At 72.5% G+C, this 56,515-nt stretch carries 47 protein-coding genes (1 of these 47 only partly in view); 21 read left to right on the forward strand and 26 right to left on the reverse strand.

Features of this window, described 5'->3' with window-relative positions; translation table 11 throughout:
- Both ACFY2B_RS08735 and ACFY2B_RS08740 read left to right on the forward strand, forming a co-directional pair.
- Positions 1–544: chaplin (locus tag ACFY2B_RS08735; protein ID WP_390762428.1), on the forward strand; the 544-nt coding region annotated here is incomplete at its 5' end.
- Between the two features lie 241 nt (positions 545–785).
- Entirely contained in the window at positions 786–1,994 is a 1,209-nt protein-coding gene (locus ACFY2B_RS08740; protein ID WP_390762429.1) for a glycoside hydrolase family 26 protein, read from the forward strand.
- Here ACFY2B_RS08740 and ACFY2B_RS08745 read toward each other — a convergent pair.
- The 8 genes from ACFY2B_RS08745 to ACFY2B_RS08780 are packed head-to-tail and all read right to left on the reverse strand — an operon-like array spanning position 1,962 to position 12,057.
- Positions 1,962–3,164, reverse strand: coding sequence for a GNAT family N-acetyltransferase (locus ACFY2B_RS08745; protein ID WP_390762430.1), 1,203 nt, complete (start codon positions 3,162–3,164; stop codon positions 1,962–1,964). The genes ACFY2B_RS08740 and ACFY2B_RS08745 overlap by 33 nt on opposite strands.
- Positions 3,161–3,823 (reverse strand): lipopolysaccharide biosynthesis protein, encoded by a 663-nt coding sequence (locus tag ACFY2B_RS08750; RefSeq protein WP_390762431.1) that lies wholly within the window; start codon positions 3,821–3,823, stop codon positions 3,161–3,163. The genes ACFY2B_RS08745 and ACFY2B_RS08750 overlap by 4 nt, the downstream gene beginning before the upstream one ends.
- A complete protein-coding gene (locus ACFY2B_RS08755; protein ID WP_390762432.1) occupies positions 3,820–4,992 on the reverse strand; it encodes a glycosyltransferase in 1,173 nt (390 codons plus the stop codon). Before ACFY2B_RS08755 ends, ACFY2B_RS08750 begins: the two co-directional genes overlap by 4 nt.
- Positions 4,989–5,771, reverse strand: a complete 783-nt coding sequence (locus tag ACFY2B_RS08760; RefSeq protein ID WP_390762433.1) for a polysaccharide deacetylase family protein — start codon at positions 5,769–5,771, stop codon at positions 4,989–4,991. The genes ACFY2B_RS08755 and ACFY2B_RS08760 overlap by 4 nt, the downstream gene beginning before the upstream one ends.
- Complete coding sequence (locus ACFY2B_RS08765; protein WP_390762434.1) at positions 5,755–7,773, reverse strand: lipid II flippase MurJ; 2,019 nt, start codon at positions 7,771–7,773, stop codon at positions 5,755–5,757. Before ACFY2B_RS08765 ends, ACFY2B_RS08760 begins: the two co-directional genes overlap by 17 nt.
- Positions 7,770–9,302, reverse strand: coding sequence for an O-antigen ligase family protein (locus ACFY2B_RS08770; protein WP_390762435.1), 1,533 nt, complete (start codon positions 9,300–9,302; stop codon positions 7,770–7,772). Before ACFY2B_RS08770 ends, ACFY2B_RS08765 begins: the two co-directional genes overlap by 4 nt.
- A 2-nt stretch (positions 9,303–9,304) precedes the next feature.
- Positions 9,305–10,738 carry a sugar transferase gene (locus ACFY2B_RS08775; protein WP_390762436.1) on the reverse strand — a complete coding sequence of 478 codons (1,434 nt, stop codon included), beginning with the start codon at positions 10,736–10,738 and terminating at the stop codon, positions 9,305–9,307.
- On the reverse strand, positions 10,735–12,057 hold the full coding sequence (locus tag ACFY2B_RS08780; RefSeq protein WP_390762437.1) for a glycosyltransferase: 1,323 nt from the start codon (positions 12,055–12,057) through the stop codon (positions 10,735–10,737). The genes ACFY2B_RS08775 and ACFY2B_RS08780 overlap by 4 nt, the downstream gene beginning before the upstream one ends.
- Before the next feature lie 376 nt (positions 12,058–12,433).
- On the opposite strand from ACFY2B_RS08780, the gene ACFY2B_RS08785 reads away from it, so the two are divergent.
- The 7 genes from ACFY2B_RS08785 to ACFY2B_RS08815 all read left to right on the forward strand — a co-directional run bounded on the left by ACFY2B_RS08785 (position 12,434) and on the right by ACFY2B_RS08815 (position 16,825).
- Positions 12,434–12,673, forward strand: coding sequence for a chaplin (locus tag ACFY2B_RS08785; RefSeq protein WP_390762438.1), 240 nt, complete (start codon positions 12,434–12,436; stop codon positions 12,671–12,673).
- A 434-nt stretch (positions 12,674–13,107) separates the two neighbouring features.
- Positions 13,108–13,542, forward strand: coding sequence for a hypothetical protein (locus tag ACFY2B_RS08790; RefSeq protein WP_390762439.1), 435 nt, complete (start codon positions 13,108–13,110; stop codon positions 13,540–13,542).
- 213 nt (positions 13,543–13,755) lie between these two features.
- Positions 13,756–14,046: a hypothetical protein gene (locus ACFY2B_RS08795; RefSeq protein ID WP_390762440.1), complete on the forward strand. Its 291-nt coding sequence runs from the start codon at positions 13,756–13,758 to the stop codon at positions 14,044–14,046.
- A 130-nt stretch (positions 14,047–14,176) separates the two neighbouring features.
- Positions 14,177–14,677: a DUF5949 family protein gene (locus ACFY2B_RS08800; protein WP_390762441.1), complete on the forward strand. Its 501-nt coding sequence runs from the start codon at positions 14,177–14,179 to the stop codon at positions 14,675–14,677.
- Positions 14,678–14,830: 153 nt separating this feature from the next.
- Positions 14,831–15,340: a hypothetical protein gene (locus ACFY2B_RS08805; RefSeq protein ID WP_390762442.1), complete on the forward strand. Its 510-nt coding sequence runs from the start codon at positions 14,831–14,833 to the stop codon at positions 15,338–15,340.
- Between the two features lie 143 nt (positions 15,341–15,483).
- Entirely contained in the window at positions 15,484–15,975 is a 492-nt protein-coding gene (locus tag ACFY2B_RS08810; protein ID WP_390762443.1) for a tyrosinase family oxidase copper chaperone, read from the forward strand.
- Positions 15,959–16,825, forward strand: coding sequence for a tyrosinase family protein (locus ACFY2B_RS08815; protein ID WP_390762444.1), 867 nt, complete (start codon positions 15,959–15,961; stop codon positions 16,823–16,825). Before ACFY2B_RS08810 ends, ACFY2B_RS08815 begins: the two co-directional genes overlap by 17 nt.
- Positions 16,826–16,889: 64 nt before the next feature.
- Here ACFY2B_RS08815 and ACFY2B_RS08820 read toward each other — a convergent pair whose 3' ends face one another.
- The 3 genes from ACFY2B_RS08820 to ACFY2B_RS08830 form a co-directional block, all read right to left on the reverse strand.
- Positions 16,890–17,171, reverse strand: a complete 282-nt coding sequence (locus tag ACFY2B_RS08820) for a chaplin (RefSeq protein ID WP_390762445.1) — start codon at positions 17,169–17,171, stop codon at positions 16,890–16,892.
- A 140-nt stretch (positions 17,172–17,311) separates the two neighbouring features.
- Complete coding sequence (locus ACFY2B_RS08825) at positions 17,312–18,271, reverse strand: D-2-hydroxyacid dehydrogenase family protein (protein WP_390762446.1); 960 nt, start codon at positions 18,269–18,271, stop codon at positions 17,312–17,314.
- Positions 18,272–18,776: 505 nt separating this feature from the next.
- Entirely contained in the window at positions 18,777–21,965 is a 3,189-nt protein-coding gene (locus ACFY2B_RS08830) for a BTAD domain-containing putative transcriptional regulator (protein WP_390762447.1), read from the reverse strand.
- A 348-nt stretch (positions 21,966–22,313) separates the two neighbouring features.
- Here ACFY2B_RS08830 and ACFY2B_RS08835 point away from each other — a divergent pair, with 348 nt between their 5' ends.
- Together ACFY2B_RS08835 and ACFY2B_RS08840 are read left to right on the forward strand one after the other, a co-directional pair.
- Positions 22,314–23,570, forward strand: coding sequence for a hypothetical protein (locus ACFY2B_RS08835; protein ID WP_390762448.1), 1,257 nt, complete (start codon positions 22,314–22,316; stop codon positions 23,568–23,570).
- Positions 23,567–24,097: a transcriptional regulator gene (locus tag ACFY2B_RS08840; RefSeq protein WP_390762449.1), complete on the forward strand. Its 531-nt coding sequence runs from the start codon at positions 23,567–23,569 to the stop codon at positions 24,095–24,097. The genes ACFY2B_RS08835 and ACFY2B_RS08840 overlap by 4 nt, the downstream gene beginning before the upstream one ends.
- Here the strand turns inward: ACFY2B_RS08840 and ACFY2B_RS08845 are convergent.
- The 3 genes from ACFY2B_RS08845 to ACFY2B_RS08855 all read right to left on the reverse strand — a co-directional run bounded on the left by ACFY2B_RS08845 (position 24,007) and on the right by ACFY2B_RS08855 (position 28,190).
- A complete protein-coding gene (locus ACFY2B_RS08845; protein ID WP_390762450.1) occupies positions 24,007–26,151 on the reverse strand; it encodes an ATP-binding protein in 2,145 nt (714 codons plus the stop codon). The two genes, ACFY2B_RS08840 and ACFY2B_RS08845, sit on opposite strands and share 91 nt — an antisense overlap.
- A 355-nt stretch (positions 26,152–26,506) precedes the next feature.
- On the reverse strand, positions 26,507–26,749 hold the full coding sequence (locus tag ACFY2B_RS08850; protein WP_390762451.1) for a hypothetical protein: 243 nt from the start codon (positions 26,747–26,749) through the stop codon (positions 26,507–26,509).
- A 400-nt stretch (positions 26,750–27,149) separates the two neighbouring features.
- Positions 27,150–28,190, reverse strand: a complete 1,041-nt coding sequence (locus ACFY2B_RS08855) for a hypothetical protein (protein WP_390762452.1) — start codon at positions 28,188–28,190, stop codon at positions 27,150–27,152.
- A 550-nt stretch (positions 28,191–28,740) separates the two neighbouring features.
- On the opposite strand from ACFY2B_RS08855, the gene ACFY2B_RS08860 reads away from it, so the two are divergent.
- A complete protein-coding gene (locus ACFY2B_RS08860; RefSeq protein WP_390762453.1) occupies positions 28,741–28,917 on the forward strand; it encodes a hypothetical protein in 177 nt (58 codons plus the stop codon).
- 9 nt (positions 28,918–28,926) lie between these two features.
- On the opposite strand, the gene ACFY2B_RS08865 is transcribed toward ACFY2B_RS08860, so the two are convergent.
- On the reverse strand, positions 28,927–31,089 hold the full coding sequence (locus ACFY2B_RS08865; RefSeq protein WP_390762454.1) for a ThuA domain-containing protein: 2,163 nt from the start codon (positions 31,087–31,089) through the stop codon (positions 28,927–28,929).
- A 4-nt stretch (positions 31,090–31,093) separates the two neighbouring features.
- Positions 31,094–33,931 carry a carbohydrate-binding protein gene (locus tag ACFY2B_RS08870; protein WP_390762455.1) on the reverse strand — a complete coding sequence of 946 codons (2,838 nt, stop codon included), beginning with the start codon at positions 33,929–33,931 and terminating at the stop codon, positions 31,094–31,096.
- A 500-nt stretch (positions 33,932–34,431) separates the two neighbouring features.
- Here ACFY2B_RS08870 and ACFY2B_RS08875 point away from each other — a divergent pair, with 500 nt between their 5' ends.
- Together ACFY2B_RS08875 and ACFY2B_RS08880 are read left to right on the forward strand one after the other, a co-directional pair.
- On the forward strand, positions 34,432–35,268 hold the full coding sequence (locus tag ACFY2B_RS08875; protein ID WP_390762456.1) for an alpha/beta fold hydrolase: 837 nt from the start codon (positions 34,432–34,434) through the stop codon (positions 35,266–35,268).
- 22 nt (positions 35,269–35,290) lie between these two features.
- Positions 35,291–35,824 (forward strand): WHG domain-containing protein, encoded by a 534-nt coding sequence (locus tag ACFY2B_RS08880; protein WP_390762651.1) that lies wholly within the window; start codon positions 35,291–35,293, stop codon positions 35,822–35,824.
- Between the two features lie 449 nt (positions 35,825–36,273).
- Here ACFY2B_RS08880 and ACFY2B_RS08885 read toward each other — a convergent pair whose 3' ends face one another.
- On the reverse strand, positions 36,274–36,801 hold the full coding sequence (locus ACFY2B_RS08885; protein ID WP_390762457.1) for a PAS domain-containing protein: 528 nt from the start codon (positions 36,799–36,801) through the stop codon (positions 36,274–36,276).
- Positions 36,802–37,042: 241 nt separating this feature from the next.
- Between ACFY2B_RS08885 and ACFY2B_RS08890 the strand changes: the two genes are divergently transcribed.
- The 4 genes from ACFY2B_RS08890 (at position 37,043) to ACFY2B_RS08905 (ending at position 42,068) form a co-directional block, all read left to right on the forward strand.
- Positions 37,043–38,029, forward strand: a complete 987-nt coding sequence (locus ACFY2B_RS08890) for a LysR family transcriptional regulator (RefSeq protein WP_376525724.1) — start codon at positions 37,043–37,045, stop codon at positions 38,027–38,029.
- Positions 38,030–38,241: 212 nt separating this feature from the next.
- Positions 38,242–39,975: an oxalyl-CoA decarboxylase gene (gene oxc, locus ACFY2B_RS08895; RefSeq protein ID WP_390762458.1), complete on the forward strand. Its 1,734-nt coding sequence runs from the start codon at positions 38,242–38,244 to the stop codon at positions 39,973–39,975.
- Between the two features lie 80 nt (positions 39,976–40,055).
- Entirely contained in the window at positions 40,056–41,312 is a 1,257-nt protein-coding gene (gene frc / locus ACFY2B_RS08900; protein WP_390762459.1) for a formyl-CoA transferase, read from the forward strand.
- Positions 41,313–41,444: 132 nt separating this feature from the next.
- Positions 41,445–42,068 (forward strand): carbonic anhydrase, encoded by a 624-nt coding sequence (locus ACFY2B_RS08905; RefSeq protein ID WP_390762460.1) that lies wholly within the window; start codon positions 41,445–41,447, stop codon positions 42,066–42,068.
- A gap of 100 nt (positions 42,069–42,168) precedes the next feature.
- Here ACFY2B_RS08905 and ACFY2B_RS08910 read toward each other — a convergent pair whose 3' ends face one another.
- The 5 genes from ACFY2B_RS08910 to ACFY2B_RS08930 form a co-directional block, all read right to left on the reverse strand.
- Positions 42,169–42,405 (reverse strand): formate dehydrogenase subunit delta, encoded by a 237-nt coding sequence (locus ACFY2B_RS08910; RefSeq protein WP_390762461.1) that lies wholly within the window; start codon positions 42,403–42,405, stop codon positions 42,169–42,171.
- A 1-nt stretch (position 42,406) separates the two neighbouring features.
- Complete coding sequence (gene fdhF / locus ACFY2B_RS08915) at positions 42,407–45,223, reverse strand: formate dehydrogenase subunit alpha (protein ID WP_390762462.1); 2,817 nt, start codon at positions 45,221–45,223, stop codon at positions 42,407–42,409.
- Complete coding sequence (locus tag ACFY2B_RS08920) at positions 45,220–46,809, reverse strand: formate dehydrogenase beta subunit (protein ID WP_390762463.1); 1,590 nt, start codon at positions 46,807–46,809, stop codon at positions 45,220–45,222. The genes fdhF and ACFY2B_RS08920 overlap by 4 nt, the downstream gene beginning before the upstream one ends.
- Positions 46,806–47,288: a formate dehydrogenase subunit gamma gene (locus ACFY2B_RS08925; protein WP_390762464.1), complete on the reverse strand. Its 483-nt coding sequence runs from the start codon at positions 47,286–47,288 to the stop codon at positions 46,806–46,808. The genes ACFY2B_RS08920 and ACFY2B_RS08925 overlap by 4 nt, the downstream gene beginning before the upstream one ends.
- 194 nt (positions 47,289–47,482) lie before the next feature.
- Positions 47,483–48,295 (reverse strand): acyl-CoA dehydrogenase family protein, encoded by an 813-nt coding sequence (locus ACFY2B_RS08930; protein ID WP_390762465.1) that lies wholly within the window; start codon positions 48,293–48,295, stop codon positions 47,483–47,485.
- A 317-nt stretch (positions 48,296–48,612) separates the two neighbouring features.
- Here ACFY2B_RS08930 and frc (ACFY2B_RS08935) point away from each other — a divergent pair, with 317 nt between their 5' ends.
- Together frc (ACFY2B_RS08935) and ACFY2B_RS08940 are read left to right on the forward strand one after the other, a co-directional pair.
- A complete protein-coding gene (gene frc, locus ACFY2B_RS08935; RefSeq protein WP_390762466.1) occupies positions 48,613–49,866 on the forward strand; it encodes a formyl-CoA transferase in 1,254 nt (417 codons plus the stop codon).
- Between the two features lie 233 nt (positions 49,867–50,099).
- Complete coding sequence (locus tag ACFY2B_RS08940) at positions 50,100–51,494, forward strand: OFA family MFS transporter (protein ID WP_390762467.1); 1,395 nt, start codon at positions 50,100–50,102, stop codon at positions 51,492–51,494.
- Between the two features lie 218 nt (positions 51,495–51,712).
- Here the strand turns inward: ACFY2B_RS08940 and ACFY2B_RS08945 are convergent, their stop codons facing one another.
- Positions 51,713–52,396: a GntR family transcriptional regulator gene (locus ACFY2B_RS08945; RefSeq protein WP_390762468.1), complete on the reverse strand. Its 684-nt coding sequence runs from the start codon at positions 52,394–52,396 to the stop codon at positions 51,713–51,715.
- Positions 52,397–52,632: 236 nt separating this feature from the next.
- Between ACFY2B_RS08945 and ACFY2B_RS08950 the strand changes: the two genes are divergently transcribed.
- Positions 52,633–52,785, forward strand: a complete 153-nt coding sequence (locus ACFY2B_RS08950; RefSeq protein ID WP_390762469.1) for a hypothetical protein — start codon at positions 52,633–52,635, stop codon at positions 52,783–52,785.
- 266 nt (positions 52,786–53,051) lie between these two features.
- Here the strand turns inward: ACFY2B_RS08950 and ACFY2B_RS08955 are convergent, their stop codons facing one another.
- The 3 genes in view from ACFY2B_RS08955 to ACFY2B_RS08965 are tightly spaced (at most 41 nt apart) and all read right to left on the reverse strand, a layout consistent with a single transcriptional unit that may run on beyond the window.
- The gene (locus ACFY2B_RS08955; RefSeq protein ID WP_390762470.1) at positions 53,052–54,248 is read right to left on the reverse strand and encodes a cytochrome P450; all 1,197 of its coding nucleotides are present in this window, start codon (positions 54,246–54,248) and stop codon (positions 53,052–53,054) included.
- Positions 54,202–55,905, reverse strand: a complete 1,704-nt coding sequence (locus ACFY2B_RS08960; protein WP_390762652.1) for a phytoene desaturase family protein — start codon at positions 55,903–55,905, stop codon at positions 54,202–54,204. Before ACFY2B_RS08960 ends, ACFY2B_RS08955 begins: the two co-directional genes overlap by 47 nt.
- A gap of 41 nt (positions 55,906–55,946) precedes the next feature.
- Positions 55,947–56,515 carry the final stretch of a phytoene desaturase family protein gene (locus ACFY2B_RS08965; protein ID WP_390762471.1) on the reverse strand. It continues 1,096 nt past the right edge of the window, so 569 of the gene's 1,665 nt are visible here — the last part of the coding sequence; the start codon falls outside the window, past its right edge — the gene reads right to left on this strand; the stop codon is at positions 55,947–55,949.

Genomic DNA, 56,515 nt, shown 5'->3' on the forward strand with positions numbered 1-56,515 from the left:
GTCCGACAAGTCTGGTTACGGTTCGGATTACGGGACCGACCATGACTCGGCTTACGGTTCGAGTGAGAAGCCTGGCTATGGCTCGTCCGAGAAGCCTGGTTACGGTTCGTCCGAGAAGCCCGGCTACGGTTCGTCCGAGAAGCCTGGTTACGGTTCGAGTGAGAAGCCCGGCTATGGCTCGTCCGAGAAGCCTGGTTACGGTTCGACCGACAAGCCGGGCTACGGCTCCGACTCCGGCTCGGGCAACAACATGCAGGTGCACCTTCCGGTGAACGCGTGCGGTGACGCGGCCGACGTGGGCGGTCTGCTCAACCCCGCCTACGGCCATGACTGCGGGCCCACTCCGCCGCCCACGAAGCCGCCGACGACGCCCCCCACCACACCGCCGGCGACTCCTCCCACCGACCCGCCCCCGGGTGGACCGCCGCCCACCCTGCCGCACACCGGCAGCGAGGCGATGCTGGGGGCCTCGGCCGTCAGTGCCGCGCTGCTCGTGGGCGGAACCATCCTGTACCGACGGGGCCGAGCCGCCTCCCGCCGGTAGTGCGCCGGGTGCCGGACCTCAGCGCCCGGCACCCGCGCCCTGCCCCCGCCACCCGTTCCGCCTCCCCGCGGGGCCGCGTCCGCCCCGGTTCAGCCGTGCGGGCGTCCCGCAGACCCGAAAGCCCTAACCGCACTGGCGGGACCCACCCGGATATGACTGAGTGTCAGTAAGCCGGTGGGACAGGTCCGACGCTGCCACCGGCCGCACAGGTCAGCCGAGTGCAGTGGAGGAGGGAGCGGGCATGGCTCCACAGCAGTGCAGGTCCCGGTCCGTGCGATGGGCGGTGGCCGCGGCGGCGGTCACCGCGTCGGTCGCGCTGGCGACCGGTTCCGGATTCGTGGCGGGAGACGCACGTGCGACGGATCCCTCCGTCTCCGCCCGGCCCGCTCCGGCCTTCGGCGCCTATCTCGACTACGGCCCGAACGGCGTCGCCCGCATCGCCGAGCTGAGCCGCTGGCTGGGCGGCGCCGACCTGACCGTCGCCCACACCTATCTGCCCGGTGACCGCTGGAGCAACATCGAGGGCGCCCCCGGCTTCCTGGACGCCTGGGCGCAGTGGCGGCGCGAACGGGACGAGAGGATGTTCGTCCTCAACGTGCCCATGCTGGAGCACAACGAGGACCACGTCTCCGACACCGAGGTACGGGGGCTGCTGCGGCAGGGCGCCGCCGGGGCCTTCGACGGCCATTTCCGTGCCCTCGCCGAACGACTGGTGGCGCTGCGGGTGCCGGACACGGTCATCGTGCTCGGCTGGGAGATGAACGGCGCCACCTACACCCATCGCTGCGGGCCCGACCCACAGGCGTGGAAGGCGTACTGGAACCGGATCGTCAGCGCCATGCGCGCGGTGCCGGGGCAGAAGTTCCGGTTCGACTTCACGCCGAGCCGCGGCCGGGACGCCGTGCCCTGGACGCAGTGCTATCCCGGCGACGCCACGGTCGACGTCATCGGCATGGACTCCTACGACCAGCCGGCCGGGATGCCCTTCGACGAACAGGTCAGGGAGCCGTACGGTCTCCAGCGGCAGGTGGACTTCGCGCAGGCGCACGGCAAGCCGATCTCGTACGCGGAGTGGGGGCTGTTCCGTAACGGCGACGACGAGGAGTACATGCGCCGCATGCTCGCCTGGATCGACGAGCACCGACCGCTCTACAACACGCTGACCGACTACTGCCCGCACGGCGTGTGGCAGTGCTCGCGGAACCCGAGGGCCGCGGAGGTCTACCGGTCGGTCCTCTCCGGCCGCGTCGAGGAACCAGCCACGCCGACCCCCACGCCGGTTCCCACGCCGACCCCGACACCGCCGGCCCCGAGCACGCCGGCGGCACGGCCCCCGGCGGACTGCTCGCCGCTGGAGCTGGGCGACTGGGTCGAGCAGTGGATCGGCGGGAAAATGTGCCTCCGCTTCGACTGGTGGTCACGGAATCGCCAGGCGCAGACAGGCCCGTGAGGCGTTCCCGGCCGGCCGCTGGTGCGTGGGGGCCGCGCACGCGGCTCCCTGCGCCTCTTCGGTGCGCTCCCGCCACCGGCGGAGCGCCTGGCCGGCCCGCTGTCTGGCCGCCGCGCCGTACATGGTCGCCGACAGCAGCGGCGCGGTGGTGCGGTGGGCGAGCAGCAGGCGCCGGTTGGCGACCGGTTCGGGGCGCCAGTGGTGTTTGTACGGCTCGTCGCCGCGCAGCAGGCTCAGCGAGCCGCACCCGGCCGCCTGCTCCGCGCAGGCGTCCAGCAGCATCACCGCCACGTCCGCCCTGCGCTCCCGCAGCCGCGGATGGGCGCCGTACAGATAGCCGCCGGCCAGGCTCCGCGACAGCAGGGTCAGGTCGACGGCCACCACCTCGCCGTCCAGCCGGAACTCCGTGACCACCGCGTCGCCCGAACGCACCATCGGCCCCACCGCGCCCACCAGGTGCTCGGCGAACCGCGGCCGCAGGTGCTCGGCCGTCACCTTCCGCCCCTGCCACTGCAACCGGTGCAGCTCAAGGAGCCGGTGCAGCGCCGCGCCCGCCCCGTCCGGGTCCACCGCCTGCCGCTGGATGCCCAGCGCGGTCAGTTTGCGCAGCTTGGCCCGCGCCCGCTGGGCCTTGCCCGACGGCAGCCGGGCCAGCAGGTCGGCCATGGGAACGGCGGGCAACTCCAGGCACAGCGAGTCCCGCAGCGCACGGCGCGGTCCCGGCCAGCTCTCGTAGACGCGTTCCAACGCGCCGCCCGGCCGCACCTCACGGAAGTCGATCAGGGCCGTGCGGGCGGTCGCCGCGAGCGCCGCGGTGAGCGCGGCCGTGGGCCGCCCGCCGGCCGCGTCGGCGTCGTCGTCGATCAGCACGTCCCGGTAGTCGGAGACCGGCCCGCCCAGCGGCACCAGCGCGGGCAGCGGGCGGCGCACCAGCATCAGCGGTGCGGCGGCCACCAGTTCGCCGCCGGAGCGCACCAGCACCAGCCGCAGCCGGCCGGGCGTGCCGTACGACCGCCACCAGGAGTGCAGCCAGGCGTGGCTCTGGAACGGGGTCGCCGTGGCGCAGTGCCGGTACAGCCGGTCCCAGGCCGGGGCCAGTTCGGCGAAGACCTTCTCGTCGGTGTGCACCTCGGTCGTCAGCGCGGGGCGCGCCGTGGCGGTCGCCGTCATCGCTGGGCCTGTACGTCCGCGGCGACGGCCGGGCCGGGCACGGTCGCCGGAAGCAAGGTCTGCGGCGCGGTCCGCCGGGGCCGTACCAGCAGCGCCAGGCCGCCCAGCAGCCCGCCCGCGCTCGCCCCCACCAGCCCGGTCACCTCGCGGGAGGCCGAGGCCGGGGCGGCCGGCCGTACCGCGCGGGAGAACTGGAGGAGTTCCACGTGCGTGCTGTTCTTGGTGTCCGCGGCGCGCCGGATCATGGAGCGGGCCACGGCGTCGGCCATGTCGACGGCCAGGTCCGGGCGGGCCGAGCTGGCCGAGACGGCGACCATCGGCGCGTCCGGCGAGGTCGCGGTCCGCACGCTCGACTGGAGGGTTCGGGCCGGCACCCCCGCCCACACCTGTGCGTCGGCGAGCACCGCGAGTTGCGTGGCGACCCGGCCGTAGACCTGCGCGAAGCCGAGTGCGGCGGCCGGGTCGGACTGCTTGGTGGGGACGGCGACGACATAGCTGGTGGCCGTGTACTCGGGAGTCCTGAGCGTGCCGTACGCGCCGCCGATCAGGCCGCCGGCGACGGCGCAGGCCGCGAGCAGCGACCACGCGGGGAGTGTCCGCAGGCGGCCGAAGCGGGCCGACCAGGGAGGCCGAGGCGGTCGGTTGGGGATGTCGGTCATGGTGGGCCTGCTTCCTCGGGGGATCGGGATGACGGGACCTGGCCGGGCGCGGGCCGTCCGGCCAGCGCCGCCGCGTAGACCTCCATGAGGCGGTCGGCGCTGCGGGCGATGTCGTAGTGCCGGGCGGCGTCCGGGACCGTGCGCGGTAAGGGGCCCGCGGCGCGGACGCCGGTGATGGCGCGGGCGTACTCGGCGGCGTCGCCGCGTACGCGGCGGGCGTGCGGGGCGGCTGTCGGCGGCAGGTCCTCGATCGCCGGGCAGGAGGTGTAGAGCACGGGCAGCCCGGCCGCCAGCGCCTCGACGACCGCGAGCCCGAACGCCTCCTCCGCGGACGGCGCGGCCAGTACGTCCATCGCGCAGGTGAGGGACGGCAGATCGGGACCGGGCGAGCCGTCGGGTGCGCACGGGCGCTCACCGGCGAACAGCACCCGCCCGGCGACCCCGGCCGTCCGGGCGGCGGCCCGCAGCGCGCCCTCCTGGGCGCCGCCGCCGACCAGCAGCAGCCGGCAGTCCGCGGGGAGCAGGGCCAGGGCCCGGACCAGGACGTCGAACCGCTTGCCCGGGGTGAGCCGGCCGACACCGCCGACGACGTACGCGTCCTCGGGCAGGCCCAGGGCGGCCCGGGTGCGCAGCCGCCGCACCGGGTCGAAGCGGAAGCGGGCCGCGTCGATGCCGTTGGGCACGGTCTCGATGCGCGGGCCGGGCACGCCCCAGCGTTCCAGCCGCCGGGCGACGGTCGGGGAGACGGCGACCGTGGTACGGCCCAGCCGCTCCCCGGCGAGATACAGCGCGCGGACGCCGGTCGTGAGCCGGCGGCCCTCGATCCGGGAGTCGCCCAGGGAGTGCTCGGTGGCGACGACCGCCCTGACCCCGGCGATCCGGGCGGCGATCCGGCCGTACAGGCAGGCCCGGTAGAGGTGCGTGTGCACGAGGTCGTAGCCGCCCCGGCGGATCTCCCGCACCAGGCGGGGCAGCGCGGTCAGGTCGCGGTTGCCCGCCATGCCGAGGTGCGCGACCCGCACCCCGTCGGCGGCCAGCGCGGCGGCGACCGGGCCGGGCTCGGTGAGCGTCAGCACGTCGCAGTCGACGGGCAACCGGCCGAGCAGCAGCCGCAGTTGCTGCTCGGCGCCGCCCACGCCGAGCCCGGTGATGATGTGCAGGACCTTCACCGCAGCCCCTGGACCGGGCGGCGGCGCAGCCGGTGCAGCCGGCGCTTGAGGAAGAGGCGCGGCGCGGTGTCGCGCTGGCCGAGGTGGATCCGGGGCAGGGCGTGGACGCCGCTGAGCGGGCCGGGGTCGATGGCGCAGGCGTAGCCGTATCCGGCGTCCCGTACGGCGGCCACGGTCCGCCGGTCCACCGAGCCGTACGGGTAGCAGAACCCGCCGACGGGCCGGCCGGTCAGCTCGGCCAGCAGGGCGCGGCTCTCGGCGGCCTCGGCGCGCAGCGTGCCGGCGTCGGCCGCGGTGAGGTCGACATGGGCCAGTCCGTGCGAGCCGATCTCCACGCCCTCGTCGGCGGCCCGGCGGACACCGTCCGCGGTCAGCAGCGGCTTGCGCGGGCCGAGCGGATCCCAGTCGTTGTCGCCGCCGAGCCGGCCGGCCAGGACGAACAGGGTGGCGTTGCAGCCCCAGCGGCGCAGCACGGGCAGGGCGTGGGCGAGGAAGTCGGCGTAGCCGTCGTCGAAGGTGAGCCCCACCAGGGTGGGTGCCGCGCCGCGGGCGCGGGCGGCCAGCAGCTCGGCCATGGACACGCCGCGCAGACCGCGCCTGCGCAGCCAGCGGAGCTGCCGGTCGAGGCGGGCCGGGGTGACCGTGATGCGGTACGGGTCGTCGGAGCGGTCGCCCACCGAGTGGTACATCGCCACCCAGGGCACCGGGCCCGGTCGGTCGGCCGCGGGGACGGCGAGGGGGGCGGCGGCGAGAGCGGTGTGCTCAACGGAAGAGACCATGCGCGAGCCTTCGTGTGACGGTGCGTACGGAGCGGAGCGCGGGCGTGCAGCCCTCGGCGCCGAGGGCGCAGCAGAGCAGGACGAACACGGCGGTCGTCGTCGTGCCGCCGAGGGCCAGGCCCACCGTCGGCGTCCGGACCAGGTGCGCGGCCGACGCGCCCGCCACGGTCGCGACCACGGCCGCCCGCAGCGGCCGGCTCAGCTCGCCCAGCACCCGCCGGGTGCGGATCGGTACGGCGCGGGCCATGCGACCCGGGCGGCCCGCGCCGTCCGGACCGCCGTCGCGCAGCCCGTACAGCAGCAGCGCGGCGGTGACGGTGATGCCGGTGGCGTTGCCGGCCGCGATCCCGGTGACACCCCAGACGCCCACGCTCACGGCGCCGATCCAGGAGGTCACGGCGATGCCGGCGGCCATCGCGCCGACCGGGTACCAGGTGGCGCGGCCCGCCGAGAAGTACGAGCGGACCAGCGCGCCGACCAGGGTCTGGCCGAGCAGCCCGAGCGCGTACACCCGCATCACGTCCGCCGTCGCCGCGGTGTCCCGCGCGGTGAACGCGCCGCGCTGGAAGAGGAGTTCGACGAGCTGCGGGGCGCACGCCACCACCACGGCACCGCCCAGCAGCACCAGACAGGCGGCCAGCGCCAGATCGCGCTCCACCCGGGTGCGGGCCCGCTCGGTGTCGCCCTCGGCCAGCGCCCGCGCCACCACAGGGAAGGTGACCGTGCACAGCATCAGCGAGAGCGCCATCGGGATCTGGGCCACCTTCTGGGCGTAGTTCAGGTGTGAGATGGCGCCCGGCGACAGGTGGGAGGCGAGGAACCGTTCGACGAGGACCTGGGACTGCCGGCACAGGGCGAACAGCAGCACGGTGGCGAGCAAGGGCAGGCCCATCCGGCGGGGCCCGTCCACGGCGGCGGACCCGGCAGTCCCTGCGGAGCCGACGGGTCCGGTGGGGTCGGCGGTTCTGGTGGGGTCGCCGGATGCGGCGGTCCGGGGGCCGCCGTCCGTCGCGCGGGTGCCGCGCAACTGCCGCCACAGCGAGGGCAGTTGTACGGCCACCATCAGACAGCCGCCGAGCGCCACCCCGGCCGCCGCGGAGCGCACGCCCCAGCCGCCGCCGAGGAGGAGCATCGCCGCGACGATGCCCAGGTTGTAGACGACGTAGATCGCCGCGGGGGCCACGAAGCGGCGGTGCGCCCGCAGTGCCGCGCTGCAGTATCCGGCGAGTCCGAAGCTGAGCACGCAGGTCGCGGTGAGCCGGGTGCAGTCGACGGCGAGGCCGGGATCCCGCAGCCCCGGGGCCAGCGCCTCGACGAACTGCGGCGCGGCGTCGGCGATCAGCGCGGAGACGGCGGCGAAGGCCAGCGACAGACGGGGGAGGCTACTGGCGACGAGGGCGCGCACCGGGTCGCCCGGTACCCCCTCGGCGCGCCGGGCCAGCGCCAGGCTGAACGCCGGTACCAGCGCGAAGGCCAGCCCGTCCTCGATGAGCAGCGTGGCCGCGAACTCCGGCACGGTCCAGGCGACCAGGAAGGCGTCGGTGTCCTGGCCCGCGCCGAACAGCCGGGCCAGCGACTGGTCCCGGACCAGCCCGAGCAACGCACCGACGATCGACAACGCGACCGTGACCAGCGCGGCCTTGGCGAGAAAACGCTGTGAGACCGGGGCGGGGTGGGGGGTTGTTCCGGGGGGCGCGGTTGTTTCGGGGTGGGTGGTCGGTTCGGGCTTGGTGGTCGGTTCGGGGTGGGGTGGTGGGCCGGGGTGGGTGTCGGCGTCGGGTGGGGTGGTGGGGCGGGTGTCGGTGTCGGGCGTGGGGTCTGGTTCGGGGGGTGCGGTGGGGCGGGTGTCGGTGTCGGACGAGGCGGCTGGTTCGGGTGGGGTGGTGGGGTGGGTTTCGGTGTCGCACGGGGTGTCTGCTCGGGAGCGGGCGGACGGTACGGCCTGTGCGGCGCCGGGCCGTACGCCGGGGGTCCCTGAACTCCTGGAGGAGGACGCGTTCATCTGCCCGCGCCCTCCATCTCCGCGACGCTGCCTGCGCCGTCGGTGGCCGTGCCGCCCGCGACGGCCGTTCCGCTGTCGGCGGCTTCTCCGTCGTCGATGACGGCCCTGCCCTCGGTCACCCCACCGTCGCCGCCGCCCCCTCCCCGAGCGGCGCCCGTCGCGGTCACCCCGTCGTCGGTCGGCGTGCCGCCGCCCAGCAGGGCCCACCAGCCGGCCAGACCCAGGAGGACGGCGGTCAGGACCGTCGAGGAGCCGCCGATGTCCGCGTACCCGAAGTCGGTCAGCTGCCAGACCAGCAGCCCGCAGGCGACGAGTCCGCACTCCCCGGCCGCCGTGCGCTCCGCGCCCGGCCGGGCGGCGGCCCGGGTGCGCCACACCCGCCGCAGCGCGCATGCCAGCAGCGCCAGCCAACTGCCCGCGAGGGCCAGCAGCCCGGTGAGGCCCTGCTCCGCGAGGACCAGGAGATACATGTTGTGCGGGGACAGCAGCGGCTGCCTGCGGTACGCGGCGCCTGCGCCCTCGGTGTCGCTGCCGGAGGAGAGCGCGAGCGGGGAGTGGCCGTCCCGGTACTCGGGGAAGGACTTCAACCCCACACCGGTCAGCGGGCGTTCGCGCCACATCGAGGCCGCGGCGGCCCACATGGAGTACCGGTCGACCACCGACTGGTCGGGCGAGTCCGCGACCTGCGTGATGGAGCTGACCCGTTCCTCCAGCAGCGCCGTGCCCACCCCGAGGCCGCCCACCAGGATCACGCCCGCCGCCAGCACGGCCGCCGCCACCGCCAGCGCCCGCCGCAGTCCCGCGGCCACCAGCTGTACGGCACAGGCCGTCGCCGTCGCGATCCAGGCGCCCCGGCTGAAGGACAGGGCGAGCGGCACCAGCAGCGCGAGGGCGCATCCGGCGGCGAGTACCCGCCGGTGCGCGGCGGACCGCCCGAGTGCCAGGCCGACCGCGCAGACCAGGCCGAAGGACACCACGGTCGCCATGCCCATCACGTCCTGCGCCCCGAACGTGCCCACCGCCCGGATGTCCACGCCCCGGTAGGAGGCACCGGTCCCGGTGACGTACTGGTGCACCCCGAGCGCGCCCTGCCAGCCGGCCAGGCCCACGAACGACCAGGCCAGCAGCGTGAAGTCGCGGCGGTCGCGGATCAGCAGCAGCACGGCCGCCGGGACGAGGACGAAGATCTGGAGGTAGCGGCCGAGACCGGCGAGCCCGGCGCCCGGCGAGGCGGCGCCCATCGCGGCGAGCGCCACGCCGACGACCGGCAGACCGAGCACCGCGGCGGCCGGTGCGGACAGCGGGCGGCGCCGGTGCCGTACCAGGAGCAGCACGCAGTGGACGACGACCAGCGCGGAGACCACGTCGGCCGGTCCCGCGCCGCCGCCGTTCGTGGCGGTCGGCGGCAGCGCGAGCAGGGCCGGCATCGCGAGCACGGGCAGCATCGGCAGCAGCCGCGGCACCGGGGAGGGCCGACGGGCCGGTGGCCGGGCGGTCCGGCCGGCCGGCAGCGGGAGGGTACGGGTCATCGTCAGCTCCCGGTGGACCGTACGAGCGCGGCCGCGGTGCGCAGCAGGATGCAGACGTCCTGCCACAGCGACCAGTTGTCGATGTACGCGTTGTCGAACCGGGCCCGGTCCTCGATCGAGGTGTCGCCGCGCAGCCCGTTGATCTGGGCGAGCCCGGTGATGCCGGTCCGCATCCGGTGGCGGGCCGCGTAACCGGGGTAGGTCTGGCTGAACTGGGCCACGAAATAAGGGCGTTCGGGGCGCGGGCCGACCAGGCTCATGTCGCCGCGCAGCACGTTCCACAATTGGAGCAGCTCGTCCATCGAGGTGCTCCGCAGGAAGCGGCAGAAGCGGCTCATCTCGGGCTCGCCCGCCACGCTCCAGCGGGTGGCCGACTCGTGCTCGTCGGCCGGGCGGTGGGTACGGAACTTCAGCAGCGTGAAGGGGCGGCCGTCCTGGCCGATGCGTTCCTGGCGGAAGACCACGCCGGGCCCGCCGACGATCCTGAGCGTCGCGGCGCAGCCCAGCAGCACCGGGCCGGCCAGCACCAGCAGGATGCCGGACACCAGCACGTCCAGTGCCCGCTTGACCGCGCTGCCGCGCCGCCGGGCGTCCACCTCCAGCCGGCGGCAGGAGAATCCGGCGAGCTGGTCACGGGTCTCGTACGCCGGTGAGTCCGCGTCCACCTCCCACACCGCGCAGCCCGACTCGGCGAGCGCCCGCAGCAGCGGTCCCTGCGCGGTGCGCACCGCGGGGTCGACGGTGAGCACGGTCCGCACACCGTGGCGGACCAGGGCCCGTTTCACCTCGGTGCCGGTGGTGAGCACGGGCAGTCCGCCGGTGTCGTCGCCGAAGTCCTCGGCGTCCTCGGCCACGACACCCACCGGCCGTACGCCGCAGCGCGGATGGCGCCGCAGCGCGGCGGCCACCCGCTGCGCGGTCGCCGCCGGGCCCACGAGCAGCGCGGGGCACGGGCGGCGCAGCAGCGATCGGTGCCGGTGCCCGCGTACGAGGCCGCGGCCCGCGCAGCACACCGCCGCGTGCAGCGTCCAGCCGAGCAGCAGGTCGTGCGGGGACAGCGCGCGGTCGGGCGCGTACGCCGCCAGGACCGCGGCGAGGCCCAGCCAGACGATCGCGATCCGGCCGCAGACGGCGGGCAGTTCGTCGAGGACGCCGGGCACCGGAGGGTCGGTGCGCGGTCGCAGCAGCAGCGCCGCGGCCACCAGCAGGGCCGCCAGTACCGGGCGGTGCCCGGCCGGGCCGAGTGTCCAGGCGCCCAAGAGGGCGGCGGCCAGGTCGGCGGTGAGCAGGGGCAGTGGGGACGGGTGGCGTGTGGACGGCCGGTGCACGGGGAACCGGAAGCCGTCGGCCGGGCGCGGCGGCAGGACCGCGACGGCCGAGTACCCGTGGTCGCGTGGCTGCATGCCGGGGGAGGGGACGGTGCTTTCGGCGGTCACGGGCGGCTGGACTCCCTGCACTGGGACGGCACGGCGGGTGCGGTGCCGAGGAGTTCGCGGTACAGGTCCGTGACCGCCTCGGTGGTGTGCCGTACGTCGTGGGTGGTCAGGACATGGCGGCGGCCGCGCGGGCCGAGCGCCGTGCGCAGCGCCGGGTCGAGCAGCAGGGCGGCGACGGCCCCGGCCAGCGCCGCCGGGTTCCGGGGCGGGACGAGGCAGTGTGCGGCGAGGCCCGGCGGCAGGCATTCGCGGGCGCCGTCGACGTCCGTGAGCAGCACCGGCCGGCCGCAGGCCATCGCCTCCAGCGGGGCCAGCGCCATGCCCTCCCAGCGGGAGGGCAGGACCACGAGGTCGGCGGCCCGGTACCAGGGCGCGGCGTCGGCGACGGCGCCCGCGAACGTCACCGACGGCGGGGCGCCGGCCCGCAGCCGCTCCCGGTCGGGTCCGTCGCCGACCAGCGCGAGCCGGGCACCCGGCACTTGGCGTACGACGTGGTCCCACGCCCGGAGCAGGACGTCCTGCCCCTTCTGCGGGCACAGCCGTCCCACGCAGACCACGAGCGGGGCCGCCGGGTCCGCGGCCGGGGCGGGTGGGGTGGCCAGGACGGACCCGGGTGTGTCCGGCGCAGGTGTGTCCGCCGCGGGTGTGTCCGGCGCGCGGCCGGCGGTGGGCGGGCGGTGCGGGTGCGGGGACTCGGGTTCAAGGGCGGGTGCGGTCGTGGCGGCGGTCTGGCGGGCGGTGGCCGGCGGGGCCGCCGCGGCGCCGGGCGGCCGGGGGCTGAAACGCAGCGGGTCGACGCCGTTGGGGATGACGCTCCAGTGCGCGCGGATCCCGGCGCGTGCGCCGGTGGCGCGTTCCGCCTCGCTCACGCACAGCACCCGGGTGGCCCAACGCGCCCCCCACCGTTCCCATTTCAGCGCCAGCGTGGCGGTGACCCCGTCGACCGCCTCGAACGACCAGGCGTGCGGCTGGAAGACCGTCGGGATCCGGCCGCGCACCGCGAGCCGGCCGGCGAGCCCGGCCTTGGCGCTGTGCGCGTGCACCAGGTCGGGCCGTACCCGTGTCACCAGCCGGTCGAGCCGGTGCACCTCGCCGGCCAGCCCGGGACCCGGCGAGCGGGTCGCCCGCCAGTGCCGTACGTCGGCGCCCAGTTCGCGCGCCCCGGCGGCCAGTTCACCGCCGGGGCAGCCGACCGTGACCCGCAGGCCGGCGGCGAGCTGGGCGCGCGTCAGGTCCAGTACGACGCGGGCCACTCCGCCGTCGGCGGGCTGGGCGAGGTGGAGGACCCGGAACCGTGGGTCGGTTGCTGAGTGGTGCATACGCGGGATTCCTCGCTCACGGGGGACGCTCGGGACTGCGGGCGGGAACGCGCCGGGGCTCAGACCAGAGGTGTCAGAGGTCGGAGAGGGACGGAGATCGGACGGGGGAGAACAGGGAGTGGCGGTCAGGCCGGGGTGGTGCGGAAGGGCTGCGGGGTGGATGTGATTTGATGGCTTATAGGGGTGTTTGAATAGTTCCGCAACTCTAGCTGCTATCCGTATTAATCCAGAGGAATATGCCAGTGTGTCGGAATGGTGAAGGTTGCCCTATCCGGAGATCACTCCACTGGCGGCACAACTAGACGGAGTACGGCGCGTTGACACAGCGCCGGGCAGCCGCCCGGATGTTTGTGTCGATCCCAAGGAGCACTTCTCCATGTCGCGTATCGCGAGGGGCTTCGCCCTGACCACTGCTGCCGTAGCGGCCGTTGCCGGTGGCGCCGGTATCGCCGCCGCCGACAGTGACGCGCAAGGCGCCGCCGCCCACTCCCCGGGCGTGCTGTCGGGCAATGTCGTCGAGGCCCCGGTCCACGTGCCGGTCAACCTCTGCGGCGACACCGTCGACATCATCGCCCTGCTGAACCCGGCGTTCGGCAGCGCCTGCGAGGACGACTGACGGGACGGCAGATCCCTCTCGCCGGCCGTCCTCCCGCGGCTCACCGCGGAAGGGCGGCCGGTTCGCGTTCCCCCTGACGGGGGTCGTCGGCGACATTCCGGCGGGGCGCTCCTGACAGGCGTCCCCATCAGGGAAGACGCCCCCGGAGAGGGCGGCCGGTGGGCGCGTACCGCGTGCGAGCGGTTGCAGACGGCGACGGGCGACGACTTCACGGTGGGTTCAAGATCCGACGCACCTCGAAAGGCCCCCGTGCGCCTGCCCGCACGGCGTATCGCGTCCACCGCTCTCTGCGCCACTCTGCCGGCCGGCATCACCGGCCCGGCCGCCGTGGCCGCCGACTCGTCCCGGGAGCGCACCCACGCGGCGTCCCGTGCGCCGTTCCCGGCGCCGACACGGTCCTCGCCCAGGCCAAGAGCCTGGCCGGCCTCGGTGCCGTGCTCACCCCGGCCACCGACCTGCTCAACCAGGCGCTCCAGAACGGTCAGCTGACCCCCGACCAGGCCAAGAAGCTGGTCGACGCGGTGAAGGCGGCCATCGCCCAGGTCTCCGCCGCGGCCGGCAAGGAGGACAAGGAGGGCGGGGCCGCCGAGGACGGCGAGGCTCTCAAGGCCAAGGACCTCCGGGGCGACGCGCTCGCCGCCCTTCAGAAGGCCGTCGACGCGCTGCTCGCCGCCGTCACCTCCGGCGACGTCAGCAAGGTCCTGCCCGCGGCCACCGCGGTGGTGACCGGCCTGGTCAACTTCGTCGCCGCGACGGTGCTCGGCGGCGGCCTGCCCGCCCCCGACCTGCCGGGCCTGCCCGCCCTGCCGAGCCTCCCGGTGCCGGCGCCTTCGCTCCCGGTCACCACCCCGGCACTGCCGACCGGCTGACCCGGCGCCGAGCCGTCTCCCCGACCGGCTGTCGGACCGCCCGCCACCCCCGGCGCGGCCGGCCCGACGGCCGACGGCTTTCCCGTCCCCGCCCCCGGTTCCGTCGGGGATCTCATATGTCTTCCGGGTACGGGGTTTCCGCCCAGGCCAGACCTCGTTGAGCACGGCGTCAGAACTTCCCGAGGTGACGTGAGTTGCCGAGAAAGGAACACGATGAAGTCCCTGAAGGCTGCCGCTGTCGTTGCCGGTTCCGTGGCCCTCGTGGGTGTCGCCGCGCCCGCGTTCGCCCACAACACCGCCGACCTCACGCCCACCAGCCTCAACGGCGCCGTCAACACGCTCACCAAGGGTCCCCTCACCGTGGACGACGCGATGCCGCTCAAGCACCAGTCGAACGCGCTCAACACCGAGAAGAAGGGCTCCGCGCTCAACGCGGTGAAGGGCGCGACCGGCGCGGTCAACCAGGCCAACCCGCTGCTGGGCGGTCTGCCGTTGCAGGGCTGAACCGCTTCGTGCAGAGCCGTTCGAGGGACGCCGGGAGGCGTCCCTCGTTCGTGTGGCGGCCCCCGCGTCAATGCGCCGGCCGGGTGAGAAGGCGCCGGGCGGCGCCTTGGTCCGTCGGTAGGGTCGCGCGGTGACCTCAACCCCAAGTGAAACCCGCCCGTTCCGCCCGGCCGAACTGGGCACGCTCGTCGTACTCGCCTGGAGCGGCGAGGCCGCCGACGGATCCGACATGCCGTACCTGCTGGCGTACTCGCTGGGGGACGCCGAGGGCGGCGCCGACGTGACGTCCGCCGCGGTCGAGCGGCTGCTGGAGAGCAACGGACTGCCGGTCGGCGGCGACCTCGTGGACGGCACCGCCAAGCCCAGCCTGCCCGCCACCCTGCTCGTGCAGTCCGGCCAGGCCGTCGTCACCCTGCCGCCGCTCAACGCCCAGTGCCCCGCCCCGCCGGAGTGGCTCGCCGCCGCCGCCCAACGCGGCTACGCCTACCTGGTGTTCACCACCCGCGCCTGGCCCGAGGCCCAGCCCGGCCTGACCCTGACCCCCGGGCAACTGGCGGCCTTCGTCGGCGCCGAGGAGACCCTGACCGCCGCCGCGCACGTCATCCTCCCGGCCCGCAGCCTGCGCACCTGACGCGCGGGCCGGTGGCACCGCGGTCCGCCGCCGGGACGTCCGACCAGCTGACCAATGCTGCACGCGGGCGATTCTTGCGCTGCGCGGCGAATTCGGCTCGTTACGCGGTACGGAGGTCGATTCCGCCGCATTCTGAAAGGGACCGTACCTGACATGAAGTCGACCACCCGAGGAACCCTCGCCGCCGTCGCCACCGGCGTCGCGGCCGTCGTGGGGGCCGCCACTCCCGCCGCCGCGGTCGGCACGGTCCCCGTCCCGGTGCCGCTGGACGGCGTGGAGAAGTCCCTCCACGCGCCGATGCCGAAGCTCGCCGTCGAACTGCCGATGCCGTTGCCGGGCGCCCCCGAGGGACCCCGGTACGCCGGGGGACAGCTCCTCCCGGCCCGCACCCTGCCCCGGCTGCCCATCGGCGGCAGCCTGCCCGGCGCCGGTCTTCAGGCCCCTCTGCCGAAGGCCCTGGGCGGCTTCGACCGGCTGCGGGCCGACGCCCCCGCCTCCGGCATCCGGGCCCTGACCCCCGGACTGTCCGCCGACGCCCCCCTCACCGCGCCGAACCCCGACGCCTTCGGGCTGCCCGGCCTCAAGCTCCCCCAGGCCGGCGTCGTCGCCCCGGTCCTGCGGGGGGTCCCGACCGCGAACCTGGGCCTGGGCTCCGGCCGGTGACGGACGACGCCGTTCCCCCCGGCGGGCCGGCGCGTGTGCTCCGCCCGGCCGGTGTCGTGCCTGCGTACGGCTGATGCGGCGGTGACCGCCGGAGCCCTCCGGCGGTTACCGGTGCGCAGACCGAAACCGTACGAGGAGGAGCCATGGTCGTCAGTGCCGGCGGAGTACCGGTGGGCGCGGAGCGGGCGAGCGGGAGCCGGGAGAGAACCGACCCGCCGGAACGGACCCGGCGGGAGGCTGGGCGCGTCCTGCTCGGCACCACCGCGGCCCTCGCGTTGACCCCGCTCGTCGCGGCCTCCCGCCCGGCGTGGCCCGCGGGCGCGTCCGCGGGCCACGCCTTCGACGAGACCTACCAGGGGCGCCGCATCCGGGGCGCCCCGGTCCCCGCCGAACGCCCCGTCGGCGACGCGCACTGGCTGGTCACCGTGGACGGCCGTCCGCTGCATCTGATGCGGCGCGCCGACGGCACCTGGCTGACCATGGTCGACCACTACAGCTCGTACCCGACCCCGCTGGAGGCGACCCGCGCCGCCGTCGACGAACTCGGCCCCGGTCAGGGCCTGCGCGACCTGGCCCCGGGGCCGGTCGGCGGGGGACACCGGCACGTGGGAGGGCCGCATGGCGTACGTGCGTAAGGACGTGAGCACCCTGACCCGCGCCGAGCGGCGCCGGTTCACGGGCGCCCTGCTGGAGATCAAACGGACCGGCGAGTACGACGAGTTCGTGCGCACGCACGTCAAGTTCTTCGTCGGGGACGGCGACCCCGGCCTGCGCGCGGCCCACATGACGCCCTCCTTCCTGCCCTGGCACCGCCGCTTCCTGCTGGACCTGGAGGGCGCCCTGCGCCGGGTCGACCCGTCGGTGACGGTGCCGTACTGGGACTGGACCAGGAACCGCGGCGCGACCTCCGTGCCCTGGACCGAGGACCTGCTCGGCGGCAACGGACGCCGCTCCGACCGGCAGGTGACCACCGGCCCGTTCGCCTACGGCGGGGGCCGCTGGACCATCAAGGAGGGCATTACCGACAGGGAGTACCTCACCCGGGACCTGGGCCGCTCCCGCGCCCCCATCCAGTTGCCCACCGCCGCCGACCTGAAGCGGGCGCTCGACGACCCGGTCTACGACGTCTCGCCCTGGAACTCGACGGTCACCCGGGGCTTCCGCAACAAGCTGGAGGGGTGGGGGGCCGGCCGGGGCAGCGTCTCCTGGCTCAACCACAACCGGGTGCACCGCTGGGTCGGCGGCGCGATGCTCACCGCCGCCTCCGTCAACGACCCCGTCTTCTGGCTCCACCACGCCTTCGTGGACCTCCAGTGGTCCCGCTGGCAGCAGCGTCATCGCAGCCACCGCTACCTGCCGGCCGAGCCGCCCGGAGCGGGCAGCCCGCAGCGCGGCCGGATCGTTGCCCGGCACCAGAAGCTGCCGCCGTGGGACGTGACACCGGACGAACTGGAGGACGTGAGCCGGATCTACCGGTACGCCTGACCGGGTCCGCACACGGCAGAGCCCCGGCGCACCGCCGGGGCTCTCCCGTGTGCCGGTGGCCGGCTCAGTGGCCGTAGCCGTACCCGCCGTGGCCCGTCTCGCTGTCGCCCTGGTCGGCGCAGGCGTTGCCGAACGCCGGGTTCAGCAGGCCGATCACGTCGATGGTGTTGCCGCAGACGTCGACCGGGACGTTGACCGGGACCTCGGCGAGGTTGCCCGACAGCACACCGGGCGAGCCGGTGGCCGCGCCCTGGGCATCCGCGTCGGCCAGGGCCAGACCGGCCCCGCCGAGCATCACGGCACCCGTGCCCAGAGCGACGACGGCCGCCTTCGCCATGCGAGACATCACGTACTCCTTAATTGCTCGATGAGCGCGACGGCAGGACAGCGCCGCCGCACGTCACGTTCAACGCGGGGGTTCCGTGCTGGTCACGGCGGTGCTGAAGGGATCACCCGGATTGCAGCCCACGGCCGCCGGACGCGGCGTCAGGGCAGCCTGCGGACCGGGGCGCCCGCCAGGTACGCCTCGATGTCCTCCACCGCCTGGCCGTAGAACGTCGCGTAGTTGGCCCGCGAGACATAGCCGAGGTGGGGTGTCGCCAGCAGCCGGGGCGCGGTGCGCATCGGATGGCCGGCGGGCAGCGGTTCGACGTCGAACACGTCGACGCCGGCGCCCGCGATCCGGCCTTCGCGCAGCGCCGCGAGCAGCGCCTCCTGGTCGACGATCGCCGCGCGGGAGGTGTTCACCAGATGGGCCGTCGGTTTCATGAGGGCGAGTTCGGCGGGGCCGAGCAGCCCGCGGGTACGGTCGCCGAGCACCAGGTGCACGGAGACGAAGTCGCTGCCGGCCAGCAACTCCTCCATGGTGGCGGCCCGTTCGACGCCCACCTCCGCGGCACGCTCCGGGGTGAGGTGCCGGCTCCAGGCGCTGACCCGCATACCGAAGGCGAGACCGACCCGCGCGACCTGGCTGCCGATCCGGCCGAGCCCGAGCAGGCCGAGCGAGCGGCCGTGCAGGTCGGCGCCGACGGTGGACTGCCAGGGGCCGCCCGAGCGCAGGGCCTGGCTCTCCTCGACGATCCCGCGGGCGAGGCCGAGCAGCAGGGCCCAGGTCAGTTCGGCCGCCGGGGCGGACGAACCCTCCGTACCGCACACGGTGACGCCGTGTGCCTCGGCGGCGGCGTAGTCGATGACGCTGTTGCGCATGCCGGAGGCGACCAGGAGCCGCAGCCGCGGCAGCCGGGCGAGCAACGAGCCCGGGAAGGGCACACGTTCGCGCAGGGTCACCACGATGTCGAAGTCGGCGAGGGCCGCGGCGAGCGCGTCCTCCTCGGTGATGTGCTCGCGCAACGTGACGACCTCGACGCGGTCCGCGAGCACCGACCAGTCGGCCGACTCGGCCGCCACACCCTGGAAGTCGTCCAGCACCGCACAGCGAAGCCGCATACGTTCCTCCCTCCCGGCCGTCCGGCCGGTTCTCCGTTCCGGCCGGTCGACTGTACCTGTCGGTGGGGAGGGCGGGGTGTGGGGGTGTGATTCGCGATCGTGACCGGTGGGGTGCGTTTGGGGCGCGGGTGCGGGGGCGGTTGCCGTGGTCGCTCGCAGAGTGGCGGACACATCCCGAAGAGGCCCTTGACTACGACTAGTTGGAGCTCTCACCACCGATACGAGTAAGCCGTCCGGGTGACATTGGCGGGTCCGTGATCCAGTAGTATGTAGATCGACGGAGATCCTCCGTTCGATGTTCGCACGTGCGCACTGTCCTTTGCGCCTCGTGTGCCTTCTTGTCGGCCGGGGCGATTGCTCATGTGTCGAAGCTTCGTATCAGGTAGAAGAAAGTTGACAACCTTGAGGAAGTTTGTCTCCGCTCTCGGCCTCCTCGCTACCCTCGCACTTGTGGTGGCCGATCGTTGGATGTGGTTTGCGCAGAGTGTCGTCTCCTGAGGGGTTCTCAGGAGCCGGTCGACTCGCGTCCCGCCAGCAGTGCCAGTAGCCTCTCCGCCTCGGCGTCTGCGCCGAGGCGTTGATATGTGGCGGCAGCCTGTTCCGCATACCGCCGGGCCCGTTCCGTGCCGCGGGGGAGCAGGAGGGCGGTCCGTGCGAGTCCCGCGAGGGCCTGGGCCGTACCCAGGGGGAAGTCGATGCTCCGGGCCACGTCGAGGGCCCGGTCATACGTCTTGAAGGCGATGTCGAGCCGACCCGACTCGCGTTGGACGTCCGCCGTACCGATCAACGCCCGCAACCTCTCGTAGGGGTTGTCGATACTGACCGCCACCTGCTCCGCCATGGTGAGGTGCAGCAGTGCCTCGCCCCGGCGGCCGGCCGCGGCGTGTGCCCGCCCCATGCTGATCAGGACGTCGGCCTCGCCCAGGACGTCGCCTCCGGTCCGGTGGGCGGCCAAGGCCCTGCGGTAACAGGCCAGCGCGCGGTCCGTCTGCCCCGTCGCCTGATGGACCGCGCCCAGGTTGGTCAGGAGAATTCCCAACTCCTGTCGCCCGCCGTGCTCTTTCATGATAATAAGGGATCTTTCGTAACAGTCGCGGGCCTCGTCGAAGCGTCCCTGTAACGCGTGCAGTTCGCCGCGGTTGTTCAGTGCCTGGGCAAATCCATAGGGGTCGGGCAGCGTTTCGTAGATGTCCTGCATGAGCTGCACCCGGTGCAGGGCTTCGTCGTACTGACCCGCGTAATGCAGCGCCGCGCCTTCCACGTTCAGGCAGCCGGCCTCCCCGGCCCGGTCGCCGGCGCTGCGGTAGAGCGCCCGGGACTGTTCCAGTACCCGCAGGGCCGGGCCGCCCTGGCCGGCCGCGAGGTGGGCGCGGCCCGTCTGCAGGAGTGCGTCCGCGCGGCCGATGACGTCCCCCAGGTCCTCGTAGATCGACCGGGCCTCGGCCGCGCGGCGTAACGCCTCGTCATGGTTGCGCTGTGCCAGCAGATCCGCGTGGTCGGTCAGGGTGCGGGCGAGTGCCGAGCGGTCGTCCGAGGTGCGCAGGACCGGTATCGCCGCGGCGAAGAGATCGGCCGCGGCGTCCCACGTGCCCCACAGCCTGAGGGAGCGGGCCAGGACGCTCGGGAACAGGGCGGCGTACTCCGGGTACCGGTCCGCGGCGGTACGCGCGACCGCCAGGAGGTTGGCGTGCTCCACGGTGAGCCAGGCCGGGGCCTCGTCCGGGTCGGAGAACTCCAGGGCGTGGCGGGACTCCCGTTCCGGGCCGAGCGGTATCGCCCGGCGGTGCGGGTGGGCCAGCCGGTCGGCGCGGTGCGCGGTGGTGAGGTGGTAGGCGACGAGGCGGCCGACCGCCGCGTGCCGGGCCTCGGCCGGATCCGTCCGGGCGGCCGTCTGGAGGCCGAAGGCGCGGGTCAGGTCGTGCAGCCGGTAGCGTCCGTGCACGGGTTCCTCAAGGAGGCTGGAGTCCAGCAGTTCCTCGACGTGCCGCTCCAGCCCTCCCGCCTCGCTCTCGAACTCCGGGCCTGCCAGCGCCGCCGCGGCCCGGAGCGTGATGTCGGGGCCGGAGTGCAGGGCGAGACGGCGGAACAACCGCTGTGCCGGATCGCTGAGTTCCGCGTACGAGAACTGGAAGATCGCGGCGATCACGGCGTCGAACTCCTTGAGCGGGTCCGTCGCCCGGGTCAGCCGGTCGAGGAGATCCTGGAGGGCCCAGGAGTCCCGGTGCCGGAAACGGCTCGCCAGCAACGTCACCGCGAAAGGGTGGCATTCACACGCCTGCACGATGCGTGCCAGGGCCTCGGGTTCCGCGGACGACCGGGCGGTGCCGACGATCCGGGTGAAGAGCGCGGCCGCCTCCGACCTGGACAGGGCGTCCACGGGCAGCCGGGTGGCGCTGCCCAGCCCGGCCAGCCGGTTGCGGGTGGTCACGATGACCCGGCACGTGGGGGATCCGGGCAGCAGCGGGTCGACCTGGGCGGCGTCCCGCGCGTTGTCGAGCACCACGAGCGCACGGCGCCGGGCCGTCCACTCCCGCCAGCGGGCCGCCCGCTCGTCCAGGGTGCCCGGCAGCTCACCGGACCAGCCCGCCGAGTGCAGCAGGATGGCCAGGGCCTCGGCCGGGCCGAGCGGTTGCTGGCTGCTGAAGCCCCGCAGGTCCACGAAGAACCGGCCGTCCGGGTAGGCGGCGGACAGCAGGTGTGCGGCGTGCAGGGCCAACGTGCTCTTCCCGATGCCGGGCATGCCGTGCAGCACGGTGACGGGCAGCGCGCCCGCCGAGTCGTCTTCCGGCGCGGACGCGGAGAGCAGGATGCGCAGTTCGCCGGCGCGTCCGGTGAAGTCCTGGGTGTCCCTGGGCAGGAAGTTGCGGGGGTCCGGCACGGCCGGCGCGGTCCCGGACCCGCTCGCGGCCGTGGCCTCGGGCTCCGGGGAGGGGAGCGCGAGGGTGTCGTCCTGTTCGAGCATGCGGAGATGGAGGTCCTGGAGTTCCGCCCCCGGCTCGATCCCCTGGACCTCGTGCAGCTCCGTGCGGGTGTCCCGGTAGACCTTCAGCGCCTCGTCGTGCCGCCCGGAGCGGTACAGGGCCAGCATCAACATGCCGATCACCCGCTGCGCGAACGGATTCCGCGCGGCGAGTTCCTGGAGTTCGCCGATGAGGTCGGCGTGCCGCCCCAGCTCCAGCTCCAGGCCGATCCGTTCCTCGCGGACCCGGCGGTGGTCCTCGGTCAGCCGGGCGCGTGCCGACAGCGCCCACGGGTTGTCGGCGAACTCGGTCAGCGGCTCGCCGCGCCACAGCGCCTCGGCGGCACGCAGCAGCCCGATGGCCGCCGTACGGTCGCCCCGCGCCGCCGAGGCCGTCGCGTCCGTCCGCAACTGCTGGAACTTCAGCAGGTCGATGGCGCGCGGGTCGGCCCGCAACCGGTACAGCCGGGACGAGGGCCGCTCCACCTGGGCCAGGTCCTCGCCGACCGCCTGGCGCATCCGCTTGCGGAGCCGGGAGAGATAGCTCTGGAGCGTGTCCAGGGCGGCCGGTGGCGGCTCGCCGTTCCAGACGCGGTCCATCAGCGTGTCCACGGACACCGGTTCGCCCCGGGCATGGACCAGCACGGCCAGCACACGGCGCTGCATCAGCGATCCGAGCGCGTACCGCTGTCCTTCGTGCCACAGCTCAAGCGGTCCCAGCGCAAGAAGTTCCACGATCACCCCCGACGGGTGTGCTTCTTCCTGCCGCCCACGGCAGCGCCCGCACATCTGTGCAGCGCTCCGTTCACTGTTCTGCGGGGGCCCGGGGTGGAGACAGGGGCGCATCGGAGCGCGAAGGGCGCACGGAGCCGGACGAGTGCGGCGCGGTCCCTGCCCGGCCGCTCGGAGACCGGGCACCGCCGTTCCACAGGAGTGCAGGATTCCTGCAAGCCCGCCGTCCAGAACCCGGGGCATCCCCCCGTCATGGACTGCGGACGGCCTACGCGGGCTTGGACGGCCCGGGGCGGCCGAGCATGGCCGCGGTCACCAGAAGGCATGCAGGAGACCGGGGGAAAACCGACTATGAGTGTGACAGTGCCCGAGCCGTACTGGCGGCACGTGCCCGTACGGCTGGACGTCGAGCGCTGGGTCACCCGGCGGACGCGCAGGCGCGTCCTGGTCGTGGTGCACACAGTGATAGCGGGGCAACGGCTGCTCGACGCGATACGCGTACTCGAAGGCGACATCCGGGTGCAGATCATCTTCACCCAGGCACCCGACGTGTTCAGCAACGGAGTGGCCGAGTTCCTGGCCGGGCTGGGGGGTCTCGTACTGCCGTGGAACCAGGCGGTGCACACCTCCTTCGACCTCGCGCTGGCTGCCAGCCACGGCAGCCTGCACGAACTTCAGGCGCCGGTCGTCGTGCTTCCGCACGGCGCCGGCCACAACAAGATCACCCCCGCCGGACGGAACGGCCGTCCGGCGGGCGAGCGCGGTGTGTACGGCCTCAGCAGGCAACGGCTGGTCCGGGACGGCGCGATCGTGCCTGAGGCGATCGTGCTGGCCCACCACGAGGAGCTGACCCGGCTGGGCCGCGAGTGCCCCGAGGCCCTGCCGGTGGCGGAAGTGGTCGGCGACCCGTGCTTCGACCGGATAGCCGCCAGCCTGCCCTCCCGGGCCCTGTACCGGGACGCCCTGGGCGCCGGGGCCGGCCGGCGACTGGTCCTCGTCTGCTCCACCTGGGGGCCCGACTCGCTCCTGGGACAGGGCTTCGAGGTCCTGGAGCGGCTGGTCGGCGAACTGCCCCGGGACGAGTTCCGCATCGCCGCGCTCCTGCACCCCCACGTGTGGAACGCACACGGTGACTGGCAGGTCCGGGCCTGGCTCGCCGGCCTGGCGCGCTCCGGGCTCACGCTGGTCAGCCCGCACGGGGACTGGACCGGGGCGGTGGTCGCCGCCGACTACGTCGTGGGCGACCACGGTTCGGTGTCGCTGTACGGCGCGATGACCGGCGTACCGGTCTTCATGGCGGGACGGCCCGACGCCGACGTCGATCCGGGCTCGCCGCTGGCCGAACTCATGTCGTTCGCGCCGCGACTGCGCCTGGACCGCCCGCTGCGCCCGCAGCTCAGGCGGAGTTCCGTGGCCGGTCGCGCGGACCGGTACGAGCGGGTCGCGGCCCGCATCTCCTCGGAGCCGGGCCGCTTCGCCCGCAGGATGCGCGCGCTGCTCTACCGCAAGCTGCGCCTGCGGGCCCCCACCGTACGGCCGGCCACGGAAACGGCGGCCCTGCCGCTGACGGTGCGCTACGACGAGCCGGGCCGGGTGACGGCACCATGAGGACGCTCCTCGCCCTGGCGGCCCGGACGACGGCGGTACCGGGCACGCGGGCACCCGGTCCGGTGCACCGGGTCCGTACCCTGCTGCTGCATCCGGCCCGCGGGACGCTGACCGTGGACGAGCACGTGCGGGTCCGGCTTCCCGCGGGACACCGTTGGCCTCAGCTCGGCGACGTACTGCTCGCGCATGGCACGGGGGCGCGGACGGCCGCCGAGACGGCGGCGACGCATCCGGGCGCCCTGGTGGTCGCCGTGCACCACGGGCCCCGCTGCTGGTTGCGGCTCGGCCGGGACGGCACCGTGCTCGAACTGGAAGCCGCGGGGCCCACCGGGCGGGACGAGGCGTGGGGGACGCTGGCCTCGCTGGCCCATACCTGGCTGGTGGCCGGGCTGCCCGCCGCCGAGTTCGCGGCGGCGCCCGTGCGGCTGCTCGGCGCTCAGGTGACCGTCCCGTCGCCCGCGAGCCGCCCCAGCCGGTCCCGGGCCGACTCCGCGTCGGCGGACCGCGAACGGCCCACGGAGGCGTAGAGATCCAGCGCCTCGTGGTAGCGGTCCCGGGCGGCGCGGGTGTCCCCGCGCCGCCCGGCGACCTCGGCCAGGCCCGCGAGGGCGCGGGCCGTCTCGTAGTTCGCGGTCATGCCGCGCAGGGTCGTCAGGGCCGCGGACAACGACTCGTCCGCCTCGTCGAGCCGGTTGACGGCGAGCTGGGCGTGGCCGACGAGGATGCCCGCGCGGGCGGCGTTGTAGACATCGCCCGCCGCCAGCAGCGCGGTGCGTGCGGCACCGGCCTCGCGCAGCGCCTCCTCGTGCCGGCCGGTGGTCCGGGCGATGTCGGCGAGGTTCAGCCGGGCCAGTGCCCCGGCCCGCTCGTCCCCGCAGGCCGGTAACTCCACGGTGGCCCGCCGGAACAGTTCGGCGGCCTCCTGGGAACGGCCCGACCGCTGGAGCGCGAGCCCTCGGTAGTTGAGGGTGCGGGCCTGGCCGAGCCGGTCGCCGTGCCGCAGGAAGAGGTGACCGGCGCGCTCGAACATGGCCAGGGCGCGGTCGTGGTTCCCGCACCCCAGCTGTCCCACGCCGCCCGAGGTGAGCATCCGGCACTGAGCCGCGACGTCCCCCAGCTCCCCCGCCGCGGCCAGTCCCTCGTCGTGCGCCGCCCGCCAGTCGTCGTAGAACTTGCGCCGCAGGAAGAGGGGCCACAGGGCGTCGGCGAGCTGCCAGCCGACGGACGGGAAGCCCGCGGAACGGGACAGCCGGATCACCGCCATCAGCCGGGGCAGCTCGCGCTCCAGCCAGTCCAGGGCGGTCTCGGCGTCGGGGCCGACGTCCGCGCAGACCACCGGCCCCGGCCCGTAGTCACGGGCCATCGTGCGGTGTGCGGGATCGATGATCTCCTCGGCGCGGGTCGCGCTCGCCAGATAGTGGTCGGCGATACGGCGTACGGCCTGGGCGCGCTCCTCGGACGATTCGTCCTGCCGCGCCTTCGCCGCGGCATGCAGGCGGACCAGGTCGTGGAAGCGGTGGCGTCCCTCGCCCGCGTCGAACAGCAGGCTCGCGTCATGCAGCGTCTCCAGCAGGTGCACCGGCTCCGCCGTAGCGGCCAGCACCGCCGCCGCCACCGCGCCGCCGAACTCCGCCGCCGGGTGCAGCCCCAACCGCCGGTACAGCCGCGCCGCCGCCGGTGACAGGGCCCGGTACGACAGGTCCAGCGCCGCCCGCACATCGTGGTCGCCGTCGATGGCCAGGGCCTCCAACCGGTCCCGCTCCTCGGCGAGGGCACTGACCATCGTGGTGATGTGCCGTTCGGGCCGCGCCGCCAGCCGGGCACCGGCGACCCGGACGGCCAGCGGCAGCCCGGCGCACAACTCGACCAAGGTACGGGCGGCTTCGGGCTGCTCGGCCACCCGGCCGTCCGCGAGGGTGTCCGCGAGCAGTTCCACCGCGGCCTCGGGGGCGAGCGACTCCAGGTGGAGGGGGAAACAGCCGTCGACGGTCAGCCCCGGCATCCGGTTGCGGCTGGTCACCGCCGTCACACTGGTGCCGCCGGGCAGCAGCGGACGCACCTGGGCGGCGGTCGCCGCGTCGTCGAGCAGCACCGCGAGGCGCCGGCCGGCGGTCAACGACCGGTACAGCGCGGTCCGTTCGGCGAGGGCCGCCGGAACCTGCTGGGCCGCCACCCCGAGGGCCCGCAGGAAGCGGCCCAGCACCTCCTCCGGGAGCGCCGGTCCGCCGGGCGACTGGGCGCCCAGGTCGGCGTAGAGCTGGCCGCCCGGACAGTGCGGGCGCAGGGTGTGCAGCCATCTCAGCGCGAGCGCGGTCTTCCCGACCCCGCCCAGACCGCTCACCGCGGTCAGCGCGGGCCGCTCCTCCCGCACCGCACGGGCCCGGTGCCGCTCCAGCGCCGCCAACTCGTCGGCCCGGTCCACTATGTGCACGGACGGCGGGAGCTGCCAGGGCGTCTGTCCGGCGGTGCCGCCCGCTTCGGCCACGACGTGAATACCGCCGTACACCGTCCCCGCCTGCACCGCGGCGCCGTGCACGGTGCCGCTCAACTCGTTGTGTGCCGTGCGCTCATGGCCCCGCACTGCCGCCCCCTAAGCCGCGCGTCGCTGCCGATTCCTCGGATGGAGCCTTTCCGTACAGGTAGTCGATATCCCTGGGCGGAGCAACAGCGCGGAGTGTTGGCCGGCCGTGCACCGGCGGATTCGGCCGGAGCCGGGTTCCCGCACCTGGCCCGCGGCGGAGATCCCGGGCCGTCGGGAACGACAAGGCCGGCGGGACGGGGGGCACCCGGTCGGATCCGCGTTGGCCGTCGCTCGGATACCGGTCGGCTGTCAACCCGGTTCGGCGGGCGTGCGGGCGCCGGGGAATGCACGCGGTTCGTGCCGCGGGATTCGGCCCAAAAACGCGGGCCGGATGTCCCGGCGCCCGGCCCGGACGCTACTTCTTGTGGCAGCCCCACTTGCCGTGGACCTTGGTGTAGTGGTAGCCCGCCTTGCACTTCTTGTGCTTCGGGGTCTTGGTGGTCTCGGGGGCGGGCGCGTTGTCACCGTCGGCCACCTTGACGTTCGAGGTGTTCGCCGGCGCTGCGAAGGCGGTACCCGTAGTGGCCACGGCCGCGCCGCTGACGAGCATGCCCGCGGCGACACTGGCGGCCAGAGCACGTGTGATCCTGTTTCGCATGATCGGCAGCCTTTCTGTTGTCGGCGTCACTGCCTCACTGATCGATTCTTGACACCGCTGCCTGGAGACTGCATCTCGATCACCGGCCTGACGATTGCGGCCCCCGGATTTCCGCCCCACGGCACCGGGAATTCCGTCAATTCCCGCTGGTTCGGCTACTTCCGTGGTTTTCGCGCGGTGCGCGTTTAATACGACGTGGGCGCGGGTGCCGACACGGAAAGAACCGTGGGCGGCAGGGGAAAGGGCCGTGGAAACGGCACGGCCGGTACCCATGTCGGTTGACCGGGCAACGGTTTCGTTCCGGACGGCTCCCCGCACGGCCGCCCGCCCCACCCTGTCCCGCACGGCCGCCCGCTCCGTCCCCGGCAGGGCCCGGCGGCGGCGCCATGACCGGACGCCCTCAGACGGGGATCCAGGCCAGCACGAACAGGGCCACCCCGAGAACCGCCGGCAGCAGCAGCCGCGAGGTGCGGCCGATCCCGAAGACCGCTCCGAAGGCGGTGAAGACCAGGGTCAGCATCCCGGCCAGTCCCGCCAGCAGTCGCAGTGCCTCCTTCAGCGGCAGGTCCTGGGCGATCTGGGTACTGGTGACGATGAAGGCGATGACCGCGGCGAGCAGGCCCAGGCTGCCCATGGTCTCCGACCTCAGCCGGGTGATCTCTTCCTGCTCGTGCGCCCGGGTCTCCTGCACGACCTGATCCACCCGGGCCTTCATCGACGCCTCCAGGCGGTCGGCGGTCTCCCGCAGCCCGCTGCGGATGGCCTGGCTCTCCCGCCGCAGCACGATGTCGGCCCGGATCCGGTGGTACTCGACGACCCGTACGGCGTACCCGGACCGCGCGGAGTCCTCCAGGTCCATCGCCCGCTGGATGGAGATGAGCGCGGTGTCGAAGTCACCGAGGAGAGCGGTGAGCTGAGCCCGCACCGCCCGGTACCGCGGCACCTCCGGGCTGATCTCCACCGCCCGCTCCATCTGGGTCAGGGAGGCCCGCAGATCCTCCTCGGCCACCTCGGCGCCACCCCATCCGTACTCCGCGAGTACCCGTGAATGGTGGGCGACGAGGGCCAGGTTGTCGGGGTAGGCCGCCAGCGCGGACGCCGCGTGGCGCAGGGCCGCCGGCAGGTTCGGGCCCATCGGGTCCAGCAGCGCCAGGTCCGATTCGAGCACCGCGCGCATCGGTACGGAGGCGAACCGCGAGGCGTGGCGGAGGTACACGCTGCGGAAGCGGGTGCCGTCCAGCGCCCGCCGGTGGCGGGCGAGCAGGACGTAGAAGGCGTTGAAGGCGCGCAACGGATCGGCGTTGTCGCGTATCAGTCCCTCCAGCGGGCCCAGGTCGGCGTCGGTGAGTCCGGTGCACACCGTCATGGCGGCGCCGTGGTGCTCGGCCGAGTCCAAGGGCGGCAGGGCGTCCAGTGCGTTGCTGATCTCCCCCGGTGACATGGTGATCACAGTAGTGGCGGTGCGGGGAGCGCGGTAGAGGCCCTGGGGCCGCGCGGGGGCCATGGGACGGCGGGCCTTCGCCCCATGGCGACGGGGCCGGTTCCGCGGTGCACCGAAAGGCGCGCGGGGAACCGCGCGACCGGCCACGACGGCGCCGCGGACGGCCGGCGGCAGCGCTCCCCGCGGAGCGCTTGGGCGCCGCGCCGCCGCGCATCCGGCGGTACCACGGCCCTCGTCGGAGTCTCGACAGGGGCGGGCGTGCCGGAGCCGGCCGATCCGGGCGCGGTGCCGGTGTGTTCGCCCGCCGCGGGGTGTCGTGGACGAAGCCACCCGGGTGAAGTCCCTTTCCACGGCCGGGTCGAAGCCGCCGCGGCGACCGCCGCCACGCGCCCCCGGCCCGCGCGGGAACAGGCCGTTTCCTGTGGCTTTCCCCGGAATCCGGCCGCCTGCTTGACCCCTTTCGCGGCACCCGAGTAGACCTGACGTCCGTCCCCGGGTCGCCGGCTCCGGTCCGAAAAGTTCCGCACCCTTTCTCCGCCGAAGGAGCCTTGTGGATACTCCGACGCCCCGCGCCTCCGCTTCCGGGCCCGCGCGCCGCGGCGTCCTGCGCGCCGCCGCCGCGGCGGCCCTCGCCGGTCCCGCGCTGACCGCGCTCGGCGGGACGGGCGCGCAGCGCCCGCCCGGACGGTGTCCGGGCGGGCGGTGGTGCGGGTGTGACCTGATGTGACCGGGGGTGTCAGGTGCGCGGGAGCTGCTGGAAGCGGCCCGTCCAGTACGCGGTGCGGTCCAGGTAGGCGGTCTCGGACGCCTGGCCGGTCAGACCGTAGGCGCCGTCGTACGTCTGGTAGCCCTGACCCGCGGGCGGGGTGGCGTCGGCCGGTTCGATCGAACTGCCCTCGTGCCACTCGTTGAAGGACGTGACCGACACCCACGTCGGCGAGCCGCCGATCGCCGGATCGAGGGCGTTGGACCACTGCTTGTCGTAGGCCGCTCCGTTCGCCCGGTCCACGGTGGGTGTCGTGTTGCCCGGCACCGCCCGGTCGTCGAGGTAGCCGGGGGCGACGGACGGCGACCAGATCAGGTTGTGGGCCTTGGCGTAGTCACCGGCCTGCTTCCAGCCGGGGGCGGTGGCACCGGCGATGCCGTCGTAGGTGTACATGCCGGAGAAGTGCGCGATCTTGGTGGTGTCGGTGGTCTGGGCGAGGACGATGTTGCTGCCCGTGACCTGGTCGAGCGCCGTCCAGTCGGTGATGTTCAGGCTCTGGAAGACGTAGAACGCCGCCTTGTTGCCGTGATCGGCCGACCGGTAGTACGCCGGGTGGCTGCCGTAGGTGTTGTTGATGTACTGGATGTCGGCGACGGTCGAGGCGCCGGTGCGGCCGGAGTACGGCTCCAGGTGCCAGGCGACCTTGATGCCCTGCTTCTGCGCGGCGTCCAGGACGCCCCGGGCCAGCCGGTCCTCGTAACTGCCCTGTCCCCACCAGCTGTAGACGAGGACGCCGGCGCCGGACTGCTTGACCCACTTCATGTGCTGGGCCACGGCTCCGGCGAAGTCACCGGAGTCGTAGGCGCCGAGCGAGGGGTAGAGGTTGGCGCCGATGTCGTCGGGCGGGGTGCGGTTGCCCTGCTGCCAGTGGCGCCAGCTGCCGTTGACCGCGGGGCTGCCGTACCAGGGGTAGTAGAAGAGGTGGACGTCCTGCGACAGGGCGCCCGCGGTCGGGGTGGTGCCGAGCGTGAAGGTGTCGATGTCGAAGAGGGAGCCGCTGCCGCCGGTGAAGCGCAGGAAGAGCGGTCCGGTGCCGGTCCCGCTCAGCGTGGTGCTCACCGTGGTGAACGTCTCCCAGCCGCCGGTGACCGGGACCTGCACGGAGCCGAGCAGGGTGCCGGTGGCCGAGCCGGAGCGGACCTCGATGGTGCCGCCCGCGCCGGCCGAGGACACCTTCGCGGTGAAGGTGCGCGCCCCGGCGGTGGCGACGGAGGCGTATCCGGCCCAGTCGCCGTTGTCGATGTAGCCGAGCGTCTGGCCGCCGCTGGCCGCGGTGTGCCCGGCCGCCTGGACGCCCGAACCCGAGCTGTAGGACTCCGCCTCCACCTGGCCGGTGCCCGCCGGGGCGGCACAGTTGCCGGGCACCTGCCCGGCCGTGTAACGCACGGCGCCGAGCAGCAGGGAGCGGAAGGCGGGATCGCTGTAGGACTCGATGGTGTGGCCGAGCCCGGTGTAGAAGGACCGCCCGCTGCCCTGGGCGTGGCACCAGGTGATGGGGTGGTCGCCGCTCATCTCCCCACCGGTGTAGGTGGATTCGTCCAGGCTCTGCACCACGTGGACGTTGGCGCGCGGGTTGGTGCGGTAGTTGTACCACTCGTCGGTCCGCGTCCAGGTGGCGCCGAGGTGCGCGGTCGCCGGATGGGTGCGGTCCTCGGTCTTGACGACCGCCTGCTGGATCGCCGGGTGGCTCTTGAACCAGGCGCCGACGAGCTGCCCGTAGTAGGGCCAGTCGTACTCGGTGTCGGCGGCGGCGTGCACACCGAGGAATCCGCCGCCGCCGTCCACGTACGACTGGAGCGCGGTCTGCTGGCTGTCGTTGAGGACGTCGCCGGTGGTGCTGAGGAACACCACCGCCTCGTACCCGGCCAGGTTCGCCGAGGTGAAGGCGCCCGCGTCCTCGGTGGCCGTGACGGTGAAGTCGTTCTGCTGGCCGAGGGACTGAAGGGTGCTGATGCCCGCCGGAATGGCGTCGTGCCGGAAGCCCGCCGTCTTGGAGAAGACCAGGACGTCGAAGGACGCGGCCTGCCGGTCGGGTGCGGCCTGGGCCGCCCCGGCCGGTGCGGCCAGGGCGCAGGTCAGCGCCAGGGCCACGGCCGCCGGGGCACGGCGCAGGCGTCGGAGCAGGGTTCTCATGTCCTCACCCCTTCTGCGCCGTGGCGGCGAGTGTGAAGGTGTCGATGTCGAAGAGGTTGCCGGCGGGCCCGGTGAACCGGAGGACGACCGGCCCGGTCCCGGTGCCGGTCAGCGAGGTGCTGACGCTCGCGAACGTCTCCCAGCCGCCGGTGACCGGGACCTGTACGGAGCCGAGCAGGGTGCCGGTGGCCGAGCCGGAGCGGACCTCGATGGTGCCGCCGACACCGGCGGAGGACACCTTCGCGGAGAAGGAGGAGGCGCCCGCCGTGGCGACGGAGGCGTATCCGGCCCAGTCGCCGTTGTCGATGTAGCCGAGCGTCTGGCCGCCGCTGGCCGCGGTGTGGCCGGCCGCCTGGACGCCCGAACCCGAGGTGTAGGACTCGGCCTCCGTGGTGGTGCTGTTGACCGCGGCGGTGGTGAAGGTGAAGGCGTCGACGTCGAAGAGGTTGCCCTGGCCGGTGGGACCGCGGAAGACCAGGAACAGCTCGGTGGAGCCGGACGGCGCGCCGCTGAGGTTGGCCGAGACGTCGGTGTACGTCTCCCAGCCCCCGGTGACCGGGACGGTGGCCGTGCCGAGCAGCGTTCCGGTCGCGGAACCGGCGCGGATCTCGATCCTGCCGCCGGCCCCGGCGGAGGCCACCCGGGCGGTGAACTTGGTGGCGTTGCCCAGGGTGTACGGCTTGAAGGAGATCCAGTCGCCGTCGTCGGTGAAGCCGACCGTGTTGCCGCCCTCGGCGGTGCCGTGCCCGGCGACCTGGATGCCGGACTGCGCGCTGAAGTGCTCGGCCTGCCGGTGGCGGGGCTGGAGGGTGCGCAGGGAGTGACCGGTCAGCCCGCCCGCGTCGGTGTACTCGGCGTCGAACACGCCGTAGAGGTTGGCGGCGCTGTCGTGCTCGCCGTCCACGGGCACGTTGATGGAGCCGCTGCACCCGTTCGCGGACGTGATCGCGTGGGTGTGGCTGTCATGGCCCAGCGAATAGGTGACCTTGACCTTGGAGCAGTCGATGGTGCCGTCCTCGGGGTCGGTGACCTTCACCGTGAAGGGCACGGTGTCACCGAAGGAGAACAGCTGTCCGTCGCCGGGCGGTTGCAGGGTGACGGTCGGCGCCGTGTTCCCGGCGGTGACCACCAGGCTCGCGGTCCCGGTCAGGCCCTCGGGGTCCTTCACGGTGAGCGTGGGGCGGTAGGTGCCCGCCGCGGTGTACGTGTGGCTGGGGTTGGCCTGGGTGGACGTGGACCCGTCGCCGAAGTCCCAGGAGTAGGTGAGCGCGCTGCCCTCCGGGTCGGAACTGCCCTGGGAGGAGAACTGCACGGTCAGCGGCACGCCGCCGGAGGTCTTGTCGGCCGCCGCCTTGGCGACCGGGTTGCGGTTGGTGCCCGCGATGTACTCGACGCGGTACAGCGCCTGGTTGTTGCTGCCGGTGCCGTAGTCCAGGACGTACAGCGCCCCGTCGGGACCGAAGTCGCTGTCGATGATCTGGGTGCCGGTCCACGGGAAGCTCTCGATCGTCCCGTACGAGCCGTCGCTCTTGACCTCGATCGGCTTGATCCACTTGCGCCCGTACTCGGTCGCGAAGAAGCGCCCGTCGAGGGACTGCGGGAACTTCACGGACGAGTTCAGGTTCGGGTCGTAGTGGTAGACGTCACCGGCCATCGGGGACTCCGAGCCGGTGCCGAACTCCGGCGGCGAGCCGTCGAGACCGTACTTGATCCAGCTGGTCTTGGCCGCGGGCAGCTTGGACTGGCCGGTGTTGCGGAAGGAGTTGTTCGTCGGTCCGCCCGCGCAGTCGTACTTGGCGCCGGACGGGCCGCTCGGGAAGGTGTACTCGTTGTAGGTCTCGGCGGTGGTGTTGGTGCCGGTGCAGTAGGGCCAGCCGAAGTTGCCGGGAGCGGTGACACGGTCGAACTCGACCTGCCCGCCGGGGCCGCGGTTCGGGTCGGTGGCGCCCGCGTCGGGTCCGTAGTCGCCGACGTAGACGATGCCGGTGGCGCGGTCCACGGACATCCGGAACGGGTTGCGGAAGCCCATGGCGTAGATCTCGGGGCGGGTGTTCGCCGTGCCCGGGGCGAAGAGGTTGCCGGCCGGGACGGTGTAGCCGCCGGCCGCGGTGGGCTTGATCCGCAGCAGCTTGCCGCGCAGGTCGTTGGTGTTGCCGGAGCTGCGCTGGGCGTCGAACTGCGGGTTGCGGTCGGTGCGTTCGTCGATCGGCGCGTATCCGGCGGAGTCGAACGGGTTGGTGTCGTCGCCGGTGGTCAGGTAGAGGTTCCCGGCCGCGTCGAAGTCGATGTCACCGCCCACGTGGCAGCACTGGCCACGGTCGTTGCCCACTTCGAGGACGACCTTCTCGCTGGCCATGTCCAGGGTGTTGTCGGACTTCAGCGTGAACCGGGACAGGTTGAGGTGGCCCTTCCACGCCTCGAAGTCGGCGGCGGTCCCGGTGACCGGGGCGTCGCCGGCCGGGGTGTTCAGCTTGGGGGAGTAGTAGACGTACACGTACCGGTTGCTGGTGAAGTTCGGGTCCGCGGCGATGCCTTGCAGGCCCTCCTCGTCGTGCGTGTAGACGTCGAGCTTCGCGGCCTGCTTGGTGTTGCCGGCCGCGTCCGTGTACCGCACCGTGCCGTCGCGCGCGGTGTGCAGGACCGACCGGTCGGGCAGGACGGTGAGGGACATGGGTTCGCCCAACTCGGCTGCACCAGTGGCGAGTTGGACCTGCTGGTAGTCGGAGGCGGGGATGTCCGCGGGGGCCGCGGACACGGGCGAGGGCCCGGCCACGGCGGCTCCGGCCAGCACGAGCACCAGGGCGGTGAGCCATCTGAGCCCTGCGCGAGGGCGCTGGGACATGGGGGGTTTCCTTCCTGACGGTGGGGGTTGTCAGGCAAGGCGCGCGCCGGCCGCGCTTGCCGCATGCATCAGCGGTTCTTGGGTGCGGAATGGAGCACCTTTGTACGGACTGCTTGGCTATGAGGCTGCTCAGCTGTGCAGTAATTGCGTGATCTGCATAGATAATTGCGAGAATTCGCGCGTAGCTTGCATCATTACGTAGCGGTTTCGAGTTTGTCAAGCCCCTGTCAAAATTAGCAGGCATCCCCGGTGCGGGCTCCTCCGGTGAACCGTTTCCGTGCACCGCGAAACGCTGAGGCGCGTCGGCCGGCTCTGCGGGGCGAGGGGGATGTGCCCCTCTTCGCTATCGGCTTCGCCGTCGTCCTTCGCGGCGGGCGTGCCGCCGGTGACCTCCCGTCCGCCACTCAAGGTCCCGGCGTGCGTGGACATCCCGTCGTTGACAGGCGTGGTTAAGGCGATTAGCTTATGGCTAACGAGATTAGCCAACTGGAGGGGCTGTCATGACCGAGTACCTTGCCGTGGACGGCGGCACGATCGCTTACGAGGTGACGGGAGCGGGTCCGCTGATCGTTCTGGCGCACGGCATGGGGGACAGCCGTGCCGCCTACCGTGCCGTGATACCGCCGCTGGTCGCGGCGGGTTACCGGGTCGCCGCCGTCGATCTGCGCGGCTGCGGCGAGTCCAGCACCGACTGGCCGGCCTGGAGCCGTACCGCGATCGCCGGTGACCTGCTCGCCGTGATCCGTCACCTGGGCGGCCCGGCGGTGCTCGTCGGCCACTCGATCTCCGGCGGCGCCGCCACCATCGCCGCGGCGCAGGAGCCCTCGCTCGTCACCGCGGTCGTCGAGCTGGCGCCGTTCACCCGCAAGCAGTCCGTCCGCCTCGGTGACCTGCGGGTCAGGCGCTTCAGGCGGGGCATGCTGCGGCTGCTCGGCGCGGGCATGTTCGGCAGCGTCCCGCTGTGGCGTTCCTACCTCGACGTCGCCTACCCCGGCGTGAAGCCGGCCGACTGGGCCGAACGCCTCGGCCGTATCGAGGCGCTGCTGCGCGAGCCGGGCCGGATGAAGGCGTTGCAGGGCATGGGCCGGGTTGCCCCGGCCGACGCCGGCGCGCAGCTCGGCAACGTCCGCTGCCCGGTCCTGGTCGTGATGGGCACCCAGGACCCCGACTGGGCCGACCCGCACGCCGAGGGCACCGCGATCGTCGAGGCCCTGCCGTCCGGTCTCGGCCGCCTGGAGATGATCGAGGGCGCCGGCCACTACCCGCACGACCAGTACCCCGACCAGGTGGTCTCCCTCACACTGGGCTTCCTGCGCGCCGAGGCCGCCCGTGCCTAGGGCCGGCCTGGACCGGGCGGCCGTGGTCGCGGCCGGCGCCGCCCTCGCCGACGAGGTCGGCCTCACCGGCCTGACGATGGGCCTGCTGGCCCAGCGGCTCGGTGTACGCACCCCGTCCCTGTACAAACACGTGGCCGGCCTGGAGGACCTCACCCGGCGCATCGCGGTCCTGGCGCTGGACGAGGCCGCCGACGCCATCGGCGGCGCGGTCCAGGGATACGCCGGCCGCGACGCCCTGGCGGCCGCGATGCGCGCCTTCCGCACCTTCGTCCTCCAGCACCCCGGCCGCTACGGCGCGACGATCGGCCTGGAGCCGACCGGCCCGGACGACCCGCTGGCCATCGCCGGCCTACGCTCGCTCGGCCCGTTCGGCGCGGTCCTGCGCGGCTACGAGATCGCGGAACCCGACGTGGACCACGCCCTGCGCATGCTCCGCAGCCTCGGCCACGGCTTCGCCACCTTGCAGGCGGCGGGCGGCTTCCAGTGGAGCGCCGACATCGACGAAACCTTCGAGTGGCTGATCGCCTTCGCCGACCGGGGCCTGCGCGCCATGTGAGCACGCCGCCGCCGGTGTTCCGGTGACGCGGTCCTGCTCCGCGACACCGGTGTACTGCGTCGCCGGCGTACAGCGACGGTCTGCTGCGACACCGGCGTACTGCGCCGTCGCCGCGTCGTCTCGTCCGCATCCGGCGTCGCCACGTTCGCAGGCCCCGCCGCCCCGGCCGGCGGGGCGGCGGCCCCGGGTCCGCGGAACGCCGCCCCGCCCGGCCGCGGCCCGGTGCCCACGCCATGCGGCCGCGCCGCCGCAGCCGACCGCCTGCCGATGCCGCCGCGTGGGGACCCTGGTCCGGGGCGTCGGCCTGGGGACCTGGTCCGGGCGTCGCGCAGGCACCCCCGCTCCGGCCGCCGCGTGGGCGCCCCGGTCCAGACGAAGCCGGGAATCCGGTGGGAGGCACGGCACCGGCGGCGCGGCACGGCCTCTCCCGGAGCGCGCCCGGCCTGCCGTCAGGTCTGTGACGCCGCCGCCTGCGGCAGCAGCCGCTCCAGTTCCGCCAGCCGCATGCGCAGCGCCTTCTCCGTGGTGCGCCGCTCCGTGACCTCGCGCATGATCGCGGAGATTCCGACGACCCGGTCGCCCGCGTCGCGCAGCAGCGCCACCGAGAACTCGATCGACAGCCGGTGGCCGTCCCGGTGGGTGGCCGGTACGGCGAGGAGCGTGTCGCCGTAGCGGGTCTCGCCGGTTGCCATCGTGGTCCGGTAGCCCTTGTTGTGCCGCTCCCGCAGTTTCTCCGGGATGATCAGCTCAAGGCTCCGGCCGACGGCCTCGGCCGCGGTGTGGCCGAACATGCGCTCCGCCCCGCTGTTCCAGACCTGGATGACGCCCTCCGGGTCGGCGACCACGATGGCCTCGGACGACTCGCGCACGATCGCCTGGGCCAGCCAGGCGTCCGGTGCGCCGGTACCGCCCGTACCGGGGCCCGTCCGCGCCGGCGAGGTCTCGTTCCCGGCTACCGCGTTGCTGTTGTCGCCCACGGCGGAATCCCTCCTCCTGGTGCGCGGCCCGCGAGGCCGCGGTCGCGGCGGTACTCGGGACGCGCCTTCCCCTTCTCGATGATCCGGCGCCGTCGGCTCTCGCCGATCGGCACTGTCGACAGTATGGCGCCCCTATCTTGAATAAGGAATACTGCATACAATGTCGTTGCGGGGGTACTGACGGCGCCTGCCGATCAGCCAGTTCGGCGACCGTCGGCATGAGACGAACAGGAGCCGCTCCATGTTGTTCCGGCAGCTCGAATACTTCGTGGCGGTGGCCAGGGAGAAGCATTTCGCGCGGGCGGCGGATGCCTGCTACGTCTCCCAGCCCGCACTGTCGATCGCCATCGCCAAGCTGGAACGGGAACTGAACGTCACCCTGATCAACCGGGGGCACACCTTCGAGGGCCTCACCCCGGAGGGCGAGCGGCTCGTCGTCTGGGCCAAGCGGATCCTCGCCGAACACGACGCCTTCAAGTCCGAGGTGGCCGTCATGCGCTCGGGCATCACCGGGGCGCTGCGGCTGGGGACGGGACCCACGGTCTCGACGACGACCGCGCTCCCCGTGGCCGCGTTCTGCGCGATGCACCCGCTGGCCAAGGTGAAGGTCTGCTCCCGGCTGTCCTCCGCCGAACTGGTCCGCCAGCTCCGCGACTTCGAACTGGACGCCGCCATCGCCCACTTCGGGCCCGGCGACCGGGAGGGCCTGGAGGTGCTGCCGCTGTACGAGGAGCAGTACGTGCTGCTGGCCTCCGGTGAACACCTGGTGCCCGCGAGCCCCACCGTCACCTGGGCCGAGGCGGCGCAGCTCCCGCTGGCGCTGCTGACCCCCGACATGCGGTTCCGCCAGGTCATCGACGACGCCTTCGAGAGCTGCGGGGCGGTCGCGACCCCCCAGGTCGAGACGGACTCCGTCGCCTCCCTGTGTGCCCACGTGGCCACCGGCGCCTGGGCGAGCGTCGTCCCGCACACCTGGCTGAACGCCATGCCGCTGGCCGGCGGGACCAGGGCGGTCCGGCTGGTCGAACCGGACGCCAGGGCGCAGATCTCGGTGGCGATCCACGCGGCGACCCCCGGTTCGGTCGCGGCCAAGGCGTTCCTCAACGTGGTCGCGGGGCTGTCGCTGGACGACGTCTTCGTACCGGAGGCGGTCGGCCTCGCCGCCGTGCCCGGCACGCCGGAGGAGGCGTACGGCAGGCAGTCCGTGGGCGTCCGCGGGGCGGGCTGACGATGGCCGCGCCGGGACCGGGGAGAGCCCCCGTCACACACCACCGCCGAGGGGTGCCCGCGAACGCCCCGCACCACCGGCCGGACCCCGGCCGCATCGATAAACACCGTAAATCAGCTGGTTGGCAAAAGATCTTGGACGCGTCGCCGCAACGGCGCGGATGGTGAAGCACGGAAAACGAACTGGGCGACCCTCTAGGGAGGATCCGGACCATGACGGACACGGTCACACAGGACACGGGGGCGGAGGGCACCGACGAACCGGTTGCCTTGACCGACGGGATCCATCTGGTCGTCGACGCACTCAAACTCAACGGCGTCGAGAACATCTACGGGGTCGTCGGCATCCCGATCACCGACCTGGCCCGTCTCGCGCAGGCGTCGGGCATCCGCTACATCGGGTTCCGGCACGAGAGCGACGCCGGGCACGCGGCGGCGGCGGCCGGGTTCCTCACGCAGCGGCCGGGTATCTGCCTGACGGTGTCCGCGCCGGGCTTCCTCAACGGCCTCGTGGCGCTCGCCAACGCGACCACCAACTGTTTCCCGATGGTGCAGATCTCCGGGTCCAGCGAGCGCCACCTGGTCGACCTGCAACGGGGCGACTACGAGGAGATGGACCAGCTCGCGGCGGCCAAGCCGTTCGTCAAGGCGGCCTACCGGGTGCACCGGGCCGAGGACATCGGCCGCGGCGTGGCCCGCGCGCTGCGCACCGCGATCTCCGGCCGTCCGGGCGGCGTCTACCTGGACATCCCGGCCGCGGTGCTGGGCGAGGTCATCGACGCCGACAAGGGCGCCGCGTCGCTGTGGCAGCTCGTCGACCCGGCGCCGCGCCAACTGCCGCAGCCCGAGGCCGTCGACCGGGCGATCGACCTCCTCGCGGGTGCCGAGCGGCCGCTCATCGTGCTCGGCAAGGGCGCCGCGTACGCCCAGGCCGACGACCTGGTCCGGGAGTTCGTCGAGTCCACGGGCATCCCCTACATCCCGATGTCGATGGCGAAGGGCCTGCTGCCCGACGACCACCCGCAGTCGGCGGCCACCGCCCGCTCGCTCGCGCTGCGCCGGGCCGACGTCGTCGTGCTGGTCGGCGCCCGCCTGAACTGGCTGCTCGGCCACGGTGACGCGCCCCAGTGGAGCTCGGACGCCAAGTTCGTCCAGGTCGACATCGCCGCCACGGAGATGGACAGCAACCAGCCCATCGCGGCCCCGCTCGTCGGTGACGTCCGCTCCGTCCTGGAGGCGCTGATCGAGCGCGGCAAGCCGGGCCGGATCACGGCCCCGGCGCAGTGGCGCGAGGAACTGGCCTCCCGTTCGGCGCAGAACGTCACGAAGATGGCCGGCCGCCTGAAGACCGCCGAGACGGCGTACCCGATGAAGTTCCTGGGCGCGTTGCAGGCCATCCGCGACGTGCTGCACGAGAACCCGCCCGCGTACGTCGTCAACGAGGGCGCCAACGCGCTCGACCTGACCCGCAACACGATCGGCATGCAGGTGCCGCGGCACCGGCTGGACAGCGGCACCTGGGGTGTCATGGGCATCGGCATGGGCTATGCCATCGCCGCCGCCGTCGAGACCGGCGACCCCGTCGTCGCCATCGAGGGCGACAGCGCGTTCGGTTTCAGCGGCATGGAGATCGAGGCGGTGTGCCGCTACAACCTGCCGATCGTCACCCTCGTGCTCAACAACAGCGGCGTCTACCGCGGCGACGACCCCTCCGCCACCGACGATCCGGCGCCGACCGCTCTGAAGGCCCGTCACGACCTCATGATCGAGGCGTTCGGCGGCAAGGGCTACCAGGCGACGACCCCCGCGGAGGTCGCCACCGCCCTGCGCGAGGCCCTGGCCGCCGGCCGTCCGGCGCTCATCGACTGCGTGATCGATCCGACGGACGGCACCGAGAGCGGCAACATCGCGCACCTCAACCCCAAGGGCATCAGCGTAAAGAGCTGAGCCCCGTCCCGGCACCCGTGCTGCCACCGACTTCCCCCACCGAGACGATCCACGTTCTCTCCACGAGAAAGAAAGCGAACATGACTGAACTGCCCCTCTCCGGGATAAAGGTCATCGACTTCACCGGCGTACAGGCCGGTCCGGCGTGTACGCAGATGCTCGCCTGGCTCGGAGCCGACGTCCTCAAGGTCGAGCGCACCACCGGCGGTGACGTGACGCGCAACCAGCTGCGCGACATCCCCGACGCCGACGCGCTGTACTTCACCATGCTCAACAGCAACAAGCGCTCGCTGGCCATCAACACCAAGTCCGCCGAGGGCCGGGAGGTCATGGAGAAGCTGATCCGTGACGCCGACATCCTGGTCGAGAACTTCGCACCGGGCGCCATGGACCGCATGGGCCTGGGCTGGGAGACGCTCCAGGAGTGGAACCCGCGGCTGATCTTCGGATCGGTCAAGGGCTTCAACGACGACTCCCCGTGGAACGACCTCAAGGTCTACGAGAACGTGGCCCAGTGCGCCGGCGGTGCCGCCTCGACGACCGGCTTCTGGGACGGCCCGCCGACCGTCAGCGGCGCCGCCCTCGGCGACAGCAACACCGGCATGCACCTGCTCATCGGGCTGCTCACGGCGATCATCGACCGGGACAGGACCGGCAAGGGCCAGCGGGTGGCGGTGTCCATGCAGGACGCCGTGCTCAACCTGTCCCGGGTCAAGCTCCGCGACCAGCAGCGCCTGGACCGGGTGGGCTACCTGGAGGAGTACCCGCAGTACCCGAACGGCGAGTTCGGCGAGGCCGTGCCGCGCGGCGGCAACGCGGGCGGCGGCGGCCAGCCCGGCTGGGTGCTGAAGTGCAAGGGGTGGGAGACGGACCCCAACTCGTACATCTACTTCACCATCCAGGAGCAGAACTGGAAGCGGACGGCCGAGGCCATCGGCCGCCCCGAGTGGGTCGAGGACCCCGAGTACAGCACCGCCAAGGCCCGGCAGAACCACATCTTCGAGATCTTCGAGGAGATCGAGAAGTGGCTGGCCGACAAGACCAAGTACGAGGCGGTCGACATCCTGCGCAAGTGGGAGGTCCCCTGCGCGCCGGTGATGAGCATGAAGGAGATCGCGAACGACGAGGCGCTGCGCCGCAGCGGCACGGTCGTCGAGGTCGAGCAGAAGGGCCGCGGGACGTACCTGACGGTCGGCAGCCCGATCAAGTTCTCCCGTTTCAAGCCCGACATCCAGGGCGCCCCGCTGCTCGGTGAGCACACCGACGAGGTCCTGCACGAGCTGGGCTACGACGCGGGCACCATCGCCGCGATGCGCGACAAGCAGGTCATCATCTGAACCCGCTGAGGGGGGCGCACCCCTCGTGAGGGAGCCGGCCGGGACCGACGTGGTCCGGGCCGGCTCTCTCGTGCACGAGACTCCCCCGGCAGACGTATTGCATACTGTATGGAGTCTACGCATCCTGGGAGCATGGCCAACACCCAGACACCCACCGCAGAGCAGGCCCTCGACACCCTCCTGACGGGCAACCGGCGCTTCGTGGACGGCGACCCGAGGCACCCGAACCAGGACGCCGCCCGCCGGGCCGCCCTGACACCCGGTCAGCATCCCTTCGCCGTGGTGTTCGGATGCTCCGACTCACGCCTGGCCGCCGAGATCGTCTTCGACCGCGGCCTCGGAGACCTCTTCGTGGTGCGCACCGCCGGTCATGTGCTCGGCCCCGAGGTGCTCGGCAGCATCGAGTACGGCGTGGGCCAACTGGGCTGCCCGCTGGTGGTCGTGCTCGGACACGACGCGTGCGGAGCGGTCCGCGCCGCGCGCACCGCCCTGGAACAGGGCCAGGCTCCCGGCGGGTACGTGCGCGACATCGTCGAGCGCGTCACGCCCAGCGTGCTGGCCGCGCGCGCGGCCGGGCTGAGCGAGGAGTCCGACATCGTGGACGAGCACATCCGCAACACCGTGGACCTGCTGCTGGACCGCTCACCCGGGCTGACCGCCGGGCCGACCGCGGTCGTCGGCCTCTCCTACCAGCTCACCGCCGGACGGGTACGGCTGGTCACCAGCCGCGGCCTGGACGGCACGGCAGCCGCCTGAGCGCGCTCGGCCCTCCAGATATACCACCGCCTCATCTTCCCTCCGTGCGAGGGGAGATGAGGCGGTGTCGTACCGGTGTGCGTCCGGCCGGCCGGCGGAGTCAGCCCGCCGGGGACTCCTGTGACTGCCGCAGCAATCGCGCCGCCGCGACCACCACCGGGTCCAGGCCGTCCGCGCCCGCGTCCACCAGCTCGAACAACCGGGTGCGCATCCGCGGGTCCCAGAACCGGCCGATATGGCCCGCGACCGCCCGGGCGGCCGTGTCATGCGGCACGTGCCGGAAGTTCGCGGCGATCTGAGTTGCCATCCGCTGCTCGGACGGCACCGCGCCGGCCATCTCAGTCCACCCCCGCGAGCCGGTCGTCCCCGACGGACTCGGAGGCGTGCCGGCCGAGCGGATGGGCGAGACCGACCTGCACGGCGGTCACCTTGTACTCCGGGCAGTTGGTCGCCCAGTCCGAGTTCTCGGTGGTGACCACGTTGGCGCCGGTCACCGGATGGTGGAACGTCGTGTAGACGACGCCCGGCGGCATCCGGTCGGACACCCGCGCCCGCAGCGTCGTACTGCCCACCCGGCTGGCCAGCGTCACCAGGTCGCCGTCGGTGACCCCGCGGTTCTCGGCGTCCAGCGGGTGCAGCTCCAGGACGTCCTCGGGATGCCAGGCCACATTGCCGGTACGGCGGGTCTGCGCCCCGACGTTGTACTGGCTGAGGATCCGGCCCGTGGTCAGCACCAGCGGGAAGCGCGAGGTGGTGCGCTCGTCCGTCGGCACGTACGCGGTGACGACGAACTTGCCCTTGCCGCGCACGAACGCGTCGACGTGCATCGTCGGCGTGCCCTCGGGCGCCTGCTCGTTGCACGGCCACTGGACGCTGCCCAGCTTGTCCAGCACGTCGAAGGAGACGCCCGTGAAGGTCGGGGTGACCTGGGCGATCTCGTCCATGATCTGGCTCGGGTGGTCGTACGCCATCGGATAGCCCATGGCGGTGGCGATCTCGCAGACGATCTGCCACTCGTGCTTGCCCGTCTTCGGCTTCATCACCGCCCGCACCCGGTTGATCCGGCGCTCGGCGTTGGTGAAGGTGCCGTCCTTCTCCAGGAACGACGCGCCCGGCAGGAAGACGTGCGCGAACTTGGCCGTCTCGTTCAGGAACAGGTCCTGGACGACGACCAGTTCCATCGCGGACAGCGCGGCGGAGACGTGTTTCAGGTTCGGGTCCGACTGGGCGATGTCCTCACCGTGCACGAACAGGCCCCGGAACGAACCGTCGATCGCCGCGTCGAACATGTTGGGGATGCGCAGCCCCGGCTCCGGCAGGATGGAACGGCCCCACAACTGCTCGAACACGGTGCGGACCGCGTCGTCGGAGACGTGCCGGTAACCGGTCAGCTCGTGCGGGAAGGACCCCATGTCGCAGGAGCCCTGCACGTTGTTCTGGCCGCGCAGCGGGTTGACGCCGACACCGTCGCGGCCGATGTTGCCGCACGCCATCGCGAGGTTCGCCATCCCCATGACCATCGTGGAGCCCTGGCTGTGCTCGGTCACGCCGAGGCCGTAGTAGATGGCTCCGTTGGGTGCCGTCGCGTACAGCCGGGCGGCGGCCCGCAGCTGCTCGGCCGGCACCCCGGTGACGGCCTCGGTGGCCTCCGGGCTGTTCTCCGGGAGGGCGACGAACTCGGCCCACTCGGCGAACCCCTCGCACCGCTCGGCGACGAAGGACGCGTCCACGAGCTGCTCGGTCACCACCACGTGCGCCATCGAGTTGATCACGGCGACGTTCGTGCTCGGCCTGAGCTGGAGGTGGTGCGCGGCCTCGATGTGCGGCGAGCGCACCAGGTCGATGCGGCGCGGGTCGACCACGACGAGCTGTGCGCCCTCCCGCAGCCGCCGCTTCATCCGGGAGCCGAACACCGGGTGGCCGTCGGTGGGGTTGGCGCCGATCACCATGATGACGTCGGCCTTCGCCACCGAGCGGAAGTCCTGGGTGCCGGCCGACTCGCCGAAGGTCTGCTTCAGCCCGTACCCGGTGGGGGAGTGGCAGACCCGGGCGCAGGTGTCGACGTTGTTGTTGCCGAAGGCCGCGCGCACCATCTTCTGGACGACGTAGACCTCCTCGTTGGTGCACCGCGAGGAGCTGATGGCGCCGATCGACGCCGGGCCGTACGTGTCCTGGATGGCCCGCATCCTGCGGGCCACGGTCCGGATGGCCTCGTCCCACTCGACCTCGCGCCACGGGTCGGTGGTCTTCTCCCGGACCATGGGCTTGAGCTTGCGGTCGGGGTGGGTGGCGTAGCCGAACGCGAAGCGGCCCTTGACACAGGAGTGGCCCTCGTTCGCCCCGCCGTCCTTGTACGGCACCATCCGGACCAGTTCGTCGCCGCGCAGCTCGGCCTTGAAGGAGCAGCCGACACCGCAGTACGCGCAGGTCGTGACCACCGAACGGGACGGCATGCCCAGCTCGACGACCGACCGCTCCTGGAGCGTCGCCGTCGGGCAGGCCTGCACGCAGGCGCCGCAGGAGACGCACTCGGAGTCCATGAAGGACTCACCGGCGCCGGGCGAGACCTTGGAATCGAAGCCGCGGCCCTCGATGGTCAGCGCGAAGGTGCCCTGCACCTCACCGCAGGCGCGCACGCAGCGGGAGCAGACGATGCACTTGGACGGGTTGAAGTCGAAGTAGGGGTTGCTCAGGTCCGGGGCGGCGTCGAGGTGGTTCTCGCCCTCGTAGCCGTAACGCACCTGGCGCAGCCCGACCACCCCGGCCATGTCCTGCAACTCGCAGTCACCGTTGGCCGAACAGGTCAGGCAGTCCAGCGGATGGTCGGAGATGTACAGCTCCATGGTGCCCTGGCGCAGCTTCTCCACCTTGGGCGTCTGGGTGCGCACCACCATGCCGTCGGCGACCGGGGTGGTGCAGGACGCCGGGGTGCCGCGGCGGCCGTCGATCTCCACCACGCACAGCCGGCAGGAGCCGAACGGCTCCACGCTGTCGGTGGCGCAGAGCTTGGGGATGTCGATGCCGGCCTGCGCCGCCGCGCGCAGCACCGAGGTGCCCTCGGGCACCGTGACGGGCAGTCCGTCGACCTCGACCGAGACGGTCGCCTCGCCGGGCCGTTCTGGGGTTCCGAAGTCGGGTTCCTTGAGGAGTGTCATGCCGTGCCCTCCCTCCTTGCGAGGAAGTCGTCGGAGAAGTGGGTGACGGCGCTGCGCACCGGCATCGGGGTCAACCCGCCCATGGCGCACAGCGATCCGTCGGTCATCAGCTCGCAGAGGTCCGCCAGCAGCGCGAGGTTCTCCTCGCGCTGCTCACCGGCCACGATCCGGTCGATGACCTCGACGCCGCGCACCGAACCGATGCGGCAGGGCGTGCACTTGCCGCACGACTCCGCGGCGCAGAACTCCATCGCGAAGCGCGCCTGCGCGGCCATGTCCACGCTGTCGTCGAAGACCACGACACCGCCGTGGCCCAGCATGGCGCCCGCCGCGGCGAACGCCTCGTAGTCCATCGGCAGATCGAACTGCGACGCCGGCAGATAGGCGCCGAGCGGCCCGCCCACCTGCACCGTGCGCACCGGGCGTCCGGTGAGCGTGCCGCCGCCGAAGTCCTCGACCAGTTCGCGCAGGGTGACGCCGAACGCCGTCTCCACGATGCCGCCGCGCGCGATGTTGCCGCCGAGTTGGAAGACCTGCGTGCCGCGCGAGCGCTCCACGCCGAGTTCCCGGTACGCCTCGGCGCCGTGCGCGAGGATCACCGGGACGGTGGCGAGGGTGAGGACGTTGTTGACGACGGTCGGCTTGCCGAACAGCCCCGTGATCGCGGGGATGGGCGGCTTGGCGCGGACCATGCCGCGCTTGCCCTCCAGGCTCTCCAGCATGGAGGTCTCCTCGCCGCAGATGTACGCGCCGGCGCCGACCCGCACGTGCAGGTCGAAGGAGAGGCCGGAGCCGAGGATCCGCTCCCCGAGCCAGCCGCGCCCGCAGGCGATCGAGATCGCCGCCCGCATCGTGGCCACCGCGTCCGGGTACTCCGAGCGGATGTAGACGTAGCCCTCGCGGGCGCCGACCGCGTGCGCGGCGATCGTCATGCCCTCGATGAGCATGAACGGGTCGCCCTCCATGACCATGCGGTCCGCGAAGGTGCCGCTGTCGCCCTCGTCGGCGTTGCAGCAGACGAACTTCAGCTCCCCTTCGCACTCGTGCACGGTCTTCCACTTGATGCCGGCCGGGAATCCCGCCCCGCCCCGGCCGCGCAGCCCGGACTCGGTGACCGCGGCGACGACGTCGGCGGGCGCGAGGCCGAGCGCCGTGCGCAGTCCGGCGAGGCCGCCGTGCCGCTCGTAGTCCTCGGGGGAGAGCGGGTCGGTGATCCCGACCCGGGCGAAGGTGACCCGGTTCTGCCGGGCCAGCCACGGCAGTTCGCCGACGACGCCGAGTCGCAGCGGGTGGTCCGCGCCGTCCAGGAGGCCATCGGCCACGAGGCCCGCGACGTCCGAGGGCGCCACCGGTCCGTAACCGATCCGTCCCTCGGGCGTGGCCACCTCGACCAGCGGCTCCAGCCAGAGCATGCCGCGCGACCCGTTGCGCACCAGCTCGACCGGCCGGCCCCGGACGGCCGCCGCCGTCCGGATCGCCTCGGCGACCGCGTCCGCGTCGACGGACCGCGCCGCCGAGTCGCCGGGGACGTACACCGTCACGGGGGAGTCCGACGCCTGGGTCATGGAGTCCGACGTCCGGGTCATGAGGAGACCGCCTCGTCCAGGATCGAGCGCAGCCGGTCCGTGCTCACGCGGCCGAGCACCTTGCCGTTCACCTCGACGGACGGCCCCAGCGCGCAGTTGCCGAGGCAGAAGACCTGCTCGACGGTGACCGAGCCGTCGGCCCGGGTCTCGCCGAGCGGGACGCCCGTCCGCTCCCGTGCGCAGGACTCCAGCGCGCCCGCGCCGAGCGCCTGGCAGGCTTCGGCCCGGCAGATGCGCACGGTGGTACGGCCGGCGGGCTCGCTGCGGAAGTCGTGGTAGAAGGACACCACTCCGTGCACGTCCGCCCGGGAGAGGTTCAGCTCCTGGGCGAGCAGCGGAACGGCCTCCCGCGGGACGTGCCCGAGTTCGGCCTGGATGGCGTGCAGTATCGGCAGCAGCGGCCCGCGTTCCCCGCGGTGGGCGGCCACGATCGCGGTGATGGCGGCCTGTGTCGCCACGTCACTGACACTCGTCGTCATGGTTCCTCCCCCTGACCGTCACGCATATGTGAATCCCTTGGCTCGGTCGGATGGGTCCACGGGGTGGTGATCGACGAGCGTGGCCTCTGGCCGTCCTGCTCGTACGGCATGAGCGCCCCTGTGGTCGTCCTGGCTCATCGAATACTGTATGCAGTCACTGGGGGTCCGTCCACCGTCCGGACAGCGCGGAATGCTCAGCCGGCCGCGTCGGCGGCGACCGGAGCGGCGGGCGCCGGGCCCGCGGCCGTCGGGTGTGCGGCCGTCGGGCGCGCGACCGCCGCGCCGGTCGCCGAGTCCGCCGCGGGCAGCGCGGCCAGCCAGTCCAGGACGGTGCTCAGCACGTCGTCGCCCGCGCCGTCCTGCCGCCCGAGCCGCGCGCCGGCCGGGACCAGTACGGGGTCGGCGTGCACGGTCGAGGCGCCGCTGCCGCGCGGCCCCGTGCCGTTGGGCCGGGCCGGTACGAACAGACCGGGGGCGTCCGCGGGGACCAGCCAGAGGGCCGGCCGGCCGGTGCCGTCGGCCGGGTGCGCGGACCAGACGTAGCTGTCGGCCTCGCCCGCCCCGACGACATCGCGTTTGCGGGCGCGCAGGGCCACCACGTCACCGATACCGGTCGCCGTCGAACCCGCCGGCGACGCCGTGCCGCCCGGCGGGTGCCCGTCGTCGCCGGCGGTCAGGGCGAGGGTGCTGAGGTGGTGGCCCGCGGCGATCCTCCGGCGCACCCACGGGGTGCCGTGCGCCTCGATGAGGGCGACGGCCGCGTAGTGCGACCGCAGGACCGCGCCGGTGGCCGGGCAGGCACGGGACACCTCGGCCACAACCTCGGCGGCCTCCGTGAGTCCGCGGCCACCGCCGCCGAGCGGGGCGCCGACGGTGAGTCCGAGCAGTCCGGCCTTGCCGAGGGCGGCCACGGAGGCGCGCGGAAACCTGCCGAGGGTGCTGGTCCGTTCGGCGGAGGGCTCGATGGTGCTGCTCACGGTGCGAAGGAGAGCGGAGCGGTACGACATGGAGCGGCTCCCTGAAGTCCGGGCGGACGGGGAGCTGCGTGCAGCCTCCCCTCGTCGATTGCATACTGTATGCCATCTCCGCGCGATTCTGTCAGTACCCGTCGCGGGTGTATCGCGGAAATGGGGCACGCCCGGCCGGCCTCGGGGTGCCCGACTTCTATGCCATTCCTTTGGCCCTTCTTGGGGAAAACCTCAACTTCCGGCGCGGATCTTTCCGATCACGCAAGGGCTATGGTCTACGTCACTGCATACAGTATTCACTTTCCGCTGCCGCAGCGTCGCGCTCCGCGGCGCACGAGTGAGGTGACTCGGTGACCATGGCCACCCGCAAGCCCCCCACTGGCACCAAGGCACTGGACGGCATCCGCGTCCTGGACATGACGCACGTCCAGTCCGGGCCCTCCGCGACCCAGCTGCTCGCCTGGCTCGGCGCGGACGTCGTCAAGCTGGAGGCCCCGACCGGTGACATCACGCGCAGGCAGCTGCGTGACCTGCCGGACGTCGACTCCCTGTACTTCACGATGCTCAACTGCAACAAGCGCAGCATCACCCTGAACACCAAGACCGGGCGCGGCAAGGAGATCCTGACCGAGCTGATCCGCCGCAGCGATGTCATGGTCGAGAACTTCGGGCCGGGCGCGGTCGACCGGATGGGGTTCACCTGGGACCGCATCAGGGAGATCAACCCGCGGATCGTCTACGCCTCCATCAAGGGCTTCGGCGAGGGCCCGTACACCGCTTTCAAGGCGTACGAGGTCGTCGCGCAGGCGATGGGCGGATCGATGGCGACCACCGGCTTCGAGGACGGCCCGCCGCTCGCGACCGGCGCCCAGATCGGCGACTCGGGAACGGGCGTGCACGCCGTCGCGGCGATCCTCGCGGCACTGCTGCAACGCGAGCGGACCGGCCGCGGCCAGCGCGTGAACGTCGCGATGCAGCACGCCGTGCTCAACCTGTGCCGGGTCAAACTCCGTGACCAGCAGCGCCTCGCACACGGCCCGCTCGCCGAGTACCCGAACGAGGACTTCGGCGACGAGGTCCCCCGCTCCGGCAACGCCTCCGGCGGCGGCCAGCCCGGCTGGGCCGTCAGATGCGCACCCGGCGGACCCAACGACTACGTGTACGTGATCGTGCAGCCCGTCGGCTGGCAACCGCTCAGCGAACTGATCGGACATCCGGAGCTGGCCGGCGACCCGGGGTGGGCCACCCCCGAGGCGCGGCTGCCCAAGCTGGACAAGATGTTCCAGCTGATCGAGGAATGGACGTCCACCCTGCCGAAACGGCAGGTGCTGGAGAAGCTGAACGCGCACAACATCCCGTGCGGGCCGATCCTGTCGACGAAGGAGATCATCGAGGACGAGTCGCTGGCCGCCAACGAGATGGTGGTCACCGTCCCGCACCCGGAGCGCGGCGAGTTCGTGACCGTGGGAAGCCCGCTCAAACTCTCCGACTCACCCGTCGACATCACCGCCTCCCCGCTGCTCGGCGAGCACAACGAGGAGATCTACGTCGGCGAACTCGGCCTGGGCGGCGAAGAGTTGCGCCTGCTCAAGTCGGACGGAGTGATCTGAGCATGCAGCGAAACCGCCGCCACTCGACCGGAGCGGCCCGGCATCCGCCGCTGCCGGCACGGCGACGCGGACCCCCGCGGCGCCGTCACCCACCCCCAGACCCGCGGACCGGCACGACCGGCCCGCGTGACAGGTCCGGCTCGGGCACCGTCGCCCGCGGCCAGACCTCCCCGTACTGCCATGGAGTACCGACCAGGGGGCGCTGGCGAGTCTCTTGAGCAAGGGGATTGGAAATGACAACGGCATCAACCGTACGACCCGCATACCGAGAGGTCACAGATGCGAACGGACGTGTGTACCGGGTCGGCGAGAGCGCCAGAGACATTCTGGGCGGCCCGCGCCTGCTGATGGTGATACTTCCGTGGGTGGCCATGATGGCCATCAGCGTCGCGGAATACGCCTACGGCTCGGCCGAGGAAGTCCTGTCCGACGCGCATGGCTGGACGTCCACCAACACGTTCTGGGTTCTGGGCGTGTGGACGGTCTTCCAGGCCGCAGTCGCCTTCCCGACGGGAAGGCTGCGGGAACGCGGGATCCTCAGTGCCCGCGGTGCCACCCTCATAGGAGCCGTCCTGGCCGGGATCGGTTTCTTCGCCCTCAGCCACGCGCCGAACGTGCCGCTGGCGATCCTGGGCTTCGGGTTCTTCGGTGGCACGGGCGCCGGCATGGTCTACTCGACCTGCGTCAACATCGTCGGCAAGTGGTACCCGGAACGGCGAGGCGGCAAGACCGGCTTCGTCAACGGCGGCTTCGCCTACGGATCCGTACCGATGATCTTCGTCTTCACCTACTCCTTCGACGCCGGCAACTACCACACGGTGCTCGACCTGGTCGGTGTCTACGTACTGATCCTCGTGGCGATCTGCGGCTGGTTCTTCAAGGACCCGCCGAAGAACTGGTGGCCGCAGGAGGTCGACCCGATCGAACACAGCAAGAACGCCACCAGCGACAGGTCGCTGTCCAAGAACCCGCCTGCCGTGCGGCAGTACGAGCCGATGGAGGCCATCCGCACCGGGATGCTCCCGCTGATGTGGTTCTGCCTGGTGCTGTGCTCCGGGGTGTCCATCTTCGGCATCTCCTTCCAGGTCCCGTACGCGAAGGACATCGGGTTCGGTCCGCTGGTGGCCGCCTCGTCGATGGGCATCATGTCCATCATCAACGGCACCGGCCGCGGTGTGACCGGCTGGCTGTCCGACCGGCTCGGCCGCAAGCAGACCCTGATCCTGGTGGTGGCGGTCGAGGGACTGTCGCAGTTCGGTGTCCTGTGGGCCGGTGACATCCGCAGTGAATGGTTGTTCCTCATCTTCGCCTTCATCTCCGGCTTCGGCGGCGGCGCGTTCTTCCCGATGTTCGCGGCACTGACCCCGGACTACTTCGGCGAGAACAACAACGCCCAGAACTACGGACTGGTCTACAGCTCCAAGCTGGTCGGCGGGCTGGCCGGCAGCGGCCTCGGTGCGACGGTCGTCGCGGCCTGGGGCTACTCCGGGGCGTACGCCCTCGCCGGATGCCTCGGGCTGGCCTCGGCGGCGCTCGCGCTGCTGCTGCGGCAACCGGGCCGTCCCTCGGCGGGCCGGGTCCGGGCCGGGGCCGGTGGTGCGTTGCAGGTGAGCGGCGAAACGGTCTGACCCGCACCCGCGCACCCGGCTGACACAGCCGCTCGTCGCGATCCGTCCCCCGTCATCGGCGGACGGACCGCGGCGGGCGGCTCTCCCGTGCGGCGTCCGGCGCCGCACCGCTCCGGTACGCGCGTACGTCCGCGCCCACGGCCCGTGCCTACTGCCCGTGCCTACTGCTCTGTGCTCACTGCTTCCGTGCCTACTGCCCTGTGCCCACTGGTCCGTGCCTACTGCTCGGATTTCTTGCGCTTGTGGTAGCTGACGCGGGTGTGCTCGGTGTGGTCCCGCATCAGCTGCCGGGTGTGCTGCTCGTCGCCCGCCTCGATGGCCTCGATCATCGCCCGGTGCTCCTGCCACGACAACGCGCCGCGGGTACGGGCCACGGGCGTGTAGAACCACCGGACGCGGCGATCCACCTGCGCGGACAGCTCCGCCAGGACCGAATTCGCCGCCAGCTCCATCAGATACGCGTGGAAGGCGGCGTTCGCGGCGACCACGGCGTCGACGTCGTCGTCCGCCAGGGCCCGCTCGCCCGCCTCGCACAGCTCGCGCAGCCGCGCCGTGGCCTCCGGGGTGGCGTTGGCCGCCGCCAGCCGCGCCGCCTCGGCCTCCAGCAGACCCCGGACGACCAGCAGTTGGTCGGCCTCGTCCTCCGTGGGGTCGTGGACGAACGCCCCCTGGGCCGGGCGCAGATCCACCCAGCCCTCGGTGTTGAGCCGTTGCAGGGCCTCGCGGACCGGCTGGCGGGAGACGCCCAGATGGCCGGCGAGTTCGGTCTCGACCAGATGCTGTCCGGGCTTGAGCGACCTGGTGACGATCAGCTCCAGCAGGGCCTCGTAGACGCGCTCGCGCAGCGGGCCGGGGCGCTCCAGCTTGGGTACGGTACCGGTCGGCAATGCCGCGGACGTCATGGCTCCACCTCTCGGCAGCGGTTCCTGGCTGAAATTGGTTTTCGTCTACAGTCTACGCGCTCGATTGCACGTGGGCATGACCTCGCGCGGGTTGGGAGAGATCAGGCCATTGTTCTGCACCCTTATTGCGCGCGCAGCATACTGTAGACAGAATGTTGTCGACTATCAGCGGAGCCCTGCCGATCTCGAACATGGCAGGAAGCGTGGTGCCCGCGCGCCATTCATAAGGACAGGGATTGCTGCAGCGAGTCACTGAGCCAGGGCTGGTCGACACGGGCCGGATCACCGAGTGGTGCCGCAGGAGCAGCGACGTGTCCCGACAGGACCCGGTCCTGTCCCTGGCCGAGGGCCGCCCGGCCGTCGACACCGGCCTGCGCGGCATTCCATGATCGTGTACACGCGCGAGCAACGCCCGACTCAGCGTACGGCGGCCACCGTGAGCTGACGGCGATGCGGCACGTGACACGGACGCGGGACCGGCCGGCGGGTGCGCCCCCTGGGCCGGCCGGTCCCCGCGTCAGCACCCCCTACGCACCGCTCCGCCCGCGCGCCTGAGGAACCACGCCATGCGCGCGGGCGGCCAGGAAACATCACGGCGGCCGGCGGTGCCGCGGCCCCGAACGGCAGCCGGACCGCCGAAGTGCCGCCGGCGGCCTCACCAGTCGACCGGCAGCGCGTGGAGGCCCTTGAGCATCGTCTCCTCCCTCCAGCGCACCTCGCCGTCGGGCGTGGCCAGCTTCAGCGCGGGCAGGCGGGTCAGCAGGGTTTCCAGCGCCACCTGGAGTTCCAGCCGGCCCAGCCGTGCCCCGACACAGAAGTGCGCGCCGTGTCCGAAGGTCAGATGCGCGGCCTCCGGCGCCCGGTCGAGGACGAGCGCCTCGGGGTCGCGGAAGACCGCGGGATCCCGGTTGGCCGCCGACGTGTCGACCAGGACCGGTTCCCCCGCGCGGACGAGATCCCCGCCCACTTCGACGTCCTCGGTCGCGTACCGGCAGAAGACGAGGCCGTTGGGCATCGGCACGTAGCGCAGCATCTCCTCGATGGCGACCGGGAGGTCCGCCGGGTGCTCGCGCAGTCGCGACAGCCACTCGGGGCGACGCAGCAGCAGATAGCAGAAGTTGGGGATCTGCTTGGAGGTGGTGACGAACCCGCCGGTGAGCAACTCGATGGACAGCTTGATCAGTTCGTCGTAGGAGAGGCGTCCCTCCTCGTAGTGCGCCCGTACGAGGCAGGTGAGCAGGTCGTCGCCCGGCTCCCGCCGGCGCTCCTCCACCAGCCCGGTCAGGTAGGCGAAATACGCCCCCGATTCGGCGGCGAGGTCCTCGTTGGTCACGACCTGGGCCAGCAGGACTTCGAGCCACTTCTGGACACGGTGGCGGTCCGTCGCCGGCACGCCGAGCAGATCGCAGATCATGGCGATCGACAGCGGGACGGCGAAGTCCTGCACGAGGTCGCCCGGTGGTCCCGACTCCTCGAGCCGGTCCAACAGCCCCTCGGCGGCCTCGCGCACCACGACCCGCATCTGCTCGACACGGCGCGCGCTGAAGTGCCGGGCCACCACACCGCGCAGCCGGGTGTGCACGGGCGGGTCGGTGGAGAGCAGCCCGTCACCGCCGGGGGACAGCTCCCTCATCCGGGGCTGGTCCCGTTCCACTCCGGCCGCCAGACTGAACCGCGGGTCGGACAGCACGAACCGCGCGTCGGCGTGCCGGGTGACCAGCCAGGTGTCCTCGCCGTAGGGCAGCCGGACCTTGCGCAGCGGCCCGTTGCGCAGTTCGGCGTAGATCGGCGAAAGCTCCAGGGGGTCAGCGGACGTGAACGGATACGGCAGCGGCGCCGGTCGTTCGCTCATCGGGGTCTCCATCCTTCCCATCGGGTCCTACGGGGATGACGACATGGGTCGGGAGCGGCCCCGACGCGTCGATGTGTGCGGTGAACGCCCTGCCGTCGTCGCGGCAGACGAACTGCATGACGTGCCGGCCGGCGGCCGCGGCGCGGATGAGGCCGCCGGTGGTGGCCCAGACCCCGGAGAGGTAGAAGTTCGCGAGGCCGGGCAGGGCCGGCCCGTACTTCTTGACGACCTTCTCCATCGTCTCGCCGCTTTCCACGAACGGCTGCCAGCCGAGGACGGTCCCGTCGTAGTTCCCGGTGTAACGGACCTGGGTGAGCGGGGTCGACACATCCCGCACCGCGACGTTGTCCGTCAGGCCGGGGAACCGCCGGTCGAGGAAGCCCAGCAGCATGTCGCGCACCTGGTGCTTCGCCTCGTAGTACGGCCGCCCGCGGCGCACCGGCAGGGTGTGCAGCTCCGTTCCGCCCCGGCTGCGGGTGCGCTGCTCCGGGCCGTCGCTCAGCGCGCGCCAGGGACCGACGTCGCTGAAGTAGGTGGCGTAGACGACGGTCGACCGCTCGGGCGACAGCTCCGGGTAGTGCAGGCTGCGGAACTGGACGTTGATGCTCGGATGGCGGATGCCGACCAGCCGGGTGGCCTCCTCCTCGGTCAGCAGGTACGTGGTGCAGGGGGCGCCCTCGGGGAAGGGGCGCCGCAGCCCGAGGAAGAGGGTGACGTATCCGGGGAAGACCATGCCCGGCTCGTCGATGACCGAGGTGTACAGCCGCCGGTACTCCTCGGGGAGGTAACGGCCCTTCAGGAGCTTCATCGTGGTGGCGTGCCCGTCGCAGGCCGAGACCACGATGTCCGCGCGGAACTCCCGCCCGTCGCTGAGCCGTACCCCCACCGCCCGGTCGTCCTCGACGAGGATCTCCTCGACCTTCGTGTTGTAGCTGACCTCGCCGCCGAGCCGCAGATAGCGCTGCTCGATCGAGGTCGCGAGCCCCAGTGAGCCGCCCTCCGGCACCCCGGCCGAGAGATTGGCGTGCGCGGACAGCTGGAAATAGAACGGCAGCACCGGAAAAGCGGAATGCTTCTCGTAGAGGATGAAATTGAACGCCTCGCGCAGCAGCGGATCCTTGAACTTCGCGGAATAGTCCGTCATCAGGACGCTGATCGACTTGCGGATGACATTGAAATAGGGGACGAACGACGCGAGCATGCGCCAGCGTTCGGTGCGGCCCATCAGTCCCACCGGTTTGAGGAAGGGATACGCGGCAAGGCACTTGCGGAACTTCCGCAGCCCCGAGCAGAAACTTCGGATCAGCCTGGCGTCGGACGGGGAGATCTCCAGCAGATGGGCTTCGAGCCGGTCCGGGTCGGAATAGAAGTAGACCGACCGGCCGTCCCGCCCGCGCACCACGTTGAAGACGTCGAAGTGCCGCATCTGCTTGCCCTGGAGCGCGCCCAGCTCCAGCCAGATCTGGTGCATCTCGTTGCCGGGCCCGTTGCCGAGCAGCCAGCTGACGCAGCAGTCGAAGGTGAAGTCGCCACGGTCCCAGGCCGTGCAGCAGCCGCCCGGGATCTCGTGCATCTCGAAGATCCGGGTCCGGTAGCCGTTCATCTGCGCGTAGCAGCCGGTGGACAGCCCGCCGAGACCGGCCCCGATGATGATCATTGTCTGGCGCTCGCGGGGCTTGCGAGGCATCGTCACGCCCCTCACCTCATGCTCTTGTCGAGCTGGGGCAGGTGGCCCAGCTTCCCGGGATGCCACGTCTCACCGGCCGTGCTCTCCCACGCCCGGAACTCGAGGCCCAGCTCCTCGCAGAGGTACTGGGCCACGAACCGGCCGCCGGCCGCCACCCGGATCAGCCCGCCGCCGGTGAACCACTGACCCGCCAGCGAGAGCCCGTCGAGCCCCGGCAGCCGCAGCCGGTCCTTCTCGATCAGGTGCTGGATCAGGCCGTCGGCTTCGGTGTAGGACTTCCAGGCGAGGATGGAGCCGTGCAGATTGCCGGTGTAGCGCTCGGTGGTCGCGGGCGTGGCGACGTCGACCACCTCGATGCGCGCGGCGATCCCCGGATGGTGGCGCTCCAGGAACTCCCGCACGAACCGGCCGGCCTCCTGCTTGCGCGCCCGGTAGGCGCGGCGGTCGGTGCGGCGCAGTTCCTTCCAGGAGCTGTAGTCGCTGAAGTAGGAGCAGTGGATCACCGACTTGCCGGGCGGTGCCAGCCCGTCCGAGAACCGGGAGCGCAACTGCACCACCAGACTGTCCTGGAGTACGCCGG

It is taken from the genome of Streptomyces sp. NPDC001270 (assembly GCF_042896695.1).
Taxonomy (GTDB): domain Bacteria; phylum Actinomycetota; class Actinomycetes; order Streptomycetales; family Streptomycetaceae; genus Streptomyces.

Excerpts from the sequence above, each read along its gene's own strand:
- ACFY2B_RS08930 (WP_390762465.1), bottom strand. The coding sequence starts at position 48,295 with ATGTCGTACCGCTCCGCTCTCCTTCGCACCGTGAGCAGCACCATCGAG.
- ACFY2B_RS08780 (WP_390762437.1), bottom strand. The coding sequence starts at position 12,057 with ATGCACCACTCAGCAACCGACCCACGGTTCCGGGTCCTCCACCTCGCC.
- ACFY2B_RS08820 (WP_390762445.1), bottom strand. The coding sequence starts at position 17,171 with ATGTCTCGCATGGCGAAGGCGGCCGTCGTCGCTCTGGGCACGGGTGCC.
- ACFY2B_RS08940 (WP_390762467.1), top strand. The coding sequence starts at position 50,100 with ATGACAACGGCATCAACCGTACGACCCGCATACCGAGAGGTCACAGAT.
- ACFY2B_RS08855 (WP_390762452.1), bottom strand. The coding sequence starts at position 28,190 with ATGTCACCGGGGGAGATCAGCAACGCACTGGACGCCCTGCCGCCCTTG.
- ACFY2B_RS08875 (WP_390762456.1), top strand. The coding sequence starts at position 34,432 with ATGACCGAGTACCTTGCCGTGGACGGCGGCACGATCGCTTACGAGGTG.
- fdhF (WP_390762462.1), bottom strand. The coding sequence starts at position 45,223 with ATGACACTCCTCAAGGAACCCGACTTCGGAACCCCAGAACGGCCCGGC.
- ACFY2B_RS08805 (WP_390762442.1), top strand. The coding sequence starts at position 14,831 with ATGAAGTCGACCACCCGAGGAACCCTCGCCGCCGTCGCCACCGGCGTC.
- ACFY2B_RS08925 (WP_390762464.1), bottom strand. The coding sequence starts at position 47,288 with ATGACGACGAGTGTCAGTGACGTGGCGACACAGGCCGCCATCACCGCG.
- ACFY2B_RS08955 (WP_390762470.1), bottom strand. The coding sequence starts at position 54,248 with ATGAGCGAACGACCGGCGCCGCTGCCGTATCCGTTCACGTCCGCTGAC.
- ACFY2B_RS08765 (WP_390762434.1), bottom strand. The coding sequence starts at position 7,773 with ATGAACGCGTCCTCCTCCAGGAGTTCAGGGACCCCCGGCGTACGGCCC.
- ACFY2B_RS08740 (WP_390762429.1), top strand. The coding sequence starts at position 786 with ATGGCTCCACAGCAGTGCAGGTCCCGGTCCGTGCGATGGGCGGTGGCC.
- ACFY2B_RS08785 (WP_390762438.1), top strand. The coding sequence starts at position 12,434 with ATGTCGCGTATCGCGAGGGGCTTCGCCCTGACCACTGCTGCCGTAGCG.
- ACFY2B_RS08905 (WP_390762460.1), top strand. The coding sequence starts at position 41,445 with ATGGCCAACACCCAGACACCCACCGCAGAGCAGGCCCTCGACACCCTC.
- ACFY2B_RS08945 (WP_390762468.1), bottom strand. The coding sequence starts at position 52,396 with ATGACGTCCGCGGCATTGCCGACCGGTACCGTACCCAAGCTGGAGCGC.
- ACFY2B_RS08960 (WP_390762652.1), bottom strand. The coding sequence starts at position 55,905 with ATGATCATCATCGGGGCCGGTCTCGGCGGGCTGTCCACCGGCTGCTAC.
- ACFY2B_RS08840 (WP_390762449.1), top strand. The coding sequence starts at position 23,567 with ATGAGGACGCTCCTCGCCCTGGCGGCCCGGACGACGGCGGTACCGGGC.
- frc (WP_390762459.1), top strand. The coding sequence starts at position 40,056 with ATGACTGAACTGCCCCTCTCCGGGATAAAGGTCATCGACTTCACCGGC.
- ACFY2B_RS08810 (WP_390762443.1), top strand. The coding sequence starts at position 15,484 with ATGGTCGTCAGTGCCGGCGGAGTACCGGTGGGCGCGGAGCGGGCGAGC.
- ACFY2B_RS08910 (WP_390762461.1), bottom strand. The coding sequence starts at position 42,405 with ATGGCCGGCGCGGTGCCGTCCGAGCAGCGGATGGCAACTCAGATCGCC.
- ACFY2B_RS08850 (WP_390762451.1), bottom strand. The coding sequence starts at position 26,749 with ATGCGAAACAGGATCACACGTGCTCTGGCCGCCAGTGTCGCCGCGGGC.
- ACFY2B_RS08745 (WP_390762430.1), bottom strand. The coding sequence starts at position 3,164 with ATGACGGCGACCGCCACGGCGCGCCCCGCGCTGACGACCGAGGTGCAC.
- ACFY2B_RS08795 (WP_390762440.1), top strand. The coding sequence starts at position 13,756 with ATGAAGTCCCTGAAGGCTGCCGCTGTCGTTGCCGGTTCCGTGGCCCTC.
- oxc (WP_390762458.1), top strand. The coding sequence starts at position 38,242 with ATGACGGACACGGTCACACAGGACACGGGGGCGGAGGGCACCGACGAA.
- ACFY2B_RS08835 (WP_390762448.1), top strand. The coding sequence starts at position 22,314 with ATGAGTGTGACAGTGCCCGAGCCGTACTGGCGGCACGTGCCCGTACGG.
- ACFY2B_RS08770 (WP_390762435.1), bottom strand. The coding sequence starts at position 9,302 with ATGACCCGTACCCTCCCGCTGCCGGCCGGCCGGACCGCCCGGCCACCG.
- ACFY2B_RS08825 (WP_390762446.1), bottom strand. The coding sequence starts at position 18,271 with ATGCGGCTTCGCTGTGCGGTGCTGGACGACTTCCAGGGTGTGGCGGCC.
- ACFY2B_RS08920 (WP_390762463.1), bottom strand. The coding sequence starts at position 46,809 with ATGACCCGGACGTCGGACTCCATGACCCAGGCGTCGGACTCCCCCGTG.
- ACFY2B_RS08890 (WP_376525724.1), top strand. The coding sequence starts at position 37,043 with ATGTTGTTCCGGCAGCTCGAATACTTCGTGGCGGTGGCCAGGGAGAAG.
- frc (WP_390762466.1), top strand. The coding sequence starts at position 48,613 with ATGGCCACCCGCAAGCCCCCCACTGGCACCAAGGCACTGGACGGCATC.
- ACFY2B_RS08865 (WP_390762454.1), bottom strand. The coding sequence starts at position 31,089 with ATGAGAACCCTGCTCCGACGCCTGCGCCGTGCCCCGGCGGCCGTGGCC.
- ACFY2B_RS08760 (WP_390762433.1), bottom strand. The coding sequence starts at position 5,771 with ATGGTCTCTTCCGTTGAGCACACCGCTCTCGCCGCCGCCCCCCTCGCC.
- ACFY2B_RS08815 (WP_390762444.1), top strand. The coding sequence starts at position 15,959 with ATGGCGTACGTGCGTAAGGACGTGAGCACCCTGACCCGCGCCGAGCGG.
- ACFY2B_RS08870 (WP_390762455.1), bottom strand. The coding sequence starts at position 33,931 with ATGTCCCAGCGCCCTCGCGCAGGGCTCAGATGGCTCACCGCCCTGGTG.
- ACFY2B_RS08750 (WP_390762431.1), bottom strand. The coding sequence starts at position 3,823 with ATGACCGACATCCCCAACCGACCGCCTCGGCCTCCCTGGTCGGCCCGC.